Source organism: Variovorax multivorans (assembly GCF_051216835.1).
Lineage (GTDB): Bacteria > Pseudomonadota > Gammaproteobacteria > Burkholderiales > Burkholderiaceae_C > Variovorax.
The window spans coordinates 114,026-169,360 of the sequence record NZ_JBPJZL010000010.1 but is presented as its reverse complement, the minus strand read 5'-3'; the positions used below and the strand labels follow the sequence as shown (position 1 = coordinate 169,360).

General features: G+C 67.2%; 51 protein-coding genes (2 of these 51 only partly in view). 20 read left to right on the top strand and 31 right to left on the bottom strand.

Annotated features, from left to right (window positions below):
• Positions 1-1,432: the 5' portion of a carboxylesterase family protein gene (locus ACSFCA_RS25575; RefSeq protein WP_435461470.1), read on the bottom strand. Its footprint begins 311 nt before the window's first position; only the first 1,432 of its 1,743 coding nucleotides appear in the window; it begins with the start codon at positions 1,430-1,432; the stop codon falls past the left edge of the window.
• A 124-nt stretch (positions 1,433-1,556) separates the two neighbouring features.
• Positions 1,557-2,489, bottom strand: coding sequence for a LysR substrate-binding domain-containing protein (locus tag ACSFCA_RS25570; protein ID WP_435461469.1), 933 nt, complete (start codon positions 2,487-2,489; stop codon positions 1,557-1,559).
• A 127-nt stretch (positions 2,490-2,616) separates the two neighbouring features.
• Between ACSFCA_RS25570 and ACSFCA_RS25565 the strand changes: the two genes are divergently transcribed.
• Positions 2,617-4,104 carry an MFS transporter gene (locus tag ACSFCA_RS25565; RefSeq protein ID WP_258355005.1) on the top strand — a complete coding sequence of 496 codons (1,488 nt, stop codon included), beginning with the start codon at positions 2,617-2,619 and terminating at the stop codon, positions 4,102-4,104.
• A 6-nt stretch (positions 4,105-4,110) separates the two neighbouring features.
• Here ACSFCA_RS25565 and ACSFCA_RS25560 read toward each other — a convergent pair whose 3' ends face one another.
• Genes ACSFCA_RS25560 through ACSFCA_RS25540 form a run of 5 tightly spaced genes read right to left on the bottom strand, consistent with a single transcriptional unit; the run spans position 4,111 to position 8,184 of the window.
• Positions 4,111-4,542: a GNAT family N-acetyltransferase gene (locus ACSFCA_RS25560; RefSeq protein ID WP_258355004.1), complete on the bottom strand. Its 432-nt coding sequence runs from the start codon at positions 4,540-4,542 to the stop codon at positions 4,111-4,113.
• Positions 4,543-4,598: 56 nt separating this feature from the next.
• Entirely contained in the window at positions 4,599-5,483 is an 885-nt protein-coding gene (locus tag ACSFCA_RS25555) for a transporter substrate-binding domain-containing protein (protein WP_435461468.1), read from the bottom strand.
• Positions 5,476-6,303, bottom strand: coding sequence for an ABC transporter permease (locus tag ACSFCA_RS25550; RefSeq protein ID WP_258355002.1), 828 nt, complete (start codon positions 6,301-6,303; stop codon positions 5,476-5,478). The genes ACSFCA_RS25555 and ACSFCA_RS25550 overlap by 8 nt, the downstream gene beginning before the upstream one ends.
• Positions 6,300-7,109 carry an ABC transporter ATP-binding protein gene (locus tag ACSFCA_RS25545; protein WP_258355001.1) on the bottom strand — a complete coding sequence of 270 codons (810 nt, stop codon included), beginning with the start codon at positions 7,107-7,109 and terminating at the stop codon, positions 6,300-6,302. The genes ACSFCA_RS25550 and ACSFCA_RS25545 overlap by 4 nt, the downstream gene beginning before the upstream one ends.
• Positions 7,110-7,119: 10 nt before the next feature.
• Positions 7,120-8,184 (bottom strand): ABC transporter substrate-binding protein, encoded by a 1,065-nt coding sequence (locus ACSFCA_RS25540; RefSeq protein WP_258355000.1) that lies wholly within the window; start codon positions 8,182-8,184, stop codon positions 7,120-7,122.
• 214 nt (positions 8,185-8,398) lie between these two features.
• On the opposite strand from ACSFCA_RS25540, the gene mgrA reads away from it, so the two are divergent.
• The 10 genes from mgrA to ACSFCA_RS25490 all read left to right on the top strand — a co-directional run bounded on the left by mgrA (position 8,399) and on the right by ACSFCA_RS25490 (position 18,064).
• The gene (gene mgrA / locus ACSFCA_RS25535) at positions 8,399-9,439 is read left to right on the top strand and encodes an L-glyceraldehyde 3-phosphate reductase (protein ID WP_435461467.1); all 1,041 of its coding nucleotides are present in this window, start codon (positions 8,399-8,401) and stop codon (positions 9,437-9,439) included.
• Positions 9,440-9,545: 106 nt separating this feature from the next.
• A complete protein-coding gene (locus ACSFCA_RS25530; protein WP_143696807.1) occupies positions 9,546-9,743 on the top strand; it encodes a hypothetical protein in 198 nt (65 codons plus the stop codon).
• Between the two features lie 38 nt (positions 9,744-9,781).
• Positions 9,782-10,282: a P-loop nucleotide/nucleoside kinase family protein gene (locus tag ACSFCA_RS25525; protein ID WP_435461466.1), complete on the top strand. Its 501-nt coding sequence runs from the start codon at positions 9,782-9,784 to the stop codon at positions 10,280-10,282.
• A gap of 101 nt (positions 10,283-10,383) precedes the next feature.
• Positions 10,384-11,394, top strand: a complete 1,011-nt coding sequence (locus ACSFCA_RS25520) for an LLM class flavin-dependent oxidoreductase (protein WP_435461465.1) — start codon at positions 10,384-10,386, stop codon at positions 11,392-11,394.
• A 49-nt stretch (positions 11,395-11,443) separates the two neighbouring features.
• On the top strand, positions 11,444-12,784 hold the full coding sequence (locus ACSFCA_RS25515; RefSeq protein ID WP_093173764.1) for an LLM class flavin-dependent oxidoreductase: 1,341 nt from the start codon (positions 11,444-11,446) through the stop codon (positions 12,782-12,784).
• On the top strand, positions 12,784-13,323 hold the full coding sequence (locus ACSFCA_RS25510) for a GNAT family N-acetyltransferase (RefSeq protein ID WP_435461464.1): 540 nt from the start codon (positions 12,784-12,786) through the stop codon (positions 13,321-13,323). Before ACSFCA_RS25515 ends, ACSFCA_RS25510 begins: the two co-directional genes overlap by 1 nt.
• On the top strand, positions 13,320-15,155 hold the full coding sequence (locus ACSFCA_RS25505; RefSeq protein ID WP_435461463.1) for an amino acid ABC transporter permease/ATP-binding protein: 1,836 nt from the start codon (positions 13,320-13,322) through the stop codon (positions 15,153-15,155). The genes ACSFCA_RS25510 and ACSFCA_RS25505 overlap by 4 nt, the downstream gene beginning before the upstream one ends.
• 37 nt (positions 15,156-15,192) lie before the next feature.
• Complete coding sequence (locus ACSFCA_RS25500) at positions 15,193-16,113, top strand: ABC transporter substrate-binding protein (protein ID WP_435461462.1); 921 nt, start codon at positions 15,193-15,195, stop codon at positions 16,111-16,113.
• Positions 16,114-16,121: 8 nt separating this feature from the next.
• On the top strand, positions 16,122-17,060 hold the full coding sequence (locus ACSFCA_RS25495; protein ID WP_435461523.1) for an ABC transporter substrate-binding protein: 939 nt from the start codon (positions 16,122-16,124) through the stop codon (positions 17,058-17,060).
• Positions 17,057-18,064, top strand: a complete 1,008-nt coding sequence (locus tag ACSFCA_RS25490; RefSeq protein ID WP_435461461.1) for an LLM class flavin-dependent oxidoreductase — start codon at positions 17,057-17,059, stop codon at positions 18,062-18,064. Before ACSFCA_RS25495 ends, ACSFCA_RS25490 begins: the two co-directional genes overlap by 4 nt.
• 117 nt (positions 18,065-18,181) lie before the next feature.
• On the opposite strand, the gene ACSFCA_RS25485 is transcribed toward ACSFCA_RS25490, so the two are convergent.
• Positions 18,182-19,837 carry an ankyrin repeat domain-containing protein gene (locus ACSFCA_RS25485; protein ID WP_435461460.1) on the bottom strand — a complete coding sequence of 552 codons (1,656 nt, stop codon included), beginning with the start codon at positions 19,835-19,837 and terminating at the stop codon, positions 18,182-18,184.
• A 223-nt stretch (positions 19,838-20,060) separates the two neighbouring features.
• Between ACSFCA_RS25485 and ACSFCA_RS25480 the strand changes: the two genes are divergently transcribed.
• Complete coding sequence (locus ACSFCA_RS25480) at positions 20,061-20,855, top strand: tetratricopeptide repeat protein (RefSeq protein ID WP_435461459.1); 795 nt, start codon at positions 20,061-20,063, stop codon at positions 20,853-20,855.
• A 6-nt stretch (positions 20,856-20,861) separates the two neighbouring features.
• Here the strand turns inward: ACSFCA_RS25480 and ACSFCA_RS25475 are convergent, their stop codons facing one another.
• The 3 genes from ACSFCA_RS25475 to ACSFCA_RS25465 are packed head-to-tail and all read right to left on the bottom strand — an operon-like array spanning position 20,862 to position 26,589.
• Positions 20,862-22,799, bottom strand: coding sequence for an esterase/lipase family protein (locus ACSFCA_RS25475; RefSeq protein WP_435461458.1), 1,938 nt, complete (start codon positions 22,797-22,799; stop codon positions 20,862-20,864).
• On the bottom strand, positions 22,799-23,827 hold the full coding sequence (locus ACSFCA_RS25470) for an Lnb N-terminal periplasmic domain-containing protein (protein WP_435461457.1): 1,029 nt from the start codon (positions 23,825-23,827) through the stop codon (positions 22,799-22,801). The genes ACSFCA_RS25475 and ACSFCA_RS25470 overlap by 1 nt, the downstream gene beginning before the upstream one ends.
• 59 nt (positions 23,828-23,886) lie before the next feature.
• Complete coding sequence (locus tag ACSFCA_RS25465) at positions 23,887-26,589, bottom strand: bifunctional acetate--CoA ligase family protein/GNAT family N-acetyltransferase (protein ID WP_435461456.1); 2,703 nt, start codon at positions 26,587-26,589, stop codon at positions 23,887-23,889.
• A 101-nt stretch (positions 26,590-26,690) separates the two neighbouring features.
• Here ACSFCA_RS25465 and ACSFCA_RS25460 point away from each other — a divergent pair, with 101 nt between their 5' ends.
• On the top strand, positions 26,691-27,185 hold the full coding sequence (locus tag ACSFCA_RS25460) for an arsenate-mycothiol transferase ArsC (RefSeq protein ID WP_258354986.1): 495 nt from the start codon (positions 26,691-26,693) through the stop codon (positions 27,183-27,185).
• Positions 27,157-27,768 carry an esterase/lipase family protein gene (locus ACSFCA_RS25455; protein WP_435461455.1) on the top strand — a complete coding sequence of 204 codons (612 nt, stop codon included), beginning with the start codon at positions 27,157-27,159 and terminating at the stop codon, positions 27,766-27,768. The genes ACSFCA_RS25460 and ACSFCA_RS25455 overlap by 29 nt, the downstream gene beginning before the upstream one ends.
• 16 nt (positions 27,769-27,784) lie before the next feature.
• On the opposite strand, the gene ACSFCA_RS25450 is transcribed toward ACSFCA_RS25455, so the two are convergent.
• The 6 genes from ACSFCA_RS25450 to ACSFCA_RS25425 all read right to left on the bottom strand — a co-directional run bounded on the left by ACSFCA_RS25450 (position 27,785) and on the right by ACSFCA_RS25425 (position 33,113).
• Positions 27,785-27,991 (bottom strand): dodecin, encoded by a 207-nt coding sequence (locus tag ACSFCA_RS25450; RefSeq protein WP_093058332.1) that lies wholly within the window; start codon positions 27,989-27,991, stop codon positions 27,785-27,787.
• A gap of 66 nt (positions 27,992-28,057) precedes the next feature.
• On the bottom strand, positions 28,058-29,221 hold the full coding sequence (locus ACSFCA_RS25445) for a c-type cytochrome (protein ID WP_435461454.1): 1,164 nt from the start codon (positions 29,219-29,221) through the stop codon (positions 28,058-28,060).
• Position 29,222: 1 nt separating this feature from the next.
• A complete protein-coding gene (locus tag ACSFCA_RS25440) occupies positions 29,223-30,026 on the bottom strand; it encodes an ABC transporter ATP-binding protein (protein WP_435461453.1) in 804 nt (267 codons plus the stop codon).
• Positions 30,020-31,093, bottom strand: coding sequence for an ABC transporter permease (locus tag ACSFCA_RS25435; protein ID WP_435461452.1), 1,074 nt, complete (start codon positions 31,091-31,093; stop codon positions 30,020-30,022). The genes ACSFCA_RS25440 and ACSFCA_RS25435 overlap by 7 nt, the downstream gene beginning before the upstream one ends.
• Positions 31,090-32,106 carry an ABC transporter substrate-binding protein gene (locus tag ACSFCA_RS25430; RefSeq protein WP_435461451.1) on the bottom strand — a complete coding sequence of 339 codons (1,017 nt, stop codon included), beginning with the start codon at positions 32,104-32,106 and terminating at the stop codon, positions 31,090-31,092. The genes ACSFCA_RS25435 and ACSFCA_RS25430 overlap by 4 nt, the downstream gene beginning before the upstream one ends.
• A 95-nt stretch (positions 32,107-32,201) precedes the next feature.
• Positions 32,202-33,113 carry a LysR family transcriptional regulator gene (locus ACSFCA_RS25425; protein ID WP_435461450.1) on the bottom strand — a complete coding sequence of 304 codons (912 nt, stop codon included), beginning with the start codon at positions 33,111-33,113 and terminating at the stop codon, positions 32,202-32,204.
• 72 nt (positions 33,114-33,185) lie between these two features.
• On the opposite strand from ACSFCA_RS25425, the gene ACSFCA_RS25420 reads away from it, so the two are divergent.
• From ACSFCA_RS25420 to ACSFCA_RS25400, 5 genes are all read left to right on the top strand, one after another.
• Positions 33,186-33,830: an HAD family hydrolase gene (locus ACSFCA_RS25420; RefSeq protein ID WP_435461449.1), complete on the top strand. Its 645-nt coding sequence runs from the start codon at positions 33,186-33,188 to the stop codon at positions 33,828-33,830.
• A gap of 11 nt (positions 33,831-33,841) precedes the next feature.
• Positions 33,842-34,978, top strand: coding sequence for a DSD1 family PLP-dependent enzyme (locus tag ACSFCA_RS25415; RefSeq protein WP_435461448.1), 1,137 nt, complete (start codon positions 33,842-33,844; stop codon positions 34,976-34,978).
• An 86-nt stretch (positions 34,979-35,064) separates the two neighbouring features.
• Positions 35,065-35,646: a TetR/AcrR family transcriptional regulator gene (locus ACSFCA_RS25410; protein WP_435461447.1), complete on the top strand. Its 582-nt coding sequence runs from the start codon at positions 35,065-35,067 to the stop codon at positions 35,644-35,646.
• 105 nt (positions 35,647-35,751) lie between these two features.
• Positions 35,752-36,588: an oxidoreductase gene (locus ACSFCA_RS25405; RefSeq protein WP_435461446.1), complete on the top strand. Its 837-nt coding sequence runs from the start codon at positions 35,752-35,754 to the stop codon at positions 36,586-36,588.
• Complete coding sequence (locus tag ACSFCA_RS25400; RefSeq protein WP_435461445.1) at positions 36,588-37,589, top strand: NADP-dependent oxidoreductase; 1,002 nt, start codon at positions 36,588-36,590, stop codon at positions 37,587-37,589. The genes ACSFCA_RS25405 and ACSFCA_RS25400 overlap by 1 nt, the downstream gene beginning before the upstream one ends.
• Positions 37,590-37,596: 7 nt before the next feature.
• Here ACSFCA_RS25400 and ACSFCA_RS25395 read toward each other — a convergent pair whose 3' ends face one another.
• The gene (locus ACSFCA_RS25395) at positions 37,597-38,931 is read right to left on the bottom strand and encodes an aminotransferase-like domain-containing protein (RefSeq protein WP_435461522.1); all 1,335 of its coding nucleotides are present in this window, start codon (positions 38,929-38,931) and stop codon (positions 37,597-37,599) included.
• A gap of 84 nt (positions 38,932-39,015) precedes the next feature.
• Here ACSFCA_RS25395 and ACSFCA_RS25390 point away from each other — a divergent pair, with 84 nt between their 5' ends.
• Positions 39,016-39,618, top strand: coding sequence for a DJ-1/PfpI family protein (locus ACSFCA_RS25390; protein WP_435461443.1), 603 nt, complete (start codon positions 39,016-39,018; stop codon positions 39,616-39,618).
• A 26-nt stretch (positions 39,619-39,644) separates the two neighbouring features.
• Here ACSFCA_RS25390 and ACSFCA_RS25385 read toward each other — a convergent pair whose 3' ends face one another.
• The 13 genes from ACSFCA_RS25385 to ACSFCA_RS25325 all read right to left on the bottom strand — a co-directional run.
• The gene (locus ACSFCA_RS25385) at positions 39,645-41,141 is read right to left on the bottom strand and encodes a mannose-1-phosphate guanylyltransferase/mannose-6-phosphate isomerase (RefSeq protein WP_435461442.1); all 1,497 of its coding nucleotides are present in this window, start codon (positions 41,139-41,141) and stop codon (positions 39,645-39,647) included.
• A gap of 31 nt (positions 41,142-41,172) precedes the next feature.
• Positions 41,173-41,952, bottom strand: coding sequence for a LuxR C-terminal-related transcriptional regulator (locus ACSFCA_RS25380; protein ID WP_093058343.1), 780 nt, complete (start codon positions 41,950-41,952; stop codon positions 41,173-41,175).
• Entirely contained in the window at positions 41,945-43,069 is a 1,125-nt protein-coding gene (gene galE / locus ACSFCA_RS25375; RefSeq protein WP_435461441.1) for a UDP-glucose 4-epimerase GalE, read from the bottom strand. Before galE ends, ACSFCA_RS25380 begins: the two co-directional genes overlap by 8 nt.
• 28 nt (positions 43,070-43,097) lie before the next feature.
• The gene (locus ACSFCA_RS25370) at positions 43,098-44,345 is read right to left on the bottom strand and encodes a glycosyltransferase WbuB (protein ID WP_435461440.1); all 1,248 of its coding nucleotides are present in this window, start codon (positions 44,343-44,345) and stop codon (positions 43,098-43,100) included.
• On the bottom strand, positions 44,342-45,601 hold the full coding sequence (locus ACSFCA_RS25365; protein ID WP_435461439.1) for a lipopolysaccharide biosynthesis protein: 1,260 nt from the start codon (positions 45,599-45,601) through the stop codon (positions 44,342-44,344). The genes ACSFCA_RS25370 and ACSFCA_RS25365 overlap by 4 nt, the downstream gene beginning before the upstream one ends.
• Before the next feature lie 20 nt (positions 45,602-45,621).
• Positions 45,622-46,554 carry a hypothetical protein gene (locus ACSFCA_RS25360; protein WP_435461438.1) on the bottom strand — a complete coding sequence of 311 codons (933 nt, stop codon included), beginning with the start codon at positions 46,552-46,554 and terminating at the stop codon, positions 45,622-45,624.
• A gap of 45 nt (positions 46,555-46,599) precedes the next feature.
• A complete protein-coding gene (locus ACSFCA_RS25355) occupies positions 46,600-47,559 on the bottom strand; it encodes a hypothetical protein (protein ID WP_435461437.1) in 960 nt (319 codons plus the stop codon).
• Positions 47,556-48,653, bottom strand: a complete 1,098-nt coding sequence (locus ACSFCA_RS25350) for a glycosyltransferase (protein ID WP_435461436.1) — start codon at positions 48,651-48,653, stop codon at positions 47,556-47,558. The genes ACSFCA_RS25355 and ACSFCA_RS25350 overlap by 4 nt, the downstream gene beginning before the upstream one ends.
• An 11-nt stretch (positions 48,654-48,664) precedes the next feature.
• Positions 48,665-49,990, bottom strand: coding sequence for a hypothetical protein (locus ACSFCA_RS25345; RefSeq protein ID WP_093074422.1), 1,326 nt, complete (start codon positions 49,988-49,990; stop codon positions 48,665-48,667).
• A gap of 34 nt (positions 49,991-50,024) precedes the next feature.
• Positions 50,025-51,023 carry a GDP-L-fucose synthase family protein gene (locus ACSFCA_RS25340; RefSeq protein ID WP_258354966.1) on the bottom strand — a complete coding sequence of 333 codons (999 nt, stop codon included), beginning with the start codon at positions 51,021-51,023 and terminating at the stop codon, positions 50,025-50,027.
• 79 nt (positions 51,024-51,102) lie between these two features.
• Positions 51,103-51,819 (bottom strand): sugar transferase, encoded by a 717-nt coding sequence (locus tag ACSFCA_RS25335; protein ID WP_258354965.1) that lies wholly within the window; start codon positions 51,817-51,819, stop codon positions 51,103-51,105.
• Complete coding sequence (locus ACSFCA_RS25330; RefSeq protein WP_258354964.1) at positions 51,816-54,149, bottom strand: polysaccharide biosynthesis tyrosine autokinase; 2,334 nt, start codon at positions 54,147-54,149, stop codon at positions 51,816-51,818. Before ACSFCA_RS25330 ends, ACSFCA_RS25335 begins: the two co-directional genes overlap by 4 nt.
• A 36-nt stretch (positions 54,150-54,185) precedes the next feature.
• A protein-coding gene (locus tag ACSFCA_RS25325; protein ID WP_258354963.1) for a polysaccharide biosynthesis/export family protein crosses the window boundary here: on the bottom strand, positions 54,186-55,335 show its 3' portion. It continues 62 nt past the right edge of the window; 1,150 of the gene's 1,212 nt are visible here — the last part of the coding sequence; its start codon lies off the right edge, out of view; it ends in the stop codon at positions 54,186-54,188.

Here is a 55,335-nt window from a genome sequence, read left to right as displayed (position 1 = left end):
GCGCCCTGAGGGCGTGCGCATAGGTGCCGAAGCGCACGTCCTTGCCTTCGCTGGCGAGCCTGCCGGCGTAGTGCACCGAATGGACGCGAATGGCGTAGTCGCCGTAGATCTCCACCAACAGGTCGCCGGCACCCGTTGGCCGTCCCTCGTCGGCGGCAGCCTGGCGGTAGCTTGCGAGCACTTGGCTGCTTGCCGTGGCCGAGTTGGTCAGCGATGTGATGTATGCCAGCAGCTGCGTGTCGTTTTGCGGCAGGGGCGCCGTCAGCGCCTTGCCGGTGGCGGGGTCGATCAGGTCGACGAAGAAGCTGCCTTCGGTCAGCGTGGTCGTGATGATCACGGGCAGGTCGGCCGGCCATGCGGCACGCGTCCAGTCTGCGAGGCAGAACTGCGCGTCCATGACCGGAACGAACTTCGAACTGCGTCCGGTCGTGATGGTGGCTGGCAACGGTTGCGCGTTGAGTGCGATCTCCGCTGCGTGGAGCGTGGCGGCCGGCACGTCGCGCAGGCCCCGCGGCGTGGTGTTCAGGCGGGCGGCCAGCAGTTCGGTGTATGCAGCTGCGTCCTTCAGGCTGAAGCTGTTCGGTGCCGCGTTGCTGGCTGGGCTCAACAGCACGACCTTGCGCAGGAACTTCCGGGAGGCGGGGTTCTGCGCAATGACCGCCGCGCTGGTGCCGCCGGCCGATTGCCCCATCAGGCAGATGTTGTCCGGGTCGCCCCCGAAGGCGGCGGCGTTCTGGTGCACCCATTGCAGCGCGGCCATCTGGTCCTGCAGCTGCCAGTTGGCGACGCTGCCGGTGTCGGCATCGACAAGGTCCGGGTGCGAAAGGCCGCCCAGAGCACCCAGCCGGAAGTTGACTGTGACCACCACCACGCCGAGTGCCGCGAGTGCTGCGCCGTTCATCAGCGGCATGCTGGTGGCGCCGGTGCGCCAGGCGCCGCCGTGCAGCCACACGATCACCGGCGCCCTGGCGGCGTCGGCGGCATTCGCGGGTGCCCACACGTTGACCGTCAGGCAGTCTTCGCTCTGCTGCGCCGGCACGGGGTAGATCCACGTGACGTACGGCGGCAGCGTCTGCAGGCTGGCAGCGCCGAACCTGTCGGCGTTCACCATGTCGGACGCGGGCTTGAGCGGCTTCGGCGACTGGAAGCGCAGCGCGCCGACAGGCGGCTGGGCATACGGAATGCCGAGGTACGACGCAACGCTGCCGCTGACCTGTCCCTTGAATCGCCCCGAGGTGGTGTCGACGACCGGCGCGGCGGCCTGTTGTCCGGTGCCTGTGCCGTTGCCGGCAAAAGGTGTCGAGAAGCCGCCACCGCCTCCGCCGCCGCAACCGGCCAGCGGCAGCGCGATCAACGCGCCGGTCGCCTGGATGAACCGCCGCCGGCTTTCGGGCCAGATGGGGAAAGAACTCTTCTTCTCGTGATGCGCCATCGTCGTCCTCGGGTGGCCGGTTCCACAGCGGACCCGACTTGCGGCCGATGCTAGGAGCGATGACCGTGCGATGACACCCGGGCGAATGAAACGCAGCTTTCTGAAAACGCAGTTTTGAACGACGCTATCGCACCGTTTTCGAATAGGGCTCGGTGGCCTCCACCAGCATCGCAAGAAACTGCCGTCCCGCCAGCGTGAGGTCGCGGCGCGAGGGATACAGCGCGTGGATCGAGATGGTCGGCGGCGCCCACCCCGGCGCCACCACGCGCAGGCGGCCCTGTTCCAGGTCTTTGGCGCACAGGCTGACCGGCAGCCGCGCAATGCCGATGCCCGCGAGCGCCGCCTGGTGGATCTGCAGCAGGCTGTCGCTGGTGAATCGTGGATGCACGTTCAGCTCGACCCCGGCATCGCCGGGTCCGCGCAACAGCCAGCGCGAGGGATGCGGGCCGAAGGTCCAGCCGATAGCCGGGCAGTCGTCCAGCGCGGCAAGTGCTTGCGGCGTGGCCGGCTCGCCCAGCGATTCGAACAGCGCCGGCGCGGCTGCCAGCAGGTACGGAAAATCGCCGAGCTTGCGCGACACCATGCTCGAATCGGGCAGCGTGTCGATGCTCGGGCGAATCAGCAGGTCGGCCGCCTCGCTCCAAGGGGAAGGGCGTCCGTCGGTGGAGTCCAGCGTCAGCGTCACCTTCGGATGCCGCTTGACGAACTCCACGCACAGCCGCCCGACCAGGCCCGTGGCCATGGCGACGGGGCACGACACCCGCAAATGGCCCGACGGCTCGTTGAGCGTGTCTTGCGCCACCGCGAGCGCGTTGCGGGTCTCGGCGCGAATAGCCAGGCCGTGCTGGTACAGGCGTTCGCCGATCTCCGTCACCTTGAAGCGCCGGGAGCTGCGCACCAGCAGGCTCACGCCAAGGCGCTTTTCGAGGCCCGCGATACGGCGGCTCAACCGGGACACGGGAATGTTGTGGCGCGTGCTCGCGGCGTTGAACCCGCCGGCTTCCACCACCAGCACGAGCGCGATCAGGTCGTCGACGACGCCGTTGAGTTCATCCATTCGCAGCTTTCTGAAGCGCCAGGCGCCCGGATGACGCCGGCCGGCTGCATCGGACTGTAGCCAACGAACGGCGCCGAGAGCCCGAGCAGGGGACAGGGACTCATGCCGTCTATAGCATGCACGGCTCATGACCTCCCCCAACAGAACAACAAACCGCCCGCTGGTCATCGCCTCCATCATGGCCTCCATGGCGATGGTGGCCATCGAAGCCACCATCGTCTCCACCGTGATGCCGCAGATCGCCTCCGAGCTGGGCGGCCTGCATCTCTACAGCTGGGTGTTCGCCTCCTTCCTGCTCGCGCAGACCGCGATGACGGTGGTGTTCGGCAAGCTCTCAGACCTGTACGGCCGCAAACCCATCATGTTCGTTGGCATCGCCGTCTTCGTCATCGGCTCGGTGCTGGCGGGCTTCTCGTGGTCGATGCCGGCCATGATCTGCTTCCGGCTGATCCAGGGCATTGGCGCGGGCGCGATCCAGCCCGTGTCGCTCACCATCGTGGGCGACCTCTATCCGGTGCGCGAGCGCGGCAAGGTGCAGGGCTGGCTTGCGAGCGTGTGGGCCGTGTCTGCAGTGGTCGGGCCGATCATCGGCGCGCTGATCGTGCAGAAGCTGTCGTGGGCCTGGATCTTCTGGGTCAACGTGCCCATCGGCCTGGCCGCGGCGGCGGGCTTCTGGTTCTTTTTGCACGAGGCGCCCACGGTGCGGCGCTCGTCCATCGACATGGTGGGCGCGGTGCTGTTCACCATCGGCATCGCGGCGCTGATGATTGCGCTGACCGAGTTCGGCGTCGGCAATTCGGGCGTCGCGCTCGCGTGGGCCGGGTTGTTCGTCGTCACGCTCGCGCTGTTCATCGCGCAGGAGCGCCGCGCGGCCGACCCGATGGTGTCGCTGCGCCTCTGGGGCGCACGGATGATCGCCACCGTGAACGGCGCGGCCATGCTCGCCGGCATGGTGCTGATCGGCATCACGACCTTTTTGCCGATGTACGTGCAGGTGGTGCTGGAGCGCTCTTCGGTCACGGCCGGCCTCACGCTCACGATGGTGATGCTCGGCTGGCCCATCGGCGCGACGTTGACCTCGCGCACCTTCCACCGCATCGGGCTTTGGCGCATGGTGGTGGCCGGTGCGGCGCTGATTCCACTGGGCACATCGACCTTCGCCTTGCTGGGGGCGGGCAGTTCACCGGTGCTGCCCGCCGTGGGTTCTTTCATCATCGGCCTGGGCATGGGCGTGATGAGCCTGAGCTCGCTGATCCTGATTCAGGAAGGCGTGGAGCTTTCTCAACGCGGCGTCGCCACGGCGTCGAACGTGTTCTCGCGCAACCTTGGCAGTGCGCTGGGGGCTGCCTTCTTCGGCGCGGTCTTCAATTTCGGATTGACGCGCGGGGACGGCACGATGATGTTCACCGACGACCAGTTGCGCCTGCTGCTGCAGGGCGTGCACGGCTCCGTCGCGGGGGATGCGGGCATCCGGCTGGCGCTGGGCGGCTCGCTGCATCTCACCTTCATGGCGATGCTGGTCGTGAGCCTGGGCGTGATCGCGCTGGCGTTGCTGCTGCCCAAGGAAGGGCTGGAGAGCCATGTGGTCGGAGCAGGGAAGCCGGCGCCGAAGTAGCCGGTTTCAGGGCCTCAGCAGAGACTTTTTCATGTACGCCAGGTAGAAGCCGGGCGCGTAGTCGTCGATGCGGGCGTACTCCTCGTAGCCGTGCTTCAGGTAGAAGGCCCGCGCCTGCCATTCGAAGGTGTCGAGCTTCGCGTTCTTGGCGCCCAGCGCGATGGCTTGCCGTTCGGCTTCGACGAGCAGGCGGCTGCCGAGACCCGTGCCTCGCGCGTCTTCCTCGACAAAGAGCACTTCGACGTTGAGCCAATACAGGAACACGAAGCTGCGCAGTCCGCCGAGGAGGCGGCCGTTTTCGTCCCTTGCGTTGAGGCGGATGTACTGCTGCTCGGGGTACTCGCCGACGAAGCCGTAGTTGTAGTGCCGCAGCTTGAGGCCCAACTCGCCGGAGCGGACTTCTTCGGGCGTGGGTGTCGTGATCGTGATGTTCGTCATGGCATGTGGGCTGGGTAAGAGCCGGGCAACTGTACCGGCCCCGAACCGCTACCCACTCAGGAATGACAGACGAACCCGTCCTTGAGCAGCGTGATCTCGAACTGCAGGTTGCCAGCACGCGCACCGCGTGCCTGTGCCAGCGTGCCGTCCGCGCGCCATTGGCGCAGCGCGGCGGCCAGGTAGTCGCGCGAGGTGGCGTCGCCTTGCGGTAGGCGGATGGCGGCGTCCGACGGCGGGCGCAGGCCGCTTGCCAGTGGCTTGTAGAAGCGCCATTCGTCGTTCTTCAACAGGCGTTCCAGCACTTCGGCGTCTTCGGCCAGTGCGGCGCATTCGCCCGCCATGAAGGCCGACACGGCATGCACGGAAGACGGGTAGCTGCGCGGCTGCGCCCCGTAGCGCAGCGACACCGCACCGGCGTAGCCCGAGCCTTCGCCCACGCAGACCGGCGCGCCGCGCAGCGCCTCCGCATCCTGCACACGGCCTTTGCGTAGCGCGACCACCAGGCCACTGCCTGTGTCGTAGCTGCCAGGGGCCGCGTCGATGCCTTTCGGCGCGGTGGCGGACGGCACTCCAGCGATAAGCAGGTCGACACGGCCATCGCGTAGTGCCGCGTCCTGCGCGGCAGCGTCCAGCCCTACCAGTTCCAGCGTCACGCCCAACGAGCGGGCCAGCTCGCGCGCCAGCGTGGCGTCGAAGCCATCGGGCTCCGGCGGCGTGGGCGCTTCAGGAGGGGCGGGGCGCGGATAGCGGCGCACGCCAACGACCAGCGTGCCGCGCTCGATGGCCCTGGCCAGTACCGGCCCTTTGGGCAACTCGCTCAACCGAGTGCCCGAAGCCCAGGATGCGCCCAGACCCGCCAGCGCAGCCGCCGCAACGAGCGAGGCGCCGGCCAGCGCGAGCCGACGAGAGCGCGAAGCCGACGAGGAAGCAGCGTTACTCATCGAGACTCAACCCCCGCCGCCAACGCAGCAACCGCCGCTCCAGCAGCGCAAGCAGGTAGTTGAGCACCAGCCCCAGCACCGCCAGCAGCAGGATGCCCGCATACATGGTCGGTATCTGGAAGGTCTCCTGCGAATTCAGCGTGAGAAAGCCCAGCCCTGAATGCGCGCCGATCATCTCGGCCGCCACCAGCGCGGTGATGCTGTACGCCCCCGCCAGCCGCACGCCGGTGAAGATCGACGGCAGCGAGGCCGGCAGCACCACCTTGAAGAAGATGAAGCGCTGCGACGCGCCCATCGACAGCGCCGAGTTCACGAGCAGCCGGTCGACCTGCTTCACGCCGCTCACCGTGCTCAGCAGCACGGGCCAGAACGAAGCCCAGAAGATGATCGCCACCTTCGACAGCTCGCCGATGCCCAGGAACAGGATGAACACCGGAAACAGCGCGAAGGCCGAAGTCTGGCGAAAAAGCTGCAGCACCGGATCGACGATGGCCGCCAGCCGCTTTGAACTACCGATCAGCAGGCCCAGCACCACGCCAAAGAAGCTCGCGAGCACCAGCCCCCACAGCGAGCGCTGCAGGCTGGCGGCCATGTGCTTCCAGAGCTGGCCGGTGTCGACGAGCTGGGCGATGCTCGCGATCACGGCGGAAGGCGGGCTCAGGTAGGCATCGCTCACGATGCCAAGGCGCGGCAGGGCCTCCCACAGCGCCAGGAAGATCACGATGCCGATGCCGCGTTCGGCCACCCGGCCGAGGCCGCGAGCGAACTTGAAGAGTCGGCTGGGCGAACGAACCACTGGAGCGTCGAGCACGGCACTCATGACACGCCCCCTTCGAGCGACTTGGGCCGCAGGCCGATCTGCACTTCGTCCTTCAGTACTTCCCACGCACGTTGCCGCAGCGCGGCGAACTCGGCCGAGTGACGAAGCTCCGCCGAACGCGGGCGCGCGAGCGGAATGTCGATGATGTCCTTGATGCGGCCGGGCCGCTGCGTCATCACCGCCACGCGGTCCGACAGGTACACCGCTTCTTCCAGGCTGTGCGTGATGAACACGATGGTCTTGCGGTACTGCTCCCAGATGCGCAGCAGCTCGCCCTGGAGAATCTCGCGCGTCTGCGCATCGAGCGCGGCGAAGGGCTCGTCCATCAGCAGCACGTCGGGCTTGTAGGCGAGCGAACGCGCAATGGCCACGCGCTGCTTCATGCCACCCGAGATCTCGTGCGGGTAGCGATCCGCAAAGCCATGCAGGCCCACCAGTTCGAGGTATTCGTGCGCGGTGCGGCGACGTTCGGCCTTGCCGACGCCGCGTATCTCGAGCCCGACCGCGATGTTGTCGAGCACCGAGAGCCAAGGAAACAGCGCATAGCCCTGGAACACCACCCCCTGGTTGCGATTGATGCCCGCGAGCGGCTGGCCGTTGATGGCAATGCGCCCGCCAGTGCGTTCGGTCAGCCCGGCCAGGATGCCGAGAAAGGTCGACTTGCCGCAGCCCGACGGGCCGAGCACCGAGAGGAATTCACCCTCGCGCACGTCGAGGTCGAAGCCTTCGAGCACACGCACGCGCTCGCTCGCGCCGCGGGCTGCGTAGTCCATCCGCACGTCGCGGGCAGAGATCTTGATGGTCATCGGCGCGCGCTCAGGCCTTCGTGGCGATCTTGCTGGCGAAGGGGTTGAATTCGTTCGTATACACGTCCTTCACTGCCACCTTGCCGGCGGCGAGCTTGCCTTCGGACTGCAGGATGTCGATGTAGTACTGGATCGGCGGCTCGGTCACCACCAGGTCGTCGACGTAGGCATAGCGGTCGACATTCTTCAGGTCCATGTTGATGCGCTTGGCCACCAGCTTGCGGGCTTCCTCGGTGTTGGCGTTGACCCAGTTGCCGGCCTTGGCTAGCGCAACGACCACGTCGCGCACCGCCTCGGGGTGCTGGCGGATGAACTGGCCGTGGGCGCTGTACGGCGCCATGCCGCCGAGGCCGCCGTCGAGGTCGAAGTCGCTCCACAGCCGCACAAGCTGGTCGGCGTTGTCGGCGCGACCAGAGAAGGGCGCGTGGATGATCGCCAGGTCGGTGTTGCGCGTTACCAGCGTCTGCTCGGCCTGCTCGTCGGGAATGACGACGAAGTTGATCTTGTTCACGTCCACGCCGTGTTGGCGCAGGTACTTCTTGGTGACGAACTCGGCGCAGGCGCCGAAGCTGTTGAAGCCGATGGTCTTGCCTTCGAGGTCCTTCGGTTCGCGGATGCCCGAGTCCTTGCGAACGAAGTACTTCATGTGCGGCGCTTCCTGCAGCGTCTTGCCGCCCGCAGCCACGACCTTGAGGTCGGCGCCCGAGGCAATGGCCGAGATCACCAGCGGCACCATGCGGCTGCCGAAGTCGATCTCGCCCGTGCCCACCAGCGGAATGATCTGCGGCGCGGCGATCTTGCCGACGTACTCGGGGCGCGTGTTCGTGCCCTCGAAGTAGCCGAGCTCGTCGGCCAGGTAGATCAGGTCGAACGAGGGGTTGTTCGGATACTTGAAGGCAACCTTCTCGCCGGTCTTCTTCACCACGGCCGGAGCGCCGCCGGCCGATGCGGTCTTGCCTTCTTCGCGCGAGCAGCCCGCCAGCAAGAGGCCACCGAGGCCGCCGGCCGCAGTCAGCGAGGCGAAAGTCTTGAGCGCAAGGCGGCGCGAAGGGTGGGAGGGCGTCTCGATGGGCATGGCGGCGCGCTCCGTTAGCGGAGCGGTCTGGAAGTTGGCGGAGCGCCGATGCTAGAAAGCGCCCCGCGCCGCGCCAACGAAGAAAACCGCCTATGCATATGCGGCGACGGATAAGCGCGACAGCGGCGTGGAAATGCTTGCCGCGCTGTGCCTGCGGGGGCATCCTCGACGGCTCTCTTTATTCCTCCACCCATCGTCAAGACAAGACACACCCATGACCTACCACGCCGACTCCAAGCGCTACGACGCCATTCCTTACCGTCGCGTCGGGCGCAGCGGGCTCGTGCTGCCCGCCATCTCGCTCGGGCTCTGGCACAACTTCGGGGACACCACCTCCATCGCCACGCAGCGCCAATTGCTGCGCACGGCCTTCGACCTGGGCATCAACCACTTCGACCTGGCCAACAACTACGGCCCGCCGTACGGCAGCGCCGAGACCAACTTCGGCCGGCTGCTGCGCGAAGACTTCAAGCCGTACCGCGACGAACTCATCATCTCGAGCAAGGCCGGCTGGGACATGTGGCCGGGCCCGTACGGGCAGGGCGGCGGTTCGCGCAAATACGTGCTCGCGAGCCTCGACCAGAGCCTGCAGCGGCTGGGCGTGGACTACGTCGACATCTTCTATTCGCACCGCTTCGACCCGCACACGCCGCTGGAAGAAACCGCCTCCGCGCTGGCCCAGGCCGTGCAGCAGGGCAAGGCGCTGTACATCGGCATTTCGTCTTACTCGGCCGGCAAGACGCGCGAGATTGCCGCGCTGCTGCGCGAGTGGAAGGTGCCGCTCCTGATCCATCAGCCGGCCTACAACCTGTTCAACCGCTGGATCGAGAAAGACCTGCTGAACGCGACCGATGAACTGGGCGCGGGCATCATCGCGTTCACGCCGCTCGCGCAGGGCCTGCTGACCGACAAGTATCTGAAGGGCATTCCGGCCGATGCACGCATCAACCGGCCCGGCGGCGGCTCGCTCAAGCAGGAGCACCTGTCCGAAGCCAATGTGGAGCGTGCCCGCGCGCTCAACGAGATCGCCAAGCGCCGCGGCCAGACGCTGGCCCAACTCGCGCTGACGTGGACACTGCGCGACCCGCGCGTCAGCTCCGCGCTGATCGGTGCGAGCCAGCCCGAGCAGATCGTCGACAACGTCGCGGCGCTGTCGCATGCGCCCTTGAGCACGGAGGAACTGGCGGAGATCGACAAGTACGCGGTGGAAGGCGGCGTCAATCTCTGGGAGAAGCCATCGACCGATTTCGCCTGAGGCCCGGGATCGCGATTCGCGAACCGCATCAGGTAACTTGGAATCCGTCTTTGGAAAAGCAGTGGCACTGCGCAGAATCGGCCGAAGTTTTCTTTCGACCGTTGCCATGCCACTGCGCACCCACTACGTTTCCCCGGCGGCCCAGGCCCGCCATGTTCTCGCCCTGACAACCAAGGCCTGGCGCATTCCGCCAGGCTCGGCACACGAAGTGGCGCGGCGTGCGCCGCATGGCTATGTGCCGGCAAGGGCGCTGCGGCGGTTGCATGCTGCGGCCGCTCTGGCCTTGCTGCCCCATTCGTGGTGAACTCCGCACCAGGGCCCTGAACCTGGAGACGAAGAAAGATGCTGATCGTTCTGGGTGGCTTGCCCGGCAGCGGCAAGACCACCATCGCACGCGAGATAGCCGCGCTCGTGCCTTGCGTGTACCTGCGCATCGACACCATCGAGCAGGCACTGCGGTCGACTGATGCGCTGGCCGGCGAGGTCGGCCCGGCCGGCTACGTTGTGGCCTACGAGCTGGCCCGCTCCAATCTTTCGCTCGGGCTGACGGTCGTGGCTGACTGCGTCAATCCATTGCCAGTTACGCGCGAGGCATGGCGGGCTGTTGCGGCGGACGCCTCGTCGCGCATCGTCGAGGTCGAGATCGTGTGTTCGGACATCCCCGAGCATCGGCGCCGCGTCGAGCAGCGAAGCATCGATGTGCCGGGCCTCGTGCCACCGACATGGGCGGCCGTGCAGCAGCGCGACTACGAACCGTGGACCACGCAACGTCTCGTCATCGACACTGCGTCCGTCAGCGCGCGAGAGGCTGCCGAGGTAATTCTTTCTCACACGCGCGACTGAGCACTCAGCAGATATCGATATAGAAATTCGGCGCAACCGGTGCGCGCGATGCCCAAGAGAATTTGAAGCAATTCTTTCAAGGGCGCTTCCCGCCTCACACCGTGTCTTATTCGCTGTCCCTGCTCGACAAGAGCCTGATTCCCGAAGGCGCCGACGCCGCACAGGCGTTCCAGCACACCATCTCGCTCGCACAGAGCGCTGAGCGGCTGGGCTACCGCCGCTACTGGCTCGCAGAGCATCACGGCAACAAGAACTACGCAGGCTCGGCACCCGAAGTGCTGGCCGCGCATGTGCTTGCGAAGACTTCGCGCATCCGCGTGGGCACGGGCGGCGTCATGCTGCAGCACTACAGCCCGTTCAAGGTGGCCGAGACGTTTCGCGTGCTGGCCTCGCTGGCGCCGGGTCGCGTGGACCTGGGCATAGGCAAGGCGCCGGGCGGCCTGCCGCTGACGAGCAAGGCGCTGCAGTGGCTGCACGATCCTGTGAAGAAGAGCGAAGACTTCGGCGTGCGTCTCGCCGAGCTCGATGCATTCCTGCACGACGGCATCGCCTCCGGCCATGCGCTGGCCGGTGTGGTCGCCACGCCCAACCCGCCACAGCTGCCGCAGCGCGTGCTGCTCGGTGGCAGCCCTGAGAGCGCGGTGCTTGCAGCGCGCCTCGGCTGGCAGTTCGTCTATGCGGGGCACTTCAACGGCGACCCGGTGAATCTCGCGCAATCGCTCGAGGCCTATCGCGCGGAGTCGGGGCGCACACCGATGCTCGCGCTCTTTGCATTCGCGGCAGAGACGCACGAGAAAGCCGCGGAGCTTGTTGGCGCGCTGCGAAGCTTTCGTGTGCACCTGCCTACCGGCCAGAGCGTCAACCTGCCGAGCCTCGAAGCCGCCGCCGAGTTTGCACGGCAAGCCGGCGTGAGCGACTACCGCACTGAAGAGCGCCGCCCTCATGTGGTCGCAGGCACCGGTGAAGAGGTGCGCGATGCGCTCGACGCACTGAGCGAGCGCTATGGCATCGAGGAGTTCGTCATCGACATCCCGGTGGCCGGCTTCGCGGAGCGCCACGCATCCGTCGAGCTGCTCGCCAGGGCGCGTGAACCGGCAGCAGTGCCGGCCTGAGCCTTCCCTTTCCATTCCAGAAGAGACAAGAAAGAAGAGAGCGATCGTCATGAGCAACAACATCAAGTTCGGCGTCATGCTGCAGGGAGCCGGCAGCCACATGAATTCCTGGAAGCATCCGGGCGGGCCGGCCGATGCCAGCGTGAACCTCGACTTCTTCGTGCGCACCGCGCAGAAGGCCGAAGCGGCAGGCATCGCCTTCGCGTTCGTGGCGGACGGGCTCTACATCAACGAGAAGTCGATTCCGCACTTTCTCAACCGCTTCGAGCCGATTTCGATCCTCTCGGCGCTCGCGACCGTGACCTCGAAGATCGGCCTCGCAGGCACCGTCTCCAGTTCGTACAGCGACCCGTTCACGGTGGCACGCCAGTTCGGCTCGCTCGATTTGATCAGCGGCGGCCGCGCGGGCTGGAACGTGGTGACCACGCCGCTCGAAGGCAGCGCAAAGAACTACAGCCGCGCGCACCCCGAGCACGCGCTGCGCTACGAGATCGCCGACGAGTACCTGGCCGTGACGCAGGGCCTGTGGGACAGCTGGGACGACGACGCCTTCGTGCGCAACCGCGAGAGCGGCCAGTTCTTCGACCGCGAGAAGCTGCACACGCTGGACCACAAGGGGCGCTTCTTCCAGGTGTCGGGCCCGCTGAACATCCAGCGGTCGCCGCAGGGGCAGCCGGTGATCTTCCAGGCGGGCTCGTCGGACGCGGGCATCGGGCTCGCCGGCAAGTATGCAGACGCGGTGTTCACTCATTCGCCCTCGCTGGAGGACACGCGCAGCTTCCTGCGGCAGGTGAAGGCCAGCGCCGTCGCGCAGGGCCGGCAGGCCGACGACGTGAAGATCTTCCCCGGCATCGGCCCGGTGGTCGCGGCCACCGAGGCGGAGGCCGAAGCCAAGTACCGCGCCATTCGCGAGCTGCTGACGGTGGAAGAGGCGCTGGCCTACCTCGGCCGCTTCTTCGACCACCACGACTTCAGCCAGTACCCGCTGGACGCGCCGTTCCCTGAGCTGGGCGAGATCGGCCGCAACAGCTTTCGCTCGACCACCGACCGCATCAAGGCCAATGCGAAGGCCAAGGGCCAGACCCTGCGCGAAGTGGCGCTCGAAGTAGCCACGCCGCGCACGCAGTTCGTGGGCACCGGCGAGCGCATCGCCGACGAGATCATCCGCTGGGTGGACGAGGGCGCGGCCGATGGTTTCATCCTCGGCTTTCCGGTGCTGGGGCAGGGCCTCGACGACTTCATCGAGTTCGTGATTCCGGTGCTGGAGGCACGTGGACGCTACCAGCGCGAACTGCCCGGCCACACCCTGCGCGACCACCTGGGCCTGCCGCGCAAGGCGAGCCGCTATGCAGCGCAGGAAGTTGCGCCCGCAGTGCAGAAGGCTGCCTGATGAGCGAACAGTTCCTCTACACCACGCCGCTCGACCCGCGCGCGAAGCCGCTTATCGAAGGCCTGGCCTTCGAGTACGACAGCCGCTACGGCGACGTGCTGCGCGAGCCGGGTGCACCGCGCGAGATGGACCGCTATCCGCCCGAGGTGTTCGGGCCATCGCACGGCGGCAACTTCGTGCTGCTGCTGCGCGACGGCGTTGCCATCGGTGGCGGTGCGTTCATGCGCCACGACGAGCGTACGGCGGAACTCAAGCGGGTGTGGACGCACAGCGACCTGCGGCGGCAGGGCCTGGCCAGCAAGGTGCTCGCTGAACTGGAGGCTCAGGTGCTGCGGCAGGGCTATGAGCGCATCTACCTGACAACCGGCTTTCGCCAGCCTGAAGCCGTGGGCCTGTATCTCGGCCATGGCTACACGGCGCTGTTCGATCCGCCTGTCGACCCGGAGACGCCGCGCAAGCTGCCGTTCGAGAAGTACCTGGACACGGGGCGCCATCACGGTCGCCTTGCCGAGCAACAGGCCGGGGCGGTGCAGCGATGAATACGACCGTTCTCGATGTCGGCACCGAGCCGCGAAGCCCCGTACCGGTTCGCGCGCCGCAACCGCAGCGCCCAGCACCTGCACCAGTGCCCGCGAAGGGCGACTACTCGCACTTTCGGGTCGTGCCGGCCAGATACCCCGCGCGCACGGCCGGCACCATCTTCGCAGTACTCGTCATCGGCATCGTGCTGCACTCGACGCTGACCAACCCGCGCTGGGGATGGGGCGTGTTCGCAGAATGGTTCTTCGCCGAGCCTGTGGTGCAAGGCCTGGGCCGCACGCTGCTGCTGACGGCGCTGGGCGCGCTGTTGGGCTTCTTCTTCGGCACCGCCCTGGCGCTGGCCCGGGTGTCCCGCTCGCCGCTGCTGGCGCGGCTGGCTTGGGTGTTCACCTGGATCTTCCGTTCGATTCCGGTGATCGTGCTGCTGCTGATCATCAACAACCTGGGCTACCTCTACGAGACGGTGACGCTGGGCATTCCGGGCACCGACGTCACCTTCTTCTCGTACCCGACAACGCAGCTCATCAGCCCCTTCGTGGCCGCGCTGCTGGGTCTCACGCTGAACCAGGCGGCCTTTGCCTCGGAGATCGTGCGCGGCGGCATCCTGTCGGTGGAGCAGGGGCAGCTCGAAGCGGCGGCGGCGCTGGGGCTGTCGCGCACGCGGCAGTCTTTTCGCATCGTGCTGCCGCAGGCCATGCGAACCATTCTGCCCACGGCGTTCAACGACATCATCGGACTGGCCAAGGGCACGTCGAACCTCTACATCCTGGCCCTGCCCGAGCTGTTCTACACGATCCAGATCATTTACCGGCGCAACCTGGAAGTGATTCCGCTGCTGATGGTGGCGACGGTGTGGTATCTCATCATCCTCACGGTGCTGTCGGTGGTGCAGCACTACGTGGAGCGGCATTTCTCGCGCGGAGCGCTGCGCAATCCGCCGAGTTCGTGGCTTGGCGGCGTGGTGCGCGGGCTGTGGCGGGCGAAGGTGCCTGCAGCGCTGCCTGTCGCCGAGGAAGCATCTGTCGCCGATGCCCCTGCGCAGGTGCCGCGCTGGACCGATCCGCTCACGCAGGGTGGCGAGGTCACTATCCACGGCGTGTCGAAGAGCTTCGGCGCGCTCAAGGTGCTCGACGACGTGACGCTGACCGTGGGGCAGGGCAGCGTGACGGTCATCCTCGGCCAGTCGGGCTCGGGCAAGTCGACGCTGCTGCGCGCCATCAACCACCTGGAGCGCGTGGACGACGGCTTCATTGCCATCGACGGCGAGCTCATCGGCTACCGCCGCGACGAAGACACGCTCTACGAGCTGCACGAGAAGGAGATTCTCAAGCGCCGCGTCGACGTGGGCATGGTGTTCCAGAACTTCAACCTGTTCCCGCACCTCACGGTGCTGGAGAACATCGTCGAGGCGCCGGTGTCGGTGCGCGGCCTGCCGCGTGCGGAGGCCGAGGCGCTGGCCTCCGAACTGCTGGTGCGCGTGGGCCTGAGCGACAAGACGCACGCCTATCCGAGGCAGCTCTCCGGCGGCCAGCAGCAGCGCGTGGCGATTGCCCGCGCGCTGGCGCTCAGGCCGAAGGTGCTGCTGTTCGACGAGCCCACTTCGGCGCTCGACCCCGAACTGGTCGGCGAGGTACTGGCCGTCATCAAGGAGCTGGCGCGCTCGGGCACCACGCTGGTCATCGTCACGCACGAGATCGGCTTTGCGCGCGAGGTGGCCGACACCATCGTCTTCATGGAGCGCGGCCGCATTCTCGAAACCGGCTCGCCCGACAAGGTGTTCAACGCGCCGGAGCATCCGCGCACGGCCGAGTTCCTGGCCAAGGTTCTTTGACTTTTCCTTTCCTCTCTTTCTTGCTGCATTGCCCTTCATGACCCATCGACGAAACATCCTGTCCGTTCTTCTGGCCGCACTGCTGGTGCCGTTGGCCGCATCGGCCCAGCCGGCACCCGACCTGAGCCCCGAGCAGCCCGGCCGCCCGCGCGCGCAGAAGATCGACGAGGCCATCAAGCTCGCGAAGGACTTCAAGTTCCAGAAGGAAGGCGTGCTCGTCGTCGGCACGACCACCGGCCGCCTGCCGTTCGCCGCCTATGCGACCGACACCAAGACGCCGGTGGGCAACGCCCCCGACATAGCGCAGCTGGTGGCCGACAGCCTCGGCCGCAAGCTGGAGCTGGTGTCCACCGCCTGGGCCGACTGGCCGCTGGGCCTGCAGTCGGGCAAGTTCGACGTGGTGGTGTCCAACGTGACCGTGACGGAAGAGCGCAAGGAGAAGTTCGATTTCTCCACCTACCGCAACGACCAGATCGGCATCTACGTGAAGTCGGACAGCAAGCTCGGCGCGATCAAGGAGCCGAAGGACATCGCGGGCCTGAAGGTGATCGTTTCCGCCAGCACCAACCAGGAGCAGATTCTGCTGCGCTGGAACAAGCAGAACGTGGCGGCCGGGCTGAAGCCGGTGGAGATCCAGTACTACGACGACGATGTGGTGCAGCGCCTGGCCATCCAGTCGGGCCGCGCCGATGCCTACGTGGGCCCGAACGCCATCGCTGCCTACGAGGCGCGCGACGGCAAGACGAAGCTTGCGGGCGTGTTCTCGGGCGGCTGGCCGCAGACCGCCGAGATTGCCGTTACCTCGCGCAAGGGCTCAGGCCTTGCCGATGCCGTCACGCTGGCGCTGAACACGCAGATCAAGAACGGCAACTACGCCAAGGCGCTGTCGCGCTGGAACCTGGAGTCGGAGGCCATCGCAGCCTCGCGCACCAACCCGCCCGGCCTGCCGAAGAACTGATGATGGCCATGACTTTTCTCAAGCACGCCTGGATTGCCCGTGGCCTTGTCGCGCTCACGCTTGTGGCCGGTGCAGCCCATGCTGCCGACAAGTTCGACTTCAGCCCGGAGCAACGCGGCCGCCTGCGCACCGGCAAGGACGCAGAGGCCATCAATGCGATTCCGCCGGGCTTCAAGTTCGTGAAGGAGGGCGTGCTGACGGTCGCGATCGCACCGTTCGCGCCGCCCATATCGACCTACGCCACCGACGCGAAGACCGTCGTCGGCTTCGACCCCGACTTCGCGTTGCTCATCGCCGACGCACTGGGCCTCAAGCTCGACCTGCAGCCCATCGCCTGGGCCGACTGGCCGCTGGGCCTGAGCTCGGGCAAGTACGACGCCGTGATCTCCAACGTGGGCGTGACCGAGCAGCGCAAGGAGAAGTTCGACTTCTCGACCTATCGCCTCGGCCTGCACGGCTTTTATGTGCGCACCGACAGCGCCATCAAGTCGATCCGCGAGCCGAAGGACGTTGCGGGCCTGAAGCTGACGACCGGCGCCGGCACCAACCAGGAGCGCATCCTGCTCGAGTGGAACCGGCAGAACGTTGCTGCGGGCCTGAAGCCCGTCGAGATCCAGTACTACGACGACGATGTGACCCGCACGCTGGCGGTGGTCACCAAGCGGGTCGATGCCAATTTCAATCCGAATGCGCCGCAGGCCTACGAGGCGGCGAAGAACGGGCAGATCCGGCTGGTCGGCACTGTCAATGCAGGCTGGCCGCTGAAGTCGGACGTGGCCATTGCCACGCGTAAGGGCAGCGGCCTCGCGGCGGCGCTGACCACCGCGGCCAACAACCTGATCCGCAACGGCACCTATGCCAAGGCGCTCGCGCGCTGGAGCCTGGCCGAAGAAGCGTTGCCGAAGTCGGAGACCAACCCGCCAGGCTTGCCGAAGTTCGCGCCGTGAGCATTCGCCATCTCGCATTCCTCACGCCGGGCAACTACGCCGAGGCCGACCCTTTCGCGGGCATCGAGGCCGCGCTGAAGCTCTTCGAGTTCGGCGAGAAGCAAGGCTTCAACGGGGCGTGGGTACGGCAGCGCCATCTGGAGCGCGGTGTGTCGTCGGCCGCGACCTTCCTGGCCGCCGCGACGCAGCGCACGCGCCGCATCGAACTGGGCGCGGCAGTGATCCAGATGGGGTACGAGAACCCCTTCCGTCTCGCCGAAGACCTGGCCACGGTCGATGTGCTGTCGCGCGGCAGGCTGCAAGTGGGCCTGAGCGCTGGCGCGCCGCAGCATGGAGCACTGCTTGGCAACCGCTTCTACGACGCGGCGCCGAACACCATCGACTTCACGCACAAGCGCGTGGGGCGGCTCAAGGCCAATCTGGAAGACACACTGCTTGGGGACGACCAGACTTTTGTCGAATCGGCCGGCGGACGTGTGCGGCCGCGTGTGCAGCCCCATGCACCGGGCCTGATCGACCGGCTCTGGTATGGCGGCGGCTCGCTGCGCTCGGTCGAATGGGCGGGGCGCAACGGGTTCAACCTGCTGCTGGGCAATGTGCTCTCCGGCGAGACCACCGACGACTTTCTGCAGGCACAGCTGGGCTTGATCGAGCGCTATCGCGCGAGCGAAGTGGATGCGGGCAGGGGCAGGGTGGCGCTGGGCCGCGTGATCGTGCCGCTCGACGGCGCCGATGCCGCCACGCGCAAGCGCTACCGAGAGTTCGCGGCTGGCCGCGTCGAACGCACGCTGACACCGCAGGGTGAGCGCCGCACGCTGTTCGCGACCGATCTCGTAGGCACGTCCGATGAACTCCTGGAGCGCCTGCGCCGCGACCCGGTGCTGCCGCATGTGAGCGAATTGCGCGTGGAGCTGCCCTACAACTTCAGCAGCGAAGACTACGAACAGATATTGACCGACCTGTCCGGCCGCATAGCGCCGGAGCTCGGTTGGCGGGCGCTTTGATCTGGAGGAGGAAGTGAGAGGAAGCAGGAGTTGAGTTCGAGGTGAGTCGGAGTCGGGTTGCGTTTTCTTGTGCAATTCGATGGACGGCTTTGGGCGGGCCCTTGGGCCCGCTTTTTTTTAGCCTTGCGCTGTGGACACACCGAGCAGGAAGTCCGTGACCTCATCCGAGAACACGTAGCGCTGCCCACCGATAAGCACGCTCTCCGCATTCGCGGGGTCCGGCCGCGCGGTGGGCATGCCGTGTGCGACCAGTGCTTCGGCGCAGCCGAGCCAGTCTCCTTCGCCGTCCGGCGGTTCGTTGCATGAAGCCCACGAGAGGCCGCCGCAGGCGTTGTCGTCGAAGCCGTGCCGTTCTTCCCAGCTTGCGCCGTGCGCCAGCAGGAAGCGGACGAGGCCGGCATCGCCGCGAAACACGGCCTTGTTCAGCGCCGAGGCATCCCAGTCGCTGCCGCGAGTTGCGATGGGCCAGCCGAGTTCGACCATCAGCTTCACCGCGTCGCTGCATCCCTGCGCTGCGAGTTCCGGCAACTGGCGCAACTGCGTTTCGGAGAGCGTGCCGACGATGCCGGGGTGCGCTGCGTGGATGCGGCGGGCGGCGGCCTCGTCGCCCTGGGCGCAGGCTGCGACGAAGGCTTCATCCACTGGAAGCGGGGTGCCACCTCGGGCTTTTTGCAGCAAGCGCGCGACCTCCGGCAGACCGAAGCGCAGGGCGACGGTATATGTGCTCGTGCCATCGCCGGTGGTGACTGAAGGATCGGCGCCTGCTGCCAGCAAGGCCTCGATATGCGCGGGCGACCTGCGCCGCCGGATTGCCCACAGCAGCAGCGAACCCCAGTCGCTTGTGGGAGAACCCATGGGCGGTTCGTTCGCATTGCCGCCGTGCGTGAGCAGCAGCCTCAGCGTTTCCACATCGTCGAGGTCCAGCACGCGATAGAGCGCATTCGTGCCCGAGATGCGCGCACCGGCGTTCAGCAGCAGCCGCGTGCAGGCCGGGTTCTCCAGCGAGTGATAGAGCGATTCGCCGTCGTTCGGATCGGCGCCTGCGTCCAGCAGCAGTTTCGTGAGTTCGGGGTCGCGGTTCTGGCCGGCGGCGCCGTAGAGCGTGGACAGGCGCTCGGTGTCTGAGGGCGCATCGATGGACGACGGAGGCCAGCGGTTGCCGATCGACTGATCGGGATCGGCACCCGCATCGAGCAGCAGCTTTGCGCAGGTGTGCAGGCGTTCACGGAACTCGGGCAGTTGCATCAGGCCGGAATGGGCCACGGCCATGAGCGACGGGAGCGCGAGCGGGCCTTCCGCACGGTGCACCCAGCCCGGGTCTTGTTCGATGGCGCGGCGCAGCAGTGCTTCGTTGCCGATCGCACAGGCTAGGCTGGGATCGTCGCCGAGCAAGCCGGGGCTTTCTTCGAGCAGGCGCAGAGCCACCGATGGCCGCGCGCGGTTCGTTCCGCCTGCGATGTCGCCCGCGTAGACAAGGCGCAGCCAGTAGAGAACGGACTTTGCCGGATCTTCGGACTGCGACCGTCGCGCGAGAACAAAACCTTGCAGGTCGGCCCAGGACGCGAAGCCGTACTCACGCGCCACGCACGACTGCGCATCGTGCAGGCGCAGGCCAAGGGCCGTGATCGCGGGGTCGCTCTTGCCGGCAGCGGCCGGCAAGGCTTCGCGGAATCGCGCAGTGGCGGTGGGGTCGTTGCTTCGGTAGAGAGCAAGCAGCTCCTTGGCTTGCTTCTTCAGGTGGCCCAGGTCGGGCCGGGCGGGCATGCGCTTCATTTGAACCTCCGTGCATCAGACGCCGATGACCCGCAAATCCGGCTGCACAAAAGGCGTGTGGATCGGCAAATGAAGGCAAGTGGGTTCAACCCTTCCCGCGGGCCCGGGCGCGGCTTGCACTGCGGGCGGGATGTTAGGGCACGACGTGCGCGCCGGTCAACGGACAAGCAACGAGCGGCTACAGTGGCGCGCACATTCATCTTCCCGATATCCGACGCAAACCATGCTGCCCCGATTCATCCAGCGACTTGCCGCACGCCTTGGTGGTTCGACCTCGACACCCGACTCTCCGGTGGAGGGCCGGCTCGTGGTGAAGCCAGGCGACCTGCTGACCCAACGCGACGGACACGCCTGGCGAGCCGTCTGGATACTCGAGGTCGACCCGTGGCCCGATGGAACAGCGGCCGCCCACTGCCTGAGCTACAAGCCGATGGACGCCAAGCCCACGGCCGACTCTCTGAAACAGGCGCAGGTGTCGATATGGCACGCCCCCATCGACGCAGGCAGCTTCGGTGAAGAGGACTGGGAGCTGATCGGCAACCGGCCGCCCACCGAAGAAGACCTGATCGGCTTTACCGAGTACCTGAGGCTCACCGACTTTCCGCGGTACCTCGAAGTGACAGGCAAGGACAGCAAGGAGATCGTCCACGAGGCCAACGCGCACTACCTGCGCGGGAACGAACTCTGCGAGCAGGGCAGGAAGCAGGAAGGCATCGCCGAATACGACGCGGCGGTGGAGCTGTTTCCGCTGTTCTTCGAAGCGATCGACAACCGGGCGTTCACGTACATGGAGCTCGGGAATTTCCGTGAGGCGCTGGGCGACTTCGAGCAGTCGCTGCAGGTGAATCCCGATGGGCCTGCCGCTTTCTTCTCGAAGGGCGAGTGCCTCATGCGGCTGGGTGAGCTGACCGCCGCGGAGGCCGTTTTCACGGAAGGAGTGGAACGGTTTCCCGAGAAGAAGGCGCTCTTCCAGGACTTCCTGAAGCGTGTTCGGGTGCAGCGTTCGGCGAAGGGATAGCCGTGGTCAGCGCGGCGGCTGCGAACGCAGCTGCTCCCTGAGAATCCGCCGAATCTCCAGAATCGCCAGCGGGTTCTCCTGCACGCTGTGCGCCGACGGAATCACCAGCTCCGATGCCGCGCCGTCCAGGTGCGAGCTTGCATACGGCACGATGCCGTCGCTCGACAGCGCCTGCGCCACGCCGGGCGTGTCGTTGCCGATGATCGAATGAAAACGCACGCGCGAATTCATCGGCAGCCCCGACGACAGCCGCACGAACGGGTCGCGATCGCTCAGGTTGTCGATGCTGTTGGGAATGCGCAGCGGCTCCTGGCCCTGCGTGCTGGGCGCGATGCGGATCAGCTCGCGCGAGATGTCGCCCAGCTGCCCCAGCATCGCCACCGGCAGCGTGATGAGGTTGGCCACCCAGCGCGAGACGCGGTTGTTGGCAAAGTCGGTGCCGCGGTGCGGCGAGGCGATGAAGATCGCGTCGCTTACCTGCGGCAGCGGCTCGAAGCGCAGGTAGGGCGCGAGCTTTTCTTCGATGCGCTGCTGCTGTGCGCCCTGCATCGGGTAGCTGGCCAGCAGTGCCTCCCAGAGCTTGTCTTCCGACGACGACACCATCAGCCGCGACAGCACGCCGCCCATGCTGTGTCCGATCAGCGTGATGTTGTTCGAGGCCTCGGCCTTACCGGTGGGGTCGAAGTGCGCCAGCGTTTGCGTGACGGCTTCGCGGATGGCGAAGTTGTTGATCGGCAGCGGCGCGTTGGTGGGGTAGTACACCTGCCAGATCTGGTAGCGGCGGCGCAGCGTCTCGTCGCCGAGCACCTCGTTGGCCACGTTGATCCACGCCTCGGGGCTGCTCGCCAGGCCGTGCAGCATGATGACCGTGCGGCGGTTCGGGTCGTAGGGCTGCATCAGGTAGATGCGCGGCTGTGTGAGCCCGTCGCGGCCGCCGAACAGGCTGCGCAAGGCCTGCAGCGCAAAGTCGGAGCGCGCGAGCCACAGGCCGTAGCCCGAAGTGAAGTTGGCGGCCAGCGGCACCTCCTGTCCGGCCAGTTGGACGTTGGCGGTGCGGTACGGGTCGTAGGCCGCGATGCGCAGCGTGTGGGTGCGCAGGATCTCGTCGAGATTGGCGCCGTCGAATAGCAGCAGCGCGGTAACGGCGGGAAAGGGCATTTCGCGGTAGGGCGGCCGGGGCGGGCGCTTGCCGTCGGCTGGGGCGGACATTGCCTCCTCATCCGTGCGCTTGGCGTTTGCCGCCACCAGCTCCGCGCCGAAGCCGTCGCGCCGGTAGGTGTTGCGCAGGCCCGAGAAGGTGAGCGATGCGGCGGGAATCAGCTCGTCCGGCAGCGGCGCGCTGGTGGGCAGGCGCAGTGCCGATACGTCGGTTTCGATGTGCCAGTCGCCCACCTGTGGCACTTCCGGGACCGGGTTCGATGGCGAACCGGTGCGCCGGTAGGTCTTGAAGAGGCCGGTAATGGCCTGCTGCACCGCGTAGTTGTAGTAGTCGCGCACCTGCGTCTGTCGGTCTTCGAAGGCGCGGTCGCGCGGCTTGCGGGCGGTGTAGAACAGGTAGGCGTAGGCATGGCGTGCGGTTTCGAGCCAGGCCTCGATGGCCGTGGTGGCCGACGAGTCCGGCTGCGCGGCGGTGCCGCCTTTGTCCGCCGCCAGCGCCACCTGCAGCCACACCTCCGACAGCGCGGACAACCGCTGTTCGTCGCTGAGGCCCGACGAGTCGGCCAGCGCGTTGCGGCAGGCCTGGCCGTCCTTGCGGCACAGATCGGCGTCGGAGCCGATCACGCGCAGCACTTCCTGTGCGGAGGTGCTGAGCTCGCCGGTGGTGAGCACGTCGCCGCGGCGCTGCGCGAGGTATTCGGCCGGCGAGATCGAGCCGACCTTCACACCCGCGCAACCGGCCAGCAGTACAGCGGAGCACAGAAGGCAAAGAAAGCGCGCGCGCATCACGGCTTCGCCTTGGGTCCCTTGGAGTCCTCGAGGCCCGGCAGGCCTTGCCGGATCGCCTGCGAGAAGTTCGCGCCCGGCGCCTTGTCGGTGGCAATGGCGCGGTCGGTGATGCGGCCCGCCGTGCGCAGCGCTTCCATGCTGTAGCCGGGCGTGAGGCCGCCCACGTCGTAGAGGTAGTCGGGCAGGTAGCCCGAGGCCAGCAGCCGCCAGTCCATCGGCAGGCCGGGCACGATGCGCTTGGCCAGGGCGTACACGATGGTGGTGCAGTTGGCAGTAAGCGTGTTGTAGTAGCTCGGCGCGCGCACCAGCGCCGCGCCTTCGCCGAGGTAGGCCATGAACAGCGAGCGCATTTCCTGCTGCGGCAGGCGCACGCGGTACATGTAGACGTCTTCGCCGCGCACGTTGGTGCGCACGCGCATGATGTCGTGCTCGTCGGCCGCGATGAGGCTGGTCTCGAACTGCTTGAAGAAGCCGCCGACCGACGAGAAACTCTCGCCGCGCTCCTTGCGGATTTCGATGGAGAAGGTAACGAACTGTCCGTCGTCGAAACCGAAGGACACCAGCGTGTGCGCAATGGCCGGGCCGCTCCAGTACGAGAGCGCCACGTCGACCGAGCGCAGGCGGTCGAGGTCGTAGCTGCGCGTTTCCCAGCGCTGGGTGTAGTCGGTGTCGCTGCGCCACTCGAAGTTGCGCACGTTGTCCATCGTCACGATGCTGCCGTCGACGTGGGTGTGCAGCTGGCGCGACACGTCGTCGGCCCACACGCGGTTCTGCGAGGGCAGGATGGTGCTCCACCAGCCCATCAGCAATGCGAAGCCGACCACGTAGGAGAGCAGGGCGCGTGCTGCCTTGCCGCGCCACAGCAGCGCGATGGCGGCAAGGCCGAAGCCTGCCCACAGCACGCCAGCGCCGATTTTCACGAAGGAAGGTCCTGGCAACTGATACCAAAGTGCCATGCAGGCCCACATCGCAGACAGCAATACGACTAGCGATGCCGCAAAGCGGCCGAGGAAGCGCAGGAACATTCAGGTCATCGGAGAGTGAGGCGCGATTATCTCCGCCCGACTCGGGCGCCCCTGGGCGCCTACAGCATATAGGTCACGAGCTTGAAGTCCGGGTCCTCGGGGAAGGGCTTCACCGTGAAGCCCAGCCTGCGCACCAGCTTCAGCATGTCGGGGTTGTTGGCCAGCACCAGTCCGTCGATCTCGGCCAGGCCCTTGTCGCGCGCCACGTCGATGATGCTTTCCATCAGCCGCGAGCCGATGCCCTTGCCGCTGAATTCGTCGGCCACCACCAGCGAGAACTCGCAGCTGGTCTGGTCGGGGTTGGTGATGTAGCGCGACACGCCCACGATGTGCTCGCTTTCGAGCACGGTGCCCTCGGGCGACACGCTGCGCTCCATCACCACCGCCACCAGCGCCATCTCGCGGTCGTAGTCGATCAGCGTGAAGCGCGACAGCATCGACGGCGGCAGCTCGTGGAAGCGCGAGACAAAGCGGAACCAGCGGCTCTCGGGCGAAAGGCCCTGCACCAGCGCCTGCAGCATCTGCGCGTCGTTGGGGTGCACCGGCCGCACGATGTACGTGCCGCCACCGGGCAGCGGCCATTCGCGCCGGTAGCGCGCGGGGTACGGCATGATGGCCAGGTGCTGGTAGCCGTTGACCGCATTGCTGACGTGGGCCGCCACTGCTTGCGTGGTGCTGCCGACCACGATGCGTGCATCGACCGAAATGGCGCCCGACTCGTCCACGATGATGGGGTTGATGTCCATCTCGCGCAGCTCGGGCAGTTCGCACACCATTTCCGACACGCGCAGCAGTACGTCTTCGAGCGCTTCCATGTTCACTGCGTGGGCGCCGCGCCATTCGCCCAGCGTTTCTGCCACGCGCGAGCGCTCGATGAGTCGGTGCGCGAGAAACTGGTTGAGCGGCGGCAGCTCCATGGCGCGGTCGTTGAGCAGTTCGATCATGGTGCCGCCCGCGCCGAACACGATGACGGGGCCAAAGGGCTCGTCGGTGACCATGCCCACGTAGATCTCGCGACCGCGCCGCGCGCGCACCATCTTCTGCACGGTCACGCCGTTGATACGGGCCTCGGGCGCGAGGCGGGCCACGCGCTCCATCATTTCGACGTAGGTGTCGCGCGCGCTGGTGCCGTTCAGCACGTTGAGCGCCACGCCTTCCACGTCTGACTTGTGCGCGATGTCGGGCGAATCGATTTTCAGCGCCACCGGAAAGCCCAGCTGCGTCGCGATCATCATGGCCTCGCTGGCGCTGCGCGCGAGCAAGGTGCGCGTGATCGGAATGTGGAAGGACGACAGCAGCGACTTCGACTCCATCTCCGTCAGCACATGGCGCCGCTCGGCCAGCACGCTTTCGATGATCAGGCGCGCGCCCTCGATGTCGGGCTTGGCCAGCGCCGACAGCGGCGGCGGCGTCTGCTGCAGCAACTGCTGGTTCTGATAGAAGGCTGCGATGTTGCCGAAGGCGCCTACTGCGGCTTCAGGCGTGCGAAAGCTCGGAATGGTGGCGTCGGCCAGTACCGAGCGCGCTTTGCCGACCGAGGAGTCGCCCATCCAGCAGGCCAGCAGCGGCTTGTTCATCGGCCGGGGAATGTCGGCCAGCGCTTTCGCCGTGGCAGCTGCGTCGGCGCCGGCTTTGGGCGAGAAGATGGCGAGCACGCCGTCGATCTGGCTGTCGGCCGAGGCGGCGTCGATGGCGGCGCGGTAGTGCGCGGGCAGGGCCTCTTCGGAAAGGTCGATCAGGTCGGCCAGCGAAGCGAGCGGGGGCAGGGCGGGCTGCAGCAGCTTCTGCGCGGGCGCGGAAAGTTTGCCCAGGTGGAGCCCGATCTCGTTGATCCAGTCGGCTGCCAGCACGCCGGGCCCGCCGCCATTGGTGACCACGGCCAGGCGCTTGCCCACCGGCCGGTAGCGCGAGGCCAGGCACTTGGCGGCAGAGAACAGCTCGACGAAGGAGCGAACCCGCACCGCGCCCGCGCGGCGCAGTGCGGCGTCGAATACGTCGTCGCTGCCCACGATGGCGGCGCTGTGCGTCTGCGCAGCCTCGTTGCCCGCCGGCTTGCGCCCGGCCTTGAGCACCACCACCGGCTTGGCATGCGAGGCCGAGCGCAGCGCGCTCATGAAGCGGCGCGCATCGGCAATGCCTTCCAGGTACACGATGATGCTGTGCGTGGCCTGGTCGTTGGCCAGGAAGTCGAGCACCTGCGGAATGTCGACCGAGGTGTGCGGGCCCAGCGACACCACGCTCGAAAAGCCGACGCCGTTCTGGCGCGCCCAATCGAGCATCGAGGCCGTGAGCGCGCCCGATTGCGCCACCAGCGCGAGCGGCCCCGGCTTGGCCAGCGGCCCGGCCACGCCGGCATTCAGGTGCAGCAGCGGCCGCTGGAAGCCCAGCGAATTCGGCCCCAGCAGGTGCACGCCTTCGCGGCGCGCGATCTTGCGCCATTGCGCTGCCTCGTCGGCACCGATGCCGCTCGAAAGAACCACGGCCGCCTTGCAGCCGATGCGCCCCGCGATTTCAAGGGCGGCCGCCACGTCGCGCGGCGCCAGCGCGATCAGCGCGAGGTCGGCATGGGTCTGGGCCAGTTCTTCGAGCGTGCCCTTGGTGCGCACGTCCAGAAAGCGCAAGGTGCCGTCGAAGCGGTCGGCTCGGAAGGCCTCGCGCAGCGTGCGGCCCGCAGGGGGCTGGCCGCCCGGGTCGTCGGCGTGGCCGACGAAGGCCACGATGGAGGCGGGCGCAAAAAGCGGAGTCAGGAAATGCTTGTCCATGCCCCCAAGTCTGCACCGTTCCGCACCGTTCGGGGGCAGTTGCGCAGGGCCTTGACCTAAGTCATGACGTGGTCAGCGCGCTTGGCTATATTCAAGGTTCCATGCAAAAACGTATTGGCGTGATCTTCGTCTCGCGACGAAATTCATTGCGCAGCATCCTGGCCGAAGCGTGCCTCGCGCACCTGGACCCCAAGCGGTTCTCGGTATCTTCCTGCGGTCAACCCGGGCACATTGCCCGCGAGTTCCATCCCGCGGCCGTGGCCGCATTGAAAAGTGCCAGCATCCCCGTGCCCCAGCGGCCGCCGCGCAGCTGGGACGAACTGGTGCGCGCGAATGCCGCCCCGGCGGACTTCGTCATCACGCTGGACGCGGCCAGCGCATCCCGCCAGCCGTCATGGCCCGGCCAGCCCGACGCGGCGCTGTGGGCCTACCCCGACATAGTCGACGGCGGCGACCTGGAGAAGACCGCGCACGACGCCATCCAGATGCTGTTCTCGCTGCGTCGCCGGCTGGAGCTGCTGGTGAGCCTGCCGATGCAGGGGGCAGACCGCTCGGCCGTGCGTTCCGATGTGCGGGATCTGGGATACATGCGCTAGCCCCATGGACGTAGTACTCGTACACGGCATCTTCGACAACGGCGGGATCTTCAAGCGCATGGTGCGAGCGCTCGAGGCGGCCGGCCATCGCTGCTGGGTTCCTTCTCTCAAACCCGCCGACGGCCGCAAGGGAATTCATGACCTTGCGTGCAAGCTCAAGGCCTATATCGACAGGCACGTGGGCCCGGATGCGCCGATTGCCATCGTCGGCTTCAGCATGGGCTGCATCATTGCCCGCCAATATCTTCAGGTTCTGGGCGGCATCGCCCGCGCCCACGCGCTCTTCGCCATTTCGGGCCCGCACGAAGGAACGATGACCGCCTATGCCTACCCCGGACGGGGCGCGCGGGACATGCGGCCGCGAAGCCCCTTGCTCGAAAACCTGAAGAGCACCGAGGACTGCCTCGACGAACTGAAACTGTTCGTGTATTGGACCTCCCTGGACATCACCATCTTGCCGGCCACGAGCAGCAACTGGCGGCGCGCGGCAAGCAGCCTCGACGCGCGCGCCTGGTTGCATCGGTTCATGCCGGGCGACGCAAAGGTCTGTGCCGACATCACGCGCCGCATGTGCGCGCTGTGATGTAGACGCTGCCGGCTCACTCCAGCGTGAAGCCGATCTTCAGCGTCACCTGCCAGTGCGCGACCTTGCCGTCCACCACGTGCCCGCGCGTCTCGGTCACGGTGAACCACTGGATGTTGCGCAGCGTCTCGTGCGCCTTGGCGATGGCGGTCTGCACGGCGTCTTCGATGCCGGTCGAGGAGGAGCCCGTCAGCTCCAGCGATTTGTAGACGTGGTTGGACATGGGGTCTGTCTCCTTCTGGGTTGATGGGCGATGGGCCCGGAAAACATCGTAGTCCTGTTGCGGGCGTCAGTGAACGAATCCGCCCTTGACGAAGCGCACGGGTTCGGCGTCCATGCGCGCGATGAGTGCGCCCAGGCCGTCCGGCGCCAACGGCCGCGTGCCAGCCGATGCAGGCTGCTCGGTGCGGCACAGCAGGTCGTCGTCACTCCACGCGCCTTTGCCGGGTTCGCCGCGCGCGCGCAGCCAGCCGTCGCGGTCCACGATCAGCTGCGTGCCCGCGAGTTGCGAAGTCGCGGCGACCAGCGAGAAGGCGGTCCATGCGGCGGGCGAGGCGGCGATGCAGTCGCCGGCCTGCAGCGCGGCTGCCTTGGCATCTGGCGCGAGAAACACGGTGACGAGGCGCGGGTCGTCGAGCAGCGGCGGCACGCTCGCACCCGCAGCCACGATCCGCAAACGCTGCCCGCGCCAGCTGCTCAGGCTGCGCGACGGCTTGCCCTTGCATTGCACCGGCATGTCGGGAGGCGCGATGGGTTGCGCCCACAGCCCGGCCGTGCGCAGGCTTTCACCGGCGCCCTGGGCTTTCATGAAGTCGATCAGCGCCCATGCATCCGCGTCGCGCAGCACGCCGCCGAAGCCTGGCATCGTCGGGGCGCCGTGCCGGTCGCGCATGCCGTTCATCACATGCCAGAGCACATCGCCGTCGGCGCGTCGCCACAGCAGTGGCCCGCCAAGATTGGGCGGCCACACGGGTTGTGAAGCGGCCAGCGGCCCCTGTCCGCGCCCGTCAGCACCATGGCAGGCCACGCATTGCGCCGCGTACAGTACACGCCCGCGCTCGATGCTGTCGGCGGTGAAGCCCGTGGGCGATGTCTGGAAGCTGGTGGGGTACGCGGGTACCAGCACCACGTTGGCTTCGGGCCAGGGCGCCAGCACGACCAGCAACGCGGCCACCGCAACGAGCCACACGCGGCGGCGACGCCAGAGCGCGGCGAGCAGCAGCGTCAGCACCGCCACCGCAAGCACGACCACCGTGAGCCCGAGCCTTCGTGCCTGGCCAAGATCGATCAGCAGGTTCTCGCCTGACAGCCGCAGCGCCCATGGCCATGCCGGTTGGCCGTGCGCGTGCGAGACCAGTCCCAATGCATCGAGCAGGCGCAGCAGCTGCAGTTGCGCGCCCTGCAGCAGGCCGATCAGCAGGTTGAGCCAACCGGCCTCGGGCAAACCGTTCATGTCACCACGTGGCGTCGAGTCCCAGGTGCTTGAGCGCCTCGTGCCGCAGTTCGGCCAGCCGCGGGTCGCCGCGATGGCGCGGGTAAGGCAAATCGACCACCAGTTCCGCCGCAATGCGCGCTGGCCGGTCGCTCAGCACGATCACACGGTTGGCGAGGAACAGCGCCTCTTCCACGTCGTGCGTGACCAGCAGCGCCGAGAAGCCGGCACGCTGCCACAGGTTGACCAGCTCGCTCTGCATCGCGATGCGCGTGAGCGAATCGAGCTTGCCCAGCGGCTCGTCGAGCACCAGTAGCTGTGGGTCGTTGACCAGCGCACGCGCCAGCGCCACGCGCTGCGCCATGCCACCGGAGAGGTGATGCGGAAAGGCCTTCGCGAATTCGGTCAGGCCCACGAGCTTGAGCGCTTCGTCGACGCGGGCGCGCTGCTCCTTCAGTACGCCGCGCGCCTGCAGGCCCAGCGCCACGTTGTCCCACACGCTGCGCCACGGGTAGAGCGTCGGATCCTGGAACACGACGATGCGCGACGGATCGGGCCGCGTGATGGCTTCACCGTTCTGCGTGATGGTGCCGGCGGTTGCGGGTTCGAGCCCGGCCACCAGCCGCAGCAGGGTCGACTTGCCGCAGCCGCTGGGCCCCAGGAGCGCGACGAACTCGCCGGGGCGCACCTGCAGGTCGATGCCGTCGAGCACCTGCAGCACACCGCCGGACACCTCGAACCAGTGGCTGACGCCGCGGATGTCGATGTGCGCGCCGCCAGTGGTCGTTGCCGTGGCGGGCGGGGAAGGGAGTACGGCGTTCACCATTTGACGGTTCCTTTCTGCCAGGACAGCACGCGGTCGCGCACCTTGAAGAGCAGCGTGATGAGGCCCGAGCACAGCGCGGCCATGACGAATAGCGCCGCATACATGTTGGCGTATGCGGCCCAGCCCTGGGCCCACTGCAGGTACCAGCCGAGCCCGGCCTTCACACCCATCATCTCGGCCGTGATCAGCACCGAGAACGAGGCGCCAAGGCCCATGAACAGGCCAACGAACACCTGCGGCAGGGCCGCCGGAATCGCCACCCGCAACACCAGGAAGCGCTCCGACGCACCCAGCGTGCGCGCCACGTCGTAGTAGCTCTTGTGCACCGAGGCCACGCCCGACCACGTGAGCACCGCCACCGGGAAGAAAGTGGCCAGCCCCACGAGGAACACGGCAGCCGAATAGCTAGACGGCGCGAAGAAGAAGGCCAGCGGCAACAGCGCTGACGCCGGCACCGGCCCCAGGAAACGCAGCAGCGGATGCACCCAGTACCCCGCGATGCGCGACCAGCCGATCGACACGCCCGTGACAAAGCCGATCAGCGCGCCCAGCACGAAGCCATTGGCGAGCAGGCGCAGCGAATATGCGGTCGACAGGCCCAGGCGTTGCCAGTCTTCATGCACCACGTCGATCAGGCTCTGCGGCGGCGCGAAGAAAGGCGAAGGCAGCAGGCCGAGCTTGGCGGTGCCGATTTCCCACAGCGCAAGCACCACGGCCAGCGCGACCAGCCATTGCCCGGCCGGCCGCAGCGTGCGCGCCAGCTTGCCCGCGCGGTGGCCCAGCAGCGAGATGGCAAGGAGCAGGGCGGCAACCACCAGCGTGGCAATGCCGAACTCACGCGTGAAGGCCCAGTCGTTGAAGCCGACTTCCTTGTTCGGCCACAGCAGCGTGAGAAGGCCCAGCGCGACCCAGGCGGCCGCGGCGAGCAGGCCAGTGGGCCAGATGCCGGTGGGGGCGGGAGGGCGCAGCGCTACCGTTTGCGATGTTTTCTGCCGCGGTGCGTGATGAGCGGGCGCATTGCTCTGCAGCCCGAGCGGCGAGTCCAGAACTTGTTCAGCGGTGGTCATGCGAGAACGTCCAGCGACACATGGTTGGCGAATCGGACCACGTCAGTGCTTTTCTTCAGGATGCCGGCGTTGCGGAAGTCAGCGGCGAAAGCTTCCACCTCGTTGCGCAGCGCCTTGCCGGCCGGATGGTGCTTGTAGGTGAGCTCGGCCAGCAGCTTCTGCAGGTCTTCGAGCGGCACCTTGGGCGCGTACTTCGAATAGATCCTGGCGGCTTCGTTCGGGTTCTCCGACACGTAGTCGGAGGCCTGCGCGAGCGCGCGCACCACCGCGGCAGCGCGTGGCTTGTCGTTGCGCGCCAGCTCGCCGCGCGCGCCGACGATGCAGCACAGGCGCTCGGCGTATTCGCCTTTGGCGCTGTTGGCGATCTCGGTGAAGACGCCGGGGTTGCGTTTCTCGATGAGGAACACGTTCGGGTCGCCGTCGGCAATCGCGTGGATCTCACCCTTCTTCACGGCCACGTCGAGCAGGTCTGCCGGGTAGACACGCCAATCGACGTCCTTATCGATGTCGATGCCTTTCTTCGCGAGGTGAATGGCGTAGAACTGCCTGGCCGGGCTGTTCTGGTCCGACACGCCGATGGTCTTGCCCTTGAGGCTGACAAGGTCGGTCGTCACGCCCGAGGCCTTGGCTCCCACCAGCCGCAGGCAGCCGCCATGCACGCTGCCCACCACCTTGACGTCGAAGCCCGCTTCGAGCGGCTTCACCCAGCGGTGGATCAGGCCCACGCCCACGTCGGCCTTGGCGGTGGCCAGCGCCTCCAGCATCTGGTCGGACGAGCCGGCCCAGTTGAGCAACTCGACATCAAGCCCGTTCTTCTCGAAGAAGCCGCGCTCCAGCGCCACCGGCACCGGGGCCAGGCAGAAGCCGGCCTGGCTCCAGGCGAAGGTGAGCTTGCGCGGCTGCGAGCGTGCCGCGGTGGCGAGCAGGGCTCCGGAGCCCACGATGGCTGCCGCCGCCCCGGCCTGCAGCACGCTGCGGCGCGAAGGCGGTAAGTGATCGAGAGGAACGGTCATCGCAAGCTTCTCCACCGAAAAATTGGAAGCTGCGAGTGTTGGCGCGCGAGGCCCGCGCGGCCAACGAATGAATGCGGCTATGGATATGCGCGCAACTACTTTTCCCTGGCGCCGAAGCTCTCCGTCAGGAATTCGACGATGGCCTGCACCCGCGCCGTGCGCCCCTTGCGGCTAGGCACCAGCAGCGTAACCGGCGCGCTGTCGAATTGCCAGTCGGCGAGCACGCGCACCAGCCTGCCGTGTGCCACGGCGTCGGCCGCATCCCATTCGGAGCGCAGCACCAGGCCCATGCCCTGTTCGGCCCACTGGCGGGCCACGCCGCCGTCGTTGGTGACGTAGGCGGGCGAGATGCGCAGGGTCTGGGGTTTGGCCCTGGCGGCTGCGCGGCTGGCCGGGCGCACATGCCACAGCGTGACGTCTTCGTCGTTTTCGCGGATGCAGATGCAGCTGTGCGCCATCACGTCGCGCGGCACGCGGGGCACGCCGTGCAGGCGCAGGTATTCCGGGCTCGCGCACAGCCAGCGCTCGTTGGCGCTCAGAGTACGCGCCACCCACGACGAATCGCGCACCGTACCGATGTGGATCACCGCGTCGGCGTCGTGCCGGTCGGGCCACGGGGTTTCGCGCAGGTCGAGCTGCACGCTCAGCCCCGGGTGCAGCCGTGCGAAGCGCGCGAGCATGGGCGCTATGTACTGCCGGCCGTAGCCGAAGGGCGCGGCGATGCGCAGCGTGCCGGTGAGCCGCTGGTCGTCGCGCTGCATCGACTCGCGCAGCCCCTCGATCTGGCCGAGCAGCGCAGCCGCCTCGCGCGCGAAGCGTTCGCCCTCGGGCGTGAGGCTCAACCGCCGCGCGGTGCGGGTGGCGAGCGACAGGCCCAGCGTGGCCTCGAGCTTGCGCAGCCGCATCGACAGCGCGGGCGGCGTGACGTCGAGCGCGCGCGCCGCGGCGCTCAGCGAAGGTTCGCGCAGCAGGGCGGCCGCGAGCTGCATGTCTTCGATCTGGATCATTAACTTGTGCTTAACGATTGATGACCATGCATTGAAGCACAAGCATGGCCTTGAAACGTACAGTCGGTGCCCATGCAACCCCAAAACGCCTATCCACGCGCCGTGCTTTTCGACCTGCTCACTGCGCTGCTCGATTCCTGGACCGTCTGGAACACCGCCGCCGGTTCCGAAGAGAAAGGCCGAGCCTGGCGCGCCGAATACCTGCGGCTCACCTATGGCTGCGGCGCCTATGTGCCCTATGAGCAGCTGGTGAAAGACGCGGCGCGCCACACCGGCATGGCCGACTCCGCACCCGACGCACTGGAAGCCCAATGGGACACCCTGCCCGTGTGGGACGGCGCTCGCGAACTGTTGCTGGCGCTGAAGCCCCACTGCAAGCTCGCCGTGGTCACCAACTGCTCGAAGCGGCTCGGCCATCGCGCGGCGGCGCGGCTGGGCATCGATTGGGACGTGGTCGTCACTTCGGAGGAGGCCGGCTTCTACAAGCCCGATCCGCGCCCGTACCGCATGGCGCTCGATCGGCTGGGTGTGAAGGCAGAAGCCGCAGCCTTTGTCGCCGGTTCGGGCTATGACATGTTCGGCACATCGGCGGTTGGGCTGCGCACCTACTGGCACAACCGTGTCGGGCTGGCGCTGCCGCAGGGGGCTTCCACGCCCGAGCTGCAGGCGGCAACACTGGCACCCGCGCTGCCTTGGCTCCAATCCTTCAGCAAATGACGAGCTAGCTCATGAACAACACCCTCGCCACCATCGACACGCCCGCGGCCCTCATCGAGTGCTCGCGCATGCAGCGCAACATCGCGCGCATGCAGCAGCGCATGAGTGAACTCGGCGTGCGCTTTCGCCCGCATGTGAAGACCAGCAAGTGCATAGCCGTTGCCGAGGCGCAGCGCGAGGCGGGTGCGCAGGGCATCACCGTTTCCACGCTGAAGGAGGCCGAGCAGTTCTTCGCCGAGGGCTTCACCGACATCCTCTATGCCGTCGGCATGGCGCCGCACCGGCTGCAGCATGCGATGGACCTGCGCCGGCGCGGCTGTGCGCTGGGCATCCTCACGGACGGTGTCGAATCGGCGCGCGCAATCGCCGAGTTCGGCCGCGCGAACGGCGAAGTGTTCGACGTGCTGATCGAGGTCGATACCGACGGCCATCGCTCCGGCATCCGGCCCGAAGAAGACGCGCTGCTCGAAGTGGCGCACGTGCTGCACGACGGTGGCATGCGCCTCGGCGGCGTGATGACGCATGCCGGCTCCAGCTACGAGCTCGACACGCCCGAAGCCTTGCGCGCCATGGCTGAACAGGAGCGCTCGGGCTGCGTGCGCGCTGCTCAGCGGCTGCGCGACGCGGGCCTGCCGTGCCCGGTAGTCAGCGTGGGCTCCACGCCCACGGCGCTGATGGCGGAAGCGCTCGAAGGCGTTACCGAAGTGCGGGCCGGCGTCTATGTGTTCTTCGACCTCGTGATGCGAAACATCGGCGTGTGTGCCGAGGACGACATCGCCCTGAGCGTGCTCACCACGGTGATCGGCCACCAGGCCGACAAGGGCTGGGCCATCGTCGACTCAGGCTGGATGGCGATGAGCCGCGACCGTGGCACGCAGAAGCAGAAGCGCGATTTCGGCTACGGGCAGGTCTGCGATGTCGATGGCAAGGTGCTCGACGGCTATGTGCTCAGCGGTGCGAACCAGGAGCACGGCATCCTGTCGCGCGAGGGCGCGCCGGACACGGGCATTGCGGCACGCTTTCCGATCGGGACGCGGCTGCGCATATTGCCGAACCACGCTTGTGCGACTGGCGCGCAGTTTCCGGAATATCAGGCGCTGTCTGAAGACGGCTCGCTGGAAACCTGGGGGCGCTTCCACGGCTGGTGAGCGGCCCGGTATGCCCACGCTGGAGGCATGGGCGAATCGAATGGCCTGACATATACATGATGAATATCATGTAAAATAGCCCGACCATGCCGAGAACATCCCGCCTGCAAAAGGAAGCCACGCACGAACGCATCGTGGAGACTGCCGCGCGCGCCATACGTCGCAGTGGCTATGGCGGCACTGCCGTCGCCGACATCATGAAAGGCGCCGGCCTGACCCACGGCGGCTTCTACGCGCACTTCGCTTCACGCGAGGCAATGCTTGCCGAAGCAGCGGACCGTGCGGGAGCAGAAGCGGTCGCAGCCTCCGCAAGCATCGCGGCCGAAGCACCGCCAGACCAGGCGCTGCAAGCGCTGCTGCACGCTTACTTGTCCACTGAGCACATCGAAAGCGTCGAGACTGGCTGCCCGATAGCAGCCCTCGGCTCCGAGATGCCACGCCAGGCGCCCGAGGTGCGGCGCGCGGCCACCCGCCGTATCAAGGAGATGATCGATCTCGTTGCCCGGCAGTCGCCCGACTGGGGGCAGCCGGGCGCGCACGAGCGCGCGCTCGTCACCGTCGCTACGGCAGTCGGAACATTGCTGATGGCACGCGCCGTCGACGATCCCAAGCTCTCTGAAGCGTTGCGCAAGGCGACGCTGGAGCACTTCGCTCCGTCCGGCACCTGATTTCTCATGCAGACCAAGCTGAGATCGCGCTCGCCTTTAAATATGACATTCATCATCTAATTATCAAAAAATGACCAATATCCCCAACTCCCCAAGAGGCATTCCATGAAAAACGAAGGTTCCGTCGCACTCGTCACGGGTGCCTCATCAGGCATCGGTGAAGCCACCGCGCATCGGCTCGCGGCGGCCGGCTACAAGGTCTACGGCACCAGCAGGCGCGGAGCCACGGCGGGCAGCAGGCAACCCTTCGACATGCTGTCCCTCGACGTGACCAGCGACGAATCCGTAGAAGCTGCGGTGAATGAAGTGATGCGACTGAACGGCCGCATCGACCTGCTCGTGAACAACGCAGGGTTCGGCGTCGCACCCGGCGGTGCGGAAGAGAGCTCGATTGCACAGGCCCGCTCGATCTTCGAGACGAACTTCTTCGGGCTTATCCGCATGACGCGCGCCGTCCTGCCCCACATGCGGCGCCAGGGGAGCGGCCGCATCATCAACATCGGCTCGGTGCTCGGTTTCCTGCCGATGCCATATGGAGCGCTCTATGCCGCAACCAAGCACGCAATCGAAGGCTATTCCGAATCACTGGACCATGAGCTGCGCACCAGAGGCATCCGCGTCTCGGTCATCGAGCCCGCGTACACGAAGACGCCGTTCGACGCGAACTTTCTGGAGCCCGACGCCAAGCTCGACGAATATCACGAGGCTCGCACGGGTGTGATCAAGAGGGTGAAGGAGGTGATGGCAACCGCTGACCAGCCAGACGTCGTGGCCGACACTGTGCTGAAAGCCGCCACTGCGGAGCGCCCGAAACTCCGGTACACCGCCGGCAGCCTCGCAAGCCGCCTGCAATTGCTGCGCCGGTTTGCGCCTGCCGGTCTTCTCGATGCCGGCATCCGAAAAGACCTGCGACTCGACGCGAATCCGGCAGGGAACATGTGATGAAAGCGTTCATCATCGATCGCTATGGCCGCAACAGTGGCCTGCGCGCTGCCGAGATGCCTCGTCCGAAACTGCGGCCTGACGACGTGCTGGTCGAGATCCACGCCGCCAGCGTGAATGTGCTGGACTCCAAGATCCGCAACGGAGAATTCAAGCTCCTCCTGCCTTATCGCTTGCCGCTGATCCTGGGAAACGACGTGGCTGGCGTGGTGGTCGAAGTCGGATCGCAGGTGCGGAGATTCCGGCCCGGAGACGAGGTCTATGCGCGACCCGATCAGGATCGCATCGGCGGCTTTGCGGAGTTCATTGCGATCAAGGAAGACTCGCTTGCGCTCAAGCCGAAGAACCTGAGCATGGAGGAGGCCGCTTCAATCCCCCTTGTGGGGTTGACTGCCTGGCAGGCGCTGATCGAGATGGCGCAGCTCAAGCAAGGCCAGAAGGTTCTTGTCCACGCAGGCTCAGGTGGCGTGGGGACGTTCGCGATTCAGCTGGCGAAGCATGCCGGTGCGTTTGTTGCCACCACAACGAGCACGCCGAACGTCGATTGGGTGAAGAGCCTTGGCGCCGATGTCGTGATCGACTACAAGAAGGGCGACTTCTCGGCGATCCTGCGCGACTACGACGTGGTTCTGAACAGTCTGGACAGCGAAACGCTCGACAAGTCGCTGCGCGTCCTGAAGCCTGGCGGAAAGCTCATCTCGATCTCGGGGCCACCTGATCCCGCCTATGCGCAAGACATTGGTGCTTCCTGGTTCCTGAAACTGGCGATGCGGCTTTTGAGCCGTCGCATCAGGAAGAACGCACGACGCCACTCCGTGAGCTATTCGTTTCTCTTCATGAGGGCGAACGGAGCGCAGCTGCGCAGGATCACCGCCCTCATCGAATCCGGGGCTATCCGTCCGGTCGTGGACCGGATCTTTCCGTTCGAATCCACCAATGAAGCCATTGCGTATGTCGATGCCGGACGTGCAAAGGGCAAGGTCGTTGTGAAGGTTAGATAGGGCGCCCTCAGCAGGATTGCTCCTCGACCACCCGTCGCACCGTCAGCAACGCACTGCGCAAGCTGTCCAGCCCAACGGAGCCGAGCGCCAGCCGCAAGGCATGCGGCACATGCTGCGACGTGGCAAAGGGCTCGGCCGTCGACACCGAAACGCCTTCGCGCATCAGCGCCGCCGCGACCCGGTCGGCGCGTGTTTCTTCCGGCAAGGGCAGCCAGACGAAGTACGACGCGGGATGGCGCACGCACCGCAGCCCGGCCAGCGCTTCGCTGGCGATCGTCTGCCGCATCGAAGCGTCGCGGCGCTTCTCGGATTCGAGCCGGTCGACCGTGCCGTCCTCCAGCCACGCACAGGCGATCGCCGTGGTCACGCCCGGCGTGCACCAGGTCGTGGCCCGTATCGCCCGTTCGATCTTCGGCACCCACGCCTCCGGCGCAACGACGAAGCCCACGCGCAACCCTGTCGCCACATTCTTGGACAGGCCAGAGACATACACCGTCGTTTCCGGTGCCAGCGTTGCCAGCGGCGGCGGTGGATCGTCGGCCAGAAAGGCGTAGGCCGCGTCTTCGATGACGAGCAGGCCATGCCGCCTTGCGATGGCGGCCAGCCGCCGGCGCCGGCTCGCGCTCATCACCCAGCCCAGCGGGTTGTGCAGCGTCGGCATCGCGTAGATGGACTTCACGCGGCGGCGCGCGCACAGGCGTTCCAGCGCGTCCAGGTCCGGCCCCTGTCCGGATGCCGGAATGGGTGCCAGCTCCAGGCGGTGTGCCTCGGCCAGAACCTTGAAGCCGGGGTAGGTGAGAGCATCGACCGCGACCACGTCGCCCGGTTGCAGCAGCGCCATCACTGTCACCGCCAGGCCATGCTGCGCGCCGTCGACAAGCATCACTCTCGACGGCTCGGCTACCAGCCCGCGCGACGCGAGATGTCGGGCGACGCAGGCGCGTTCATGCATTCGCCCGCCATGGGGCGCATAGCGCAGCATCGCGTCCAGTTCGCCACCGGCGGCGAGTTGCCGCAGCGCGCCGCGCAGCAGCTCGCCCTGTCCGGGCAGCGACGGGTAGTTGAAGTTCAGGTCCACCAGGTCCGGTGCCATGGTCCGCTGATCGACGCCAACACCGCCGTGCATCGCCGCTTCGCGCACGAAGGTGCCGCGGCCGACCTCGCCGCTGACCAGCCCCATGGCCTCCAGCTCTGCATAGACGCGCGACGCAGTAACCAGCGCCAGGCCATGGCGCTCGGCCAGCCGCCGGTGCGTGGGCAGGCGGGTGCCCGGCAGCAGGCGTCCCGCGCGGATCTCGGCGGCGAGTTCATCGACCAGTTGCTTGTAGCGGGCTTCGGCCATCGTGCGATGTATCCATGACAATTTTTTGATTGTATTGATCGTCCGGCCTACGATGAGCGCATCTCACCCCCACGTACGAATCCCATGCACATCGCGATCCTCACCTTCGACGGCTTCAACGAACTGGACTCGCTCATCGCGTTGGGCGTGCTCAACCGCATCAAGAAGCCGGGTTGGCGCGTGAGCTTGTGCTGTCCGACCCCGGAAGTCACGTCGATGAACGGCGTCACCGTTCGCGCCCAGTCATCGCTGGAAGACGCACGCCTTGCTGATGCGGTCGTCGTCGGCAGCGGGGTGAAGACACGGGAGGTCGTCGCCAGCCCCGAGCTGATGGGGCGCCTGGCGCTCGATCCGGCCCGCCAGCTGATCGCAGCACAGTGCTCCGGCACCTTGATCCTGGCCAAGCTCGGCCTCGTGGGCGGCATACCGGCCTGCACCGACCTGACCACCAAGCCCTGGGTGCAGGAGGCCGGCGTGGAGGTCTTGAACCAGCCCTTCTATGCACGCGGCAACGTCGCAACCGCGGGTGGCTGCTTTGCCTCGCCCTACTTGGCCGGCTGGATCATCGCGCGCACCGAAGGGCTGGAGGCCGCCGCAGCGGCGCTCCACTACGTCGCGCCGGTCGGCGAGAAGGAAGCCTACGTCGCCAATGCGCTCGGGAACATCACGCAGTACCTGCCGCAATGACTTGTTGCGCGGGCTGAATCCACAGCTCAGCGCCTTATGGGCGCATGCAGCACCGCATTCGCCCCCGACCCGGCCGAGGCCTGCGTCGGCGACGCATCGGCCAGCGTCCTGACCGGACCGCAGCGCCCGTAGGTGTCGTCGAAGCGCACGATGTCGTCTTCGCCCAGGTATCCGCCGGTCTGCACCTCGATCACTTCGAGCACGGTCTTGCCCGGGTTCTCCAGCCGGTGGATGGCGCCCGAGGGCAGGTAGATCGATTCGTTCTCGCGCACCAGCGTGACTTCACCGTTGCAGGTGGCGCGCGCCGTGCCCTTCACCACGATCCAGTGCTCGGCGCGGTGGTGGTGCATCTGCAGCGACAGTTTGCCGCCGGGCTTCACGGTCAGGCGCTTGACCTGGAAGCGCTCGCCCAGGTCGATGCTGTCGTACGCGCCCCAGGGCCGCACCACGCGGCGGTGCTCGGTGGCCTCGGCGCAGCCCTCCAGCGAGAGCTTGCGCACAACGTCGGCCACCTGCTCGGCGCAGCCCGCGCCGGCCACCAGCACGGCGTCGGGCGTGTCCACGATGATCAGGTTTTCGGTGCCCAGCGCCACCACCGGCCGGTGCGGCGCGTGGATGAAGGTGTTGCGCGAGTTCAGCGCGCTGGCCTTGCCGCTCAGCCTGTTGCCCGCGTCGTCCGCCGGGTGCAGGCTGGCAACCGCGTTCCAGCTGCCGACGTCGCTCCACAGGCCTTCGAACTTCACGACCGCGATGTCCTTGTGCTTTTCGAGCACGGCGTAGTCGATGCTGTCGGCTCGGCAATCCTCGAAGGCTGCGCGGTCCAGCCGCAGGAAGCTGCCATCGGTTGCAACGGCGGCAGTGGCGTGCTCGCAGGCCAGCAGGATGTCGGGCGCATGCCCGCGCAGCGCTGCGATCAGCGTGCGCGCCTGCACGAGGAAGATGCCCGCGTTCCAGCTGTAGCCGCCATTCAGGATCAGCTGTTCAGCCACCGCAGCTGTCGGCTTTTCGACAAAGCGCACCACGACCTGGCTGCGCCCGTCGGCCGAGGGCTCGCCGGCTTCGATGTAGCCGTACGCGGTGCTCGGGAAACTCGGCACCACACCGAAGGTGACGATCTTGCCGGCCTGTGCAGCCTCGATGCCGGTGCGCACGGTGCGGGCGAACAGCGCGGCGTCGGGAATGTGGTGGTCGGAGGGCGCGAACAGCAGCAGGTCGTCGGGCTCGGCCAGCAGGGCGGCCGAGGCCATGGCCGCGGCTGTATTGCGCGCCACCGGCTCGAGGATCTGCCGGCCCGTGGCGTGCGCGTTTTCCACCGCTTCCTTCACCAGGAAGCGATGGTCTTCCGACGTGACGCAGGTGATGTCGGCATTCAGCACCGCCAGCCGTTCGAGCGTGAGATGCAGCAGGCTCTTGCCGCCGATCAGCGGCGCGAACTGCTTGGGCAGCGCCTTGCGCGACAGAGGCCACAGCCGCGTGCCGCTGCCGCCGCACAGGACCACGGGATGGATGAGGGGGGTGTTCATGATCGTTTGCGTTGTGGTGGGATGTGGGGGTTCAGATCAGGCCGGAGTACGCCGCATAGCTCACGGCCTGGGCACGCGAATGCACGTGCAATTTCTTGTAGATGTTCTTGATGTGGGCGTTGACGGTCTGCCCCGAGATGCCCAGCTTGACGCCGATTTCCTCGGTGACGTGTCCGCGCGCCACGAAGCGCAGGATCTCGCACTCGCGCGCCGTCAGCGTCGCTTCGCGCGGGGGCGGCTCCACCGACGGCGGCGTGCGGCTGTCGGGCCGGTGGCTCAGCCGCGAGAGCAGCCGGCGCGCCAGCCGGGGCGTGATGGCCGCGCCACCGTTGACCACCTGCAGAACGGCCTGCGCGAAGCTCTGGAGCCACGCGTCCTTCAGCAGGTAGCCGGTGGCGCCCAGCTCGAAGGCATGCAGCACGTGTGACTCGTCCTCGAGCGCGGAGATCACGATGATTTCTCCCGTGCGATGTTGCTCGCGGGCTTCCTGGATCAGGTCGAAGCCGGTGCCGTCGCCCAGCCGCAGGTCGACCATCAACACGTCGAACTCGTGCGTGGCCAGCAGACGGCGGCCATCGCGCAGGCTGCCGGCCTGGCCTTCGAGCTGGATGCGCAGGTCAGACAGCAGCTCCTGCGCGATCACCCGGCGCATGAACTCGTCGTCATCCACGAGCAGCACGCGCACCGGCGCATCCTCCTGCCCCGTCAGGAAGCCGGGCCACAGCGGCGCAACAGGCGGAACGATGCCCGGTGGAAACCCCGAGCGGCCATCGGCCTGCTCGCCAAGAAAGGGGGATGGGTTGTCAGACATGGGTGTGTCCCAGGTTGGAGTTGATATGCGTGCTGGTGCCGTTGCTCTGAAAGCGCGGAAGGTCCGCGGTAAAGGCCGGCGCCGGGTCGTCGAAGCCGTGCGGGTTCGCGGCCTGCCAGCGCCAGCTGTCCGCGCACATCTGGTCGAGGTCGCGGCGCGCGCGCCAGCCGAAGGCGAGAAATGCACTGCGAGCATCGGCCCAGTAGGCGGGCGCGTCCCCGGGGCGGCGCGGCCCGATGCGCAGGGCAATGCGGCGACCGCTCGCGCGCTCGAAGGCCGACACCACTTCGAGCACCGAGGCGCCACGGCCGGTGCCGAGGTTGGTCATGAGAATGCCGCTGTGGCGCACTGCATGGCGCAGCGCCGCCACATGGCCTTCGGCCACGTCCATCACGTGCACGTAGTCGCGCACGCCGGTGCCGTCAGCCGTTTCGTAGTCGGCGCCGTGCACCACCAGGCATTCGCGCTCGCCGGCCGCAACCTGCGAGATGTAGGGCATCAGGTTGTTGGGCGGCCCGTGCGGGCGCTCGCCGAGCAGGCCGCTTTCGTGCGCACCGACGGGATTGAAGTAGCGCAGGCAGGCAATGCCCCAGCGTGCGTCGGCCTGAGCCAGGTCGGCCAGCACGGTCTCGACCATCGCCTTGGTGCGGCCATAAGGGTTGACCGCGCCGTAAGGTGCACTCTCCGCAATGGGCGAGGGCTGCGAGTCGCCGTACACCGTGGCCGACGAGGAGAACACCAGCGTGCGCACATCGGCGCGGCCCATGGCTTGCACCAGCGCCAGGGTGCCGGCCAGGTTGACGTCGTAGTAGCTCACCGGGTCGGCCACAGATTCACCGACCGCCTTCAGCCCTGCGAGATGCACGACCGCTTCGACCCCGTGCGCCGCGAACGTGCGGTCGAGCGCCGCCGCGTCGCGCACGTCGCCGCGCACGAGAACGGGTTCGACCCCCGTGATGCACGCCACCCGCTGCAGCGAGCGCGCGTCGCTGTTGACGAGCGAGTCGAGCACCACCGGCTGGTAGCCCGCCGCGATCAGCGCCACGCAGGTGTGGCTGCCGATGAAGCCGGCGCCGCCGGTCACGAGGATCCTGGGTGCGGATGTGGACTTGGGCATGGTCGTGGTCCTCGTGTGGGGTGCCGCGTCAGCCGGCGATGCAGCGCTGCAGTTCCTCTTCGAGGCGCTGCAGGATTGCGTTGCGGTCAAGTTCGGCCTCGGCGAAACGGCGGCCGGCGGAACCCAGCAGCTCGCGCGTATCGGGCGACATGGAGAGCTGTTCGATGGCATCGGCCAGCGCGGCCGCATCGCCCGGCTCGACCACCACGCCGCGGCCCCACACGGCCTCGCTGAGCGCGGTGCCGGCGTGCGCGGTCACGATCACGGCGCGGCCGCTCGCGAGCATGCCGCCCAGCTTCGACGGCATGACGAGGTCGGCAGCATCGGCGCGCTGGGGCAGCACGTGGATGTCGGCCATGCCCAGCAGTTCGTTGAGTCTTTCGGCAGGCTGCAGGTCGAGAAAATGCGTGTTGCCCAGCCGGGTGCAGGCGTCCATCAGCGAGGCACGGCTCGGGCCGTTGCCGCAGAACACGAAGTGGATGTTGTGGGAGCACACCAGCAGGCGCGCCGCCTCGGCCAGCAGCTCGATGCCCTGCTTGCTGCCGAGGCTGCCCGCGTAGAGCACGACCACCGCGTCGGCGGGAATGTTCAGCTCGGCCCGGAAGCCCTGCGCCGGCACGCCTTCGACCACCGGCGGGCGCGCAACGGGCTGGATGGCTTCCACGTCGACCCAGTTCGGAAACAGCACCAGCCGCGATTCGTCCACGCCTTTCTCCAGCGCCTTGGTGCACATCGTGGAGGAGATGGACGACACCCGGTCGAACTTGCGCATCAGCCAGCGCTCGGCGGCCAGGGCGAAGCGCCGCACCCGCTCGCCGCGCAGCCAGCCGAGGCCGAATGCCGCGTCCACTTCGTAGTCCTGCACGTGCAGCCAGGAGCGGATGCCGAGCAGCTTCGCGAAGCACAGCGCGGCCGGCGCGCAGGAGATGGGCGGCTCCACCACGAACACCACGTCAGGCTTCCAGCGCAGTTGCGCCAGCAGCAGCGGAATGCTCGACAGCGTGAAAGACAGCAGGTGCCCGATGCGTCCCAGCGCACGAGGCTTCGACGGCACCCAGGTGGGCGCACGGCACACCGTGACGCCGTTCCAGTCGGTCTTGCGGTAGGCCCAGGCCGAGTAGCCCTCGAGCACCGACCACTGCGGAAAGAAGGGCGGCGACGCAATCACCCGCACCTCGTGCCCGCGGGCGTGCAGCCACTCGGCCATCTCGCCCGAGTACTTGCCGATGCCGGCCAACTCGGGAGCGAAGTTCATCGAGTAGACGAGGATCTTCACGATGCCCGCCTCCGCGTCAGCAGGCGCACGATCGGGAAGAAGCCGAATTGCAGGCGCATGCGCGTCTCGTACAGCACGAAGTCGGTCACGCAGGCAATGAAGAACACGTAGTGCGGCTTGTCCGGAAAGACCATTACCACCGCGCCGTATGACGCCAGCCGCAGCGCAACTTCCACCAGCGCCCAGGCGCCGAGCGAGCCCATCGAGGTCTTCAGAGACAGCACCATCTCGTGGTGGATCGTGTAGGTGCGCAGCAGGAAGTACGGCGCAATGCACATGAAGATGGTGCGCGCCTCGTTGCCCAGCTTGAGCAGCGGCGCGGCCACCGAGATGAGGGCGGCCAGCCCGACGAAGAGCCCGCAGCCCAGCAGGAAGGAATGCTTCGCCAGGCGCAGCTTGGCCGCGGTGAAGTTGCCCGCGTCCGTCTCCAGCATCGCAGGCGTCTTCGTGACCAGGAAGGCCTGCACGAACTGCGACGGCGCCTCGGCCAGCAGGAACGCGAGCTTGAAGGCCCCCACGTAGCTCAGCGGCATGAAGTACGCCACGATGAGCAGGTCCGACTTGCGCAGCAGGAACATGAGCAGCGAATACACCGTCGCGCCGGCCTGCGACGCCAACCCGAGCGCGGCGCGCCCGGCTGGTGGCGCTGCGCCGTTGCCCGGCAGGCCGACGGCCACGCACACCACCACGACGGCGAACAGGTTGATGAGCAGCAGGTGCGCCACGCCCAGGTCGAAGCGCACCGCTACACACAGGCTGATGCCCACGACCAGGATGGTCGCGCGGATGCCGCCCTCCAGGTTGAGCAGCCCCGCGTGGCCGAGGCCGCGACCGAACGAGAGCCGCAGGCTGTTGAACGAGAAGACCGCCAGCGTGGCCACCAGCAGAAGGAAGGGCGCATCGCCCACGGGCATGTGCTGCACCGTGAGGATCACCGTCACCAGCACCGTGGCCAGCGGCAGGCCGATGGCCAGCGTGCGCACCACGTCGCCGCGCGTCACGCCCGGCGGCACGCTCGCCGCATTGCGCGAGAACAGCAGCGAGCTGCCCAGCGTGCCCATCACCAGCGCCACCTCCATGACCGACTGGTAAATGGAGTACTCGCCGAAGCGCGCCGGCGAAATGCTCGCCGCCATCAGGAAGATCGCCAGAAAGCCCGACAGGTACACATACAGCCGCGAAGCGAGCGCGCCCAGGCCCGACAGCCAGGCCATGCGCGCGCCGGGCGGAGCAAGTGACAGGCTGAAGTGCTTCATGGCGTCGACTGGCTTCACGCTTACTTGCCGACCGGGGCGCGAGACACGCGGCCCGTGTCGAACAGCCGGCGCACGAATGCACCGGCCCGGAACGCGTTGTTCTTCGCGCGGCGGGCCATCTGCAGCGCGTAGGTCACGGCCGCCACGGTGTGCATGTGGCCGCGCAGCGCGAAGGGCATGGCCATCTTGGCGCTGCCCTGGAAGTGCAGGGCGACCACGCGCGTCAGTTCGCCGGCGGTGCTCGTCAGCCAGGCCTTGCCGTCGCGGTACGCAATACGCTTGGCGCCGCCAAGCACCTTGAACTCCCGTCGTTCAAGGTTGTGCATGCCGTTGATGTTGTGGTCGATGACCGTGCCGTCGAGCACCCGATTGATCGGGGCGTCGTTGCCCGTGGCGTGGGCCCAGAGATAGAGCAGGGTCATGTCGGACACGCCGCCGCGCACACCTCGCGCGGCAAAACGCCCCGCAATGTCGCGCAGCTTCCTGCGGCCCGAGGGGGTGGCGTAGCTGTCGAGCACGTAGGCCACGAAGCGGCGCAGGCCGTTCGCGGTCCAGTAGCTCACGTGCGGCGAGATCTGGCAGGGGTTCCAGCCGTCCGCGGACTGCATGCAGGAACCAGAGAAGTCGGACTTGCCCGCAAGCCGCGCGATATGCGGCGCCGCACCCTGAAAAAGCAGCACATCGCTGTCGATCAGCACGAATTCGCGCACTTCGGGGTGGGATTCCAGAAACTGCGCTAGGAGAAAGTAGCGCCGAAAGCAGATCTTTTCGAACTCCGGCGGGTTGCTCGACAGATGCACGTAGGACCGGCAGAAGCGTTCGTAGGCCGGGCCCGCGTCGGTGTCCGACAGCACGAAAAGCGGCTCGCCGGCCAGCGCCGCCGATTCGCGGCACAGCGCGAGGGTCTTGTTCTGGCGGTCTTCCACGACGATGAAGGGCAGGGTTGGGTTCATGGCGCTTGGTTGAGGGTTGATGGGATGTGACAGCATTCGTTGTGTTCAGGGCTTGCGCGCCGTAACGCTCTTCATCAGCGCGACGTGCGCGGGAAGAAAGCGGCCGGCGGCGTCGATGGGCATGTCCAGCGTGAAGAGGCCGCGCACGGCGGCCGCTTCCGAAATCCAGCTGCGCAGCTGCGCCGCCGTGAAGCGCGCCGGCGCCTCGCGGCCCCACGAGGCGCTCAATGGCGTCAGCACATGGAGCGCCAGCTCCGACGGCGGGGCGGTGAGGTGCGCGGGCGGCTGCATGTACTCACCGGCCATCAGGTTCTGGCAGGGCGCCGACTTGACGCTGAAGCGCTCGGCACCTTCGCCTGCGTTGAAGGCCAGCCAGCGGTTGGCGGCGCCCGTGCGGGCCGAGCTGCACAGCATTTCCCAGCCGGCGGGCGTGATGCCCTTCGTGTTGTAGGTACCGTCGAACCACCAGCCGCTCACGAGCGAGCCGTAGCGCTCCGACCAGTCACGGATCACGCTCGACCAGGCGGCGATGAAGCGTGCGGGCGGCGGCTCCTGCTCGGACACGTCGCCCAGGCAATCCATCAGCGCAGGGTCTGCCTGCGGCGCACGAAACGGCAGGTAGAGGATCAGCGAGATGCCGCGCTTGCGCAGCGCCTGGCCGATTTCCATCGGCAGGTCGCGTGGCGAGCGGTTCGCGGCGCTGCCCGGGCAGAGCACTTCGAGCGCGGCATTGGGCGCGATGTACTGGCCGTTGTTCTGGCCCAGCGTCAGGATCAGGTGCGAGGCGCGCATGTCCGCGAGCGTCGACGCGAAGGCCTCGACATCGAAGCGCTTGATCTCGTTGATCGACTGCTTGTCGGGCAGGTAATGCACCATCACGCCGAAGCCCGGCATCGGGGCGCCCGCCGATGTGCCCGCGGGTTGTGCGCGGCCGGCCAGCGGCATCACTGCCAGCAACAGCAGCGCTGCAAGAAAACGCATCGCGGGGAACGGCCATTTCGTCATGGCATGGCCCGGGCGAGCGACAGCGCGCCGCGCTTGAGCATGAGATAGCGCCCCGCGACCGCGGCTGGCGCGCAGGCAGTGGCATGGACCCACACCGGATGCGTGCGCTCGTGGCGCGCGAGGTGCTTGGCCAGCTGGTACGGGTCGCTGGCAGCGCTGCCCACGAAGAAGCCGTAGTCCGCGAACAGCTCGCGGTGCACCGGAATGTCCGACAGCAGCAGCGGCACGCCCAGCGTTGCTGCCTCGGCCGCCGAGAGGTTGAAGCCCTCGAAGGTAGACAGCGAGATGAACGCGGTGGCGCCCTGGTACAGCCGCAGCAGTTCGTCGCGCGACACCAGCCCCCGGTGCCGCACCGAGCCACGCACCTCGGGCGCCAGCGCGGCCACCATGCGCTCGACATCGGCCGCGCCGTTGCCGGTGATGTCGAGGTAGTCGACCAGGCCCGCGCGCTTCATGCGCTCGAAGAGGGCGAGGATGCCGCCGAAGTTCTTGTGCGGGTAGTAGTGGTAGGCCGCGATGAGGTAGCGCTCGCCCGGGGCCGCATTCGTTGCTGCACCCGGTGTAGTGGGTGCCGCCGCGACCCGGGGCGCGTCCACCGGGTTGAAGATCACAGCCGAATGCTCGCAGTGGCCGAAATGGCGCTCGAAGTCCAGCTGGCTGCTGCGGCTGATGAAGACCACGTCCGCCGCGCTGTGCGCCGCGCGCCACAGGCTCCAGTCCAGGAAGAGCCGCTTGCTGCGCCTGAAGTACTGCGGGTAGGCCTTGTACTGCAGGTCATGGACGATGACGATCGAATCGCGATGCCGCCCGAACAGCGTCAGCGGCAGGAAGTAGTTGGGAAACACCGAGAACAGCTGCTCGCCCATGAGCAGCGCGCGCAGGTAGTGGAAGTTGTAGAGCAGCGTGTCGAGCACGAAGCGGCTGATCTTCAGGCGCTGCGCCAGCGCGTAGATGCGCGGATGCCGCTCGCTGACCGGCTCGATGCGGTCGTCCCGCGACATCCGCATGTGGCGCAGCAGCACCTCGGACACGTTGAGCACGCCGCCGGCCGCCTTGTTCAGGCGCACGGTGTCGTAGTAGAGGTAGGTGGCCATGTGCGACGTCCTCACGCACTCGGAAGGCCGTGACGCACCGCGCGCGGTAGCGGCCGGCGGGCGCGGGAACTCAGGGCGCCGGCAATGACGGCGGCGATCAGGCCCGAAACCGCGAACGGTCCCCAGCCCAGGATCGGGCCGCGCATGAACGGCACGTAGGCGGCGAGCAGCACCAGCGCCGACAGGTAGGAGCCCGACAACGGCCGGTTCGGATCGATGGCGCGGTCGACCACGCGAAAGCCCGCCGAGATCGCATAGCCGAACAGCGCCGGCCCCGCCAACCCGAAGTCGAAATACGCCGTGGTGAAGGGCGGCAGCGACAGGTTGCTCTGCGAGAAGTTGCCAAGAATGGCCGACCAGCCGAGCGGGTCGAAGTCCGGGAACATCTTCAGGTCGCGCGGCAGGAAGAACGAGAACGCCGAGAGCAGGTAGCGGCCCCAGCCGAGATCGGGAATGGGTGCGCGCTCCAGGATGCCCGCGACCACGAACATGGCGTCGAAGTCCTGGCTGAACGGAAAGGTCGTGAGCTCTTCGCCCCAGAAGCTGCCGCGCGAGATCAGGTTCAGCACCGGGCCCAGGCCCGCGATGGAGCCGAAGATCACGCTGCCGAGAAGCCAGCGCCGGCTGCGCCCCAGGGCGTGGATGAGCAGCGGCAGCAGCCCGATCAGCAAGACCTGCCGCGCCGTGTTCACCGGGTTGGCTGCAGCCAACGCCAGGCCGAACGCCAGGCCTGCCGCGCACCAGGACCACAGCGTGCGACGGCGCACAGCGTGGATGGCCAGGGCCACGAAGCACATCAGCACCACCAGCTTGGGCAGCGTGGAATAGAAGATGAAGTCGATCGGCACGTTCTCTTCGCCGCCGCTGGTACCAGTGAGGCCGCGCGCCACGAAGTTGAGCTCGGGCTTGATGAACAGCGTGGCGAAGGCCGCGAGCGAGCAGCTCAGCAGCAGAAGAAGAGGGTGGGCCACGCCGACCAGGCGCCGGTCGTGCCCCCCGGGCAGGTGCGCGGGTACGTCGGGCACGCCCAGCCGCGCGGCCTCCACGCCGGCCATGTACAGCAGCAGGAGCATCAGCGCCTGCGTGTGCGCCGCCGTGCTCATCACGCCTGCTTCCCAGAACTCCACGTCGTGCGAGATCTGCATCGCCGGCGCGATCGAGAAGTACGTGAGGATCGTCGCGTAGTGGATCAGCAGGAACACGCTGGAGCCCGAGGAGCCCAGCAGCGAGAGCTGGATCAGCGACAGCGCGCACACCGCCGCATAGCCCCACACGGGGTCGACCAGGCCGCACAGCATGGCGCAGACGATGCCGGACCAGAAGGAGAGGGTTCGCATGGTGGGCCTGCTGTGGTGTGGCTGCCGGGTTGGCTCAGGCGGCGACCTGCGCCGTCTGGATCGGGTCGATTTCCTCGACCGGGCGAATCGCCGTCTGGTAGTCGGCGTAGGTGCGGCCAAGCCCTTCGGCCAGCGACACCGTCGCGTGCCATCCGAGGCTGCTGGCGCGCGACACGTCGAGCAGCTTTCTCGGCGCGCCATCGGGCTGCGCGAGGTCGTAGCGGATGGCGCCGGTGTAGCCCACCACGTCGCGGATCAGCTCGGTGAGCTCGGCGATCGACACGTCTTCGCCGGTGCCGAGGTTGATGTGCCCGCGCATCGCGTCGGTCTGCCGGTCGTACTCGGCGCGCGACAGGTTCATCACCTCGATGCAGCCCTCGACCATGTCGTCGACGTACAAAAACTCGCGCCGCGCGCGGCCGCTGCCCCAGATCAGCACGCTTGGCGCATTGCTGATCTTCGCCAGGTGAAAGCGCTGGATCAGCGCCGGCACCACGTGGCTGTTTTCAAGGTGGTAGTTGTCGCCGGGGCCATACAGGTTGGTCGGCATCACGCTGCGGTAGTCGATGCCGTGCGTGGCGCCGTACTGGCGGTTGTAGCTCTCGCACAGCTTGAGGCCTGCGATCTTGGCGATCGCATAGGGCTCGTTGGTGGGTTCGAGCTTGCCGTTGAGCAAGTATTCCTCGCGGATCGGCTGCTCCGCCATGCGCGGGTAGATGCAGCTGGAGCCGAGGAACAGCAGCCGCTTCACGCCCGAAACGAATGCCTGGTGCGTCACGTTGGTGGCGATCGCCAGGTTCTCGTAGATGAACTGCGCCGGGTAGGTCATGTTGGCGTGGATGCCGCCGACCTTGGCCGCCGCCAGGTAGACCTGGTCGATCTGCTCCGTCGAGAAGAAACGGGCCACGGCCGCCTGGTCGAGAAGGTCGAGTTCGCTGTGGGTTCGCGTCACCACGTCGTGGCCCAGTTCGCGCAGGCGCCTTGACGTCGCCTGACCCACCATGCCGCGATGACCTGCAACAAAGATACGCATATGAGCTTTCGTGAAGAGGTTGATGAAGTTCGAGGGAGACGAAATCGAAAGAAATCGAAAGGAAAGGTGATGGCCGTGGCTAGCGCGACCCGCGCGCACCGGTCACCACGCCGAAGGTCTTCAGCAGGATCCCGAGGTCCCGCCACAGCGACAGGTGAGCCACGTACTCCGCGTCCATCGCGGCGCGGCGGCGGTAGCTGATCTCGTTGCGCCCGCTGATCTGCCACAGGCCCGTGATGCCCGGGCGCACGGCGCAGTAGTGGTCCCAGTAGTCGCCGTACAGATCCTTCTGCGTGAACATGCAGGGGCGCGGGCCGACCATGCTCATGTCGCCCTTGAGCACGTTCCAGAACTGCGGGAATTCGTCGATGCTGTACTTGCGCAGGAAGGCGCCGAAGCGGGTGATGCGCGGGTCGTGCACCAGCTTCTGGTAGATCGCCCATTCGCGCCGCGCGGCCTCGTTCTCGCGCAGGTGGCGCGCCAGCACCGCGTCGGCGTCGGCCACCATCGAGCGGAACTTGTAGAACTTGAAGACGCGCCCGTCCTTGCCGTAGCGCGGCTGCATGTAGATGGCCGGGCCGCCCGAGGTGTAGAGCACGCCGAGCCAGATGAGCGCGTAGGCCCAGCCGAAGAAAACGAAGAACGAGCCGGCCATCAGGATGTCGGCCGCGCGCTTGGCATGGCGCAGCCAGGGCGAGCCGCCGAGCGGCCCGTACGCAGCCGTGTTGGCAGCCGTGTTGGGCGCCGAGCCACCTGTTCCTCGCCCTGCGGAGGTGGTCGATCGAATCGTGCTCATGATGTCGCGTGCTCCGGTTCGATGCGTTTGGGCATGACGGTGTCGGCCGTGTCCAGCGCGTAGTGGGGTTCGCTGCGTGTTGTTGTGGCCGGGGCATAGCCGTAGTAGCCGTAGCCATAGCTGCGGTGCTGGCGCCGCGAGGTGTCCACCGCGTTGAACACCACGCCGTGGAAGGCCGCGCCCACGTGGGCCAGGCGCTTGGCGCTTTCCACCAGCTCGCCCATCTCGCTGCTGTCGGCCCGGGCCACCAGCAGCAGCGTGCCCATGCTCGGCGCCATAGTGGCGGTCTCCGACGCCAGCAGCGTGGGAGGTGCATCGACGATCACCACGTCGTAGCGTGCGGAAAGCGTTGCCAGCGTGTGCTCGAAAGCATCACTGGCCATCAGGCCGGCGGGGTCTGGATGCAGCGTGCCCGCGCTCATCACGTCCAGGTTCAGCAGCACGCGGTGGTGGATGCCCTGCTCGAGCGGCACGCCGCCGGCGAGCACGTCGGACAGGCCGTTCTTGCGCTGCAGGCCGAACTCCTCGCTCAGGCTGCCGCGGCGCAGATCGCCGTCGATCAGCAGCACGCGCTTGCCCGAGGATGCGAGCAGCGTGGCGAAGTTCGACGACACGAATGTCTTGCCCGCGCCGGCCGTGGCGCTGGAGATGAGCACCCGGTTGTTGGGCGCGCCCAGCATCGCGTACTGCAGCGTGGTGCGCAGGCGGCGCAGGCCTTCCAGCGCCGGGTCTTCCACATGCAGCGCTGCCAGCACCTTGACGCCGGGTTTGCCGGTGCGGATGGCGCGGTCGAGCACGCGCTGCTGGGTGCTCAGCGGAATCGTGCTGTACACGCTCAGGCCTGTGACGGCCTCGATGTCCTCGGGGTTGCCGATGGAGCGCTTCAGGTTCTTGCGCGCCAACGCCGCGGCGCCGCCGAGGAACAGGCCGCCCGCCAGCGCCAGAGCGATGACGATCAGCGGCTTCGGCCGCACGGGCTTCTCGGCCAGCAGGGCCTGATCGAGCACGCGCACGTTGGCAACCTTGCCTTCCTTGGCCAGCCGCATCTGCAGCGAGCTGTTCAGAAGCGTCGCGTAGAGGTCGGTGTTGACCTTGATGTCGCGCTGCATGCGCAGCGAGTTCTGCTGCAGCATGGGCATGCGGCGGATGCGGCCGTCGACCGCGCCGAGCTCTTTCTTCAGCGAAGCGATCTGCGAGTCCAGCGTCTGCACCATCGGGTGGGCGGAAGTAAAGCGGCCCACCAGGTCCAGCCGCTTCTGCTTCGCATCGAGCAGCTTGGCCTGCAGGTCCACGTTCTGCGCCAGGGCATTGCGGGCCTCGTCGTCCAGGTTGATGGTGCCGTTCTGGTTGCGGTACTGGTTGTAGGCGTCTTCCGACTGCTCCAGCTGCTGCTTGAACTTGGGCAGCTCGGTGCCCAGGAAGGACAGCGCGCGCTCGGCCTGCACCGTCTTCTGGTCAATGTTCTGGCGCACGTACAGGCGCGAGATCTCGTTGAGCACGTTGGCCAGCTGGCCGCGGTTCTCGGCCTGCAGGCTGACGTCCATCACGCCGGATTGCTTGCCTTTCTCGACCACGCGCAGGTCTTTCTGCAGCCCCAGCAGGGTGAGTTGCTTCGAGTAGCGCACCAGCTCGAAGGCGCCGCCGGGCTGGGCCTCGAACGAACCCACCAGCAGGTGCAGTGCGCCGCCGGGCACGGTGGCATCCAGCGGCACGCCGGCCTTGCCAGTCAGCGGCGTTTCCAGGTCCGGGTTGGTCAGCGTGTAGTTGCCGCCTTCGCCCGCGATCAGCGTGAACTTCTTGCCCTCGAATGCGCTCGGCACGTCCATCTGCGCCACGGCAATCTGCTCGGTGCCCGAGACGTAGTTGCCCATGCCGAAGATGCCGGGGGTGGAGAGATGGCTCGAATGCCGCGCGAGGAACTCGCCCACCACCGGCGTGTAGAGCGGCTTGGCGCTGATGAAGAGCTTGGTGTTCTCCATGGCCTGGCCGAGCACCATGCGCGAGCGCAGGATCTCGGTCTCGCCGGCGGTCGACGTCTTCACGCTGATGCCCCCGCCGCCGTTGGCGTCACCTGGGAAGTTGCCGCCCGAGCGGTCGGGGTCCTCGACCTGGATGAGGATGTTGGCCTCGTACATGCGCTGGCCGAACAGCGCGTAGCCCACGCCCACCAACAGGGCCAGTGCCGCGATGATGGCAATCAGCCAGCGGCTGTCGATCAGGATGTCGAGGTATTCGTGGAACCGGGATTCCCGGGTCCAGGCGGTGGTCTCGAGCACCGTCACGGGGGCTGCCGCGGGTGCGGGAAGCGTAGGTTGCCAACGCGCGTTCATGGGATTCACCTTTTCCTGTTGCGGGGGGCTGGGCGCTTACCGGCGTGCGGTGTCGCGGGCAAGGTTGATGACCTGGGCGGCCGGCAGAATCAGGCCGAACACGCGGCTCAGGCTGACCAGCGGCACGCGATCGACGTACACCACGTCGCGCGGCTGCAGCTCGAAGCGGTCGGCCAGCGCGAGCGCCACCGGGTTCTTCGCGTTGAGGTTGTAGACCTGCTGCACGTCGAGGTTGTCGGGTGAGTTGCGCACCACGTAGATCTGGCCGGGGTCGGAGGTGGCCAGGTCGGGTCCGCCCGCGTCTCCCAGCGCCTCGTTCAGGCTCAGCCGACCGTTGTTGCGCATCTGCAGCGCCGACGGCGCCTTGACTTCGCCCATCACGTAGACCCGGCTGTCCTCGCGGGTGCCGACGTTCACCACGTCGCCGTTGCGCAGCGGGATGTTGTTGCCGTCGGCGCCCAGGGCCTGGAGCACCGGCAGGTTGATCTCCGTCGAGACACCGCCGCGCGTCAGCGTGATGCGCGAACGGTCTCCGGCCTGCGTGAAGCTGCCGGCGCGGCTGATGGCCTCCGACAGCGTCATCGGCACGTCGGTGAAGATCTGCAGGCCGGGCGTGCGCACCTCGCCCTGCACGTAGGCACGCTGGCTGCGGAACGACTGGATGCGCACCGAGACCTGCGGGTCTTTCACGAAGGCCTTGATGCGCTTCGCGACCAGCTCCGACGCGCCGCTCTCCGTCAGGCCCTGCAGCTTGGCACGCCCGATGTAGGGGAAGAAGATCTCACCCTTGGCATCGACGATGAAGCCGGGCGCAACAGTCACGCCGGTCGGGTCGGACTGCTGCGCGATCACCGCGCCGGCGTTCGGCAGCAACTCGGGGTGGTCGTACACGATGATGCCGACCACGTCTCCCGGCCCGATGGTGTAGGTCGGCGGCGCGGCGAACAGGCGCTTGATGCTGTCGGGCACGCTCTTGGGCTTCTGCGCGATCTGCGCGCGGATCAGGTCGGGCGTGATCGCAATGACCTTGCCGCTGCCGGCGGAGGCCGTGCTGTCACCCGTTGAGCGGTCGAAGCCCAGCGGGCCCACCGAGCCGAAGCCCGGCGCGCAGCCCGAAAGCGCGACCAGCCCGAGGGATAGCAGCAGGGCCAGGCCAAGCCATCGCAAGCGGGACTCCACCTGTGCC

Excerpts from the sequence above, each read along its gene's own strand:
- ACSFCA_RS25570 (WP_435461469.1), bottom strand. The coding sequence starts at position 2,489 with ATGGATGAACTCAACGGCGTCGTCGACGACCTGATCGCGCTCGTGCTG.
- ACSFCA_RS25565 (WP_258355005.1), top strand. The coding sequence starts at position 2,617 with ATGACCTCCCCCAACAGAACAACAAACCGCCCGCTGGTCATCGCCTCC.
- ACSFCA_RS25560 (WP_258355004.1), bottom strand. The coding sequence starts at position 4,542 with ATGACGAACATCACGATCACGACACCCACGCCCGAAGAAGTCCGCTCC.
- ACSFCA_RS25555 (WP_435461468.1), bottom strand. The coding sequence starts at position 5,483 with ATGAGTAACGCTGCTTCCTCGTCGGCTTCGCGCTCTCGTCGGCTCGCG.
- ACSFCA_RS25550 (WP_258355002.1), bottom strand. The coding sequence starts at position 6,303 with ATGAGTGCCGTGCTCGACGCTCCAGTGGTTCGTTCGCCCAGCCGACTC.
- ACSFCA_RS25545 (WP_258355001.1), bottom strand. The coding sequence starts at position 7,109 with ATGACCATCAAGATCTCTGCCCGCGACGTGCGGATGGACTACGCAGCC.
- ACSFCA_RS25540 (WP_258355000.1), bottom strand. The coding sequence starts at position 8,184 with ATGCCCATCGAGACGCCCTCCCACCCTTCGCGCCGCCTTGCGCTCAAG.
- mgrA (WP_435461467.1), top strand. The coding sequence starts at position 8,399 with ATGACCTACCACGCCGACTCCAAGCGCTACGACGCCATTCCTTACCGT.
- ACSFCA_RS25530 (WP_143696807.1), top strand. The coding sequence starts at position 9,546 with ATGCCACTGCGCACCCACTACGTTTCCCCGGCGGCCCAGGCCCGCCAT.
- ACSFCA_RS25525 (WP_435461466.1), top strand. The coding sequence starts at position 9,782 with ATGCTGATCGTTCTGGGTGGCTTGCCCGGCAGCGGCAAGACCACCATC.
- ACSFCA_RS25515 (WP_093173764.1), top strand. The coding sequence starts at position 11,444 with ATGAGCAACAACATCAAGTTCGGCGTCATGCTGCAGGGAGCCGGCAGC.
- ACSFCA_RS25510 (WP_435461464.1), top strand. The coding sequence starts at position 12,784 with ATGAGCGAACAGTTCCTCTACACCACGCCGCTCGACCCGCGCGCGAAG.
- ACSFCA_RS25505 (WP_435461463.1), top strand. The coding sequence starts at position 13,320 with ATGAATACGACCGTTCTCGATGTCGGCACCGAGCCGCGAAGCCCCGTA.
- ACSFCA_RS25500 (WP_435461462.1), top strand. The coding sequence starts at position 15,193 with ATGACCCATCGACGAAACATCCTGTCCGTTCTTCTGGCCGCACTGCTG.
- ACSFCA_RS25495 (WP_435461523.1), top strand. The coding sequence starts at position 16,122 with ATGACTTTTCTCAAGCACGCCTGGATTGCCCGTGGCCTTGTCGCGCTC.
- ACSFCA_RS25485 (WP_435461460.1), bottom strand. The coding sequence starts at position 19,837 with ATGAAGCGCATGCCCGCCCGGCCCGACCTGGGCCACCTGAAGAAGCAA.
- ACSFCA_RS25480 (WP_435461459.1), top strand. The coding sequence starts at position 20,061 with ATGCTGCCCCGATTCATCCAGCGACTTGCCGCACGCCTTGGTGGTTCG.
- ACSFCA_RS25475 (WP_435461458.1), bottom strand. The coding sequence starts at position 22,799 with ATGCGCGCGCGCTTTCTTTGCCTTCTGTGCTCCGCTGTACTGCTGGCC.
- ACSFCA_RS25470 (WP_435461457.1), bottom strand. The coding sequence starts at position 23,827 with ATGTTCCTGCGCTTCCTCGGCCGCTTTGCGGCATCGCTAGTCGTATTG.
- ACSFCA_RS25465 (WP_435461456.1), bottom strand. The coding sequence starts at position 26,589 with ATGGACAAGCATTTCCTGACTCCGCTTTTTGCGCCCGCCTCCATCGTG.
- ACSFCA_RS25460 (WP_258354986.1), top strand. The coding sequence starts at position 26,691 with ATGCAAAAACGTATTGGCGTGATCTTCGTCTCGCGACGAAATTCATTG.
- ACSFCA_RS25455 (WP_435461455.1), top strand. The coding sequence starts at position 27,157 with ATGTGCGGGATCTGGGATACATGCGCTAGCCCCATGGACGTAGTACTC.
- ACSFCA_RS25450 (WP_093058332.1), bottom strand. The coding sequence starts at position 27,991 with ATGTCCAACCACGTCTACAAATCGCTGGAGCTGACGGGCTCCTCCTCG.
- ACSFCA_RS25445 (WP_435461454.1), bottom strand. The coding sequence starts at position 29,221 with ATGAACGGTTTGCCCGAGGCCGGTTGGCTCAACCTGCTGATCGGCCTG.
- ACSFCA_RS25440 (WP_435461453.1), bottom strand. The coding sequence starts at position 30,026 with ATGGTGAACGCCGTACTCCCTTCCCCGCCCGCCACGGCAACGACCACT.
- ACSFCA_RS25435 (WP_435461452.1), bottom strand. The coding sequence starts at position 31,093 with ATGACCACCGCTGAACAAGTTCTGGACTCGCCGCTCGGGCTGCAGAGC.
- ACSFCA_RS25430 (WP_435461451.1), bottom strand. The coding sequence starts at position 32,106 with ATGACCGTTCCTCTCGATCACTTACCGCCTTCGCGCCGCAGCGTGCTG.
- ACSFCA_RS25425 (WP_435461450.1), bottom strand. The coding sequence starts at position 33,113 with ATGATCCAGATCGAAGACATGCAGCTCGCGGCCGCCCTGCTGCGCGAA.
- ACSFCA_RS25420 (WP_435461449.1), top strand. The coding sequence starts at position 33,186 with ATGCAACCCCAAAACGCCTATCCACGCGCCGTGCTTTTCGACCTGCTC.
- ACSFCA_RS25415 (WP_435461448.1), top strand. The coding sequence starts at position 33,842 with ATGAACAACACCCTCGCCACCATCGACACGCCCGCGGCCCTCATCGAG.
- ACSFCA_RS25410 (WP_435461447.1), top strand. The coding sequence starts at position 35,065 with ATGCCGAGAACATCCCGCCTGCAAAAGGAAGCCACGCACGAACGCATC.
- ACSFCA_RS25405 (WP_435461446.1), top strand. The coding sequence starts at position 35,752 with ATGAAAAACGAAGGTTCCGTCGCACTCGTCACGGGTGCCTCATCAGGC.
- ACSFCA_RS25400 (WP_435461445.1), top strand. The coding sequence starts at position 36,588 with ATGAAAGCGTTCATCATCGATCGCTATGGCCGCAACAGTGGCCTGCGC.
- ACSFCA_RS25395 (WP_435461522.1), bottom strand. The coding sequence starts at position 38,931 with ATGGCCGAAGCCCGCTACAAGCAACTGGTCGATGAACTCGCCGCCGAG.
- ACSFCA_RS25390 (WP_435461443.1), top strand. The coding sequence starts at position 39,016 with ATGCACATCGCGATCCTCACCTTCGACGGCTTCAACGAACTGGACTCG.
- ACSFCA_RS25385 (WP_435461442.1), bottom strand. The coding sequence starts at position 41,141 with ATGAACACCCCCCTCATCCATCCCGTGGTCCTGTGCGGCGGCAGCGGC.
- ACSFCA_RS25380 (WP_093058343.1), bottom strand. The coding sequence starts at position 41,952 with ATGTCTGACAACCCATCCCCCTTTCTTGGCGAGCAGGCCGATGGCCGC.
- galE (WP_435461441.1), bottom strand. The coding sequence starts at position 43,069 with ATGCCCAAGTCCACATCCGCACCCAGGATCCTCGTGACCGGCGGCGCC.
- ACSFCA_RS25365 (WP_435461439.1), bottom strand. The coding sequence starts at position 45,601 with ATGAAGCACTTCAGCCTGTCACTTGCTCCGCCCGGCGCGCGCATGGCC.
- ACSFCA_RS25360 (WP_435461438.1), bottom strand. The coding sequence starts at position 46,554 with ATGAACCCAACCCTGCCCTTCATCGTCGTGGAAGACCGCCAGAACAAG.
- ACSFCA_RS25355 (WP_435461437.1), bottom strand. The coding sequence starts at position 47,559 with ATGACGAAATGGCCGTTCCCCGCGATGCGTTTTCTTGCAGCGCTGCTG.
- ACSFCA_RS25350 (WP_435461436.1), bottom strand. The coding sequence starts at position 48,653 with ATGGCCACCTACCTCTACTACGACACCGTGCGCCTGAACAAGGCGGCC.
- ACSFCA_RS25345 (WP_093074422.1), bottom strand. The coding sequence starts at position 49,990 with ATGCGAACCCTCTCCTTCTGGTCCGGCATCGTCTGCGCCATGCTGTGC.
- ACSFCA_RS25340 (WP_258354966.1), bottom strand. The coding sequence starts at position 51,023 with ATGCGTATCTTTGTTGCAGGTCATCGCGGCATGGTGGGTCAGGCGACG.
- ACSFCA_RS25335 (WP_258354965.1), bottom strand. The coding sequence starts at position 51,819 with ATGAGCACGATTCGATCGACCACCTCCGCAGGGCGAGGAACAGGTGGC.
- ACSFCA_RS25330 (WP_258354964.1), bottom strand. The coding sequence starts at position 54,149 with ATGAACGCGCGTTGGCAACCTACGCTTCCCGCACCCGCGGCAGCCCCC.